The following is a 51,784-nucleotide window of genomic DNA, read 5'->3' as shown; positions in this document are numbered from 1 at the left end:
GTCTGCTTTCGCCAATAACTCAGACATTTCGGCTGACAGTCCTGATGTACGCGCCGGCCTATAAGCAGCCTTACCAGCGGGGCGACAGGTCACAATAATTTATTTGAATACGACTGAATCCGGGTCTCAGAAGCCTAACCGGCGCGGCAACAACCCTGCTCAAAGTTGCGGTCACTTATCCAGAAGCGCTGCGAGAAATCGGCACCCGATTGACTCGGCTCATGTTAAAGAAAACGCGTTTTTTTAACATGACAGGAATCTCATGTTAACAAACTTGATTAATTTCGATCTGAACTAAAGGTTTTCTGTCGGCTCGGCCAATCCAGCAACCCTTTCGGGTGACCCGAAACAGCGGTTTTTTGAAGCCATAAACTACCCTGCTACTGTATTGCCTTTCCCTTTGACGGCAAACAATTCATGCGCTTTCGTAACCTCGCGCTTCTAGCTCTTGCCTGTACCCCCTTCTTATTTTTGATTCCCCAAGGAGCCCACGCTGTGCGGCAAGATAACCTCATTCTGTCCTCTTCCGTTGAGGGGCAAATATTCGACCATGGCAAACCGGTTTCAGGGTTAAAAGTGCAGCGAATCATTAGCTGGAACATGGAGGCAGAGCCCCGCACCGAAATCACCTCAACCGATAGAGAGGGACGTTTTGATTTTCCGGAAATGCGTGGTTCAGCTGAGTTTGGCTTTTTGGCCAAGCTATTTCACGTACCTAATATTAGCCTTCGAATTTTCATTCCAATTGATGGAAAAGACTACATGGCCTATGCCACATCGAAAAACTCATATCAGGAAAACGTTGAGACGGGACTTCCCTACATACGTATGAAATGCGATCTGAAAGACAAGGAGTTATTTAACGGTAGGTTGCCAATTATCAATTGTGAAGTAGAAGAATCCGAAGAAAGGAAAAGCCTTAAATATGACTAATCTACTTTTACAACCAAACTACGTTCATGCACTTTCGGGTTTTGCATACGAAGCCGATTCCGTTTTTCGCAATCTAAAAGCGGCGAATCCCGGCAAGTCAGTAGCGCACATATCAACCTTGAGTTCAGACGAACTAATTCAAGTGGCTAGGTCCCGAAAACTGCCAATTCAATCGGATGGATTTGGTACACTCGCCGGCCGATCCGGCATCTTCAACATCGACCTCCTCAGCGGTTTCGGCTTCGTGGCACACGGCACCGGCAGCCGCGCCAACGAGCTCGTTCTTGTCACACGCGGCACCAACTTCCAGCACAACAAATTCGATTTGGCAACCAACGCAAACATCGGCTATGGCATTGGTCCACGCGGCAATGTGTTTCACCGTGGGTTCCTGAAAACCTTCAAAAGCTATCAAAGCCAGTTGGTGAATTTTGTATCGCAAAGTGGTGCAAAGCGGCCAAGTACCATTCACTGCATGGGCCACAGCCTGGGTGGTGCCTTGGCCAATTTGAATGCGTGTATGTTGCGCGACGCGGGTTTCAATGTGTGTCTTTACACCATTGGCGCACCGCGTGTGGGTATTGTTAGCTATGCGCAAGACATCACCAAGCAAATTGCACCGGGGCAAATTAGGCGTATTGCCAACCCCTGCGACCCAGTGCCCATGGTGCCCTTGTTTCCTTACATGCACGCCTCGCGCGGGTCTTCTGAATTATTGATACGGCATGGCGAAAAGGTGGGTATTGATGCGCACCTGTTGCACAGCGGTTATTCCAAAATGGCCTACAGCAGCAGTTGGAGCGATTTTTCTCCGATGCCGTATGGCTTGTCGCAATACACCGATTTGTCCCGAGAGTTTGCGAAACTGGGGGGCGGTGGCATGTTCAATGCCAAGCTGCTCGACCTGGTGGGCAAACTGACCGAGCAGGTGTTGCGCTCAATGGGATACGCCTACCTGGTCACCGTGCAGGGTGGATTAAGCCTTGCCGTTACAGCGGCAGATCTGCTTTCAGAAGTGCTGGTGAAAGCCGCAAACGCCAGCAAGCTACTGGCTGAGGATGTGTTCACCATTGTGAATTCCATGCTTGATTTTCTGGGGCGTGCACCGATCAGCGGCACAGCGCTCACCATTCAAACCCTGCACTGGATTCTTGGGCAATTCAGCACGGAAATGGCTGGGCGGGCGCAGCAGGCCATGTTGAAGGCGCAGCGGGGTTAGTTTTAAATCAAACAGGTTTAAATCCCGCCGTCTTAATGGCATGGGTGTCGAAGCTAACACAGTGCAGGCATCCGGCTTTGTTTGCGGTTCGCTCGATTAGGCAATCGGAAAAGTCTGCTTTTGATGTTTCGAAAATTTTCAGTGCTTTAATTGCTATTTCCGTATTTTCAACAAGCAGTTCACGTGTGCTCAACAATGTTTCAAGAATTGCTACTACTTCAGGTTTGCTTGCTTTGTAGCAGCTTTGCATAACCCACACCAGTTCAACCAGTGAAACTTGAGAAATAAATCCAGGGTTTTCCGTTGTAAGCGATGTAATCAGTTTGGTGGCGATGGGGGATTGTTTGGCATCATCTTGGGCGATATAGCGGACCAGTACGTTGGTATCAAGGCCGATCATCGGGCTTTGGCCCCTTGTTTGGCAATCGCCAAGTTCATATCTTCGATGCTTACAGGTGATAACGGTTTGCGCAACATGCCTTTAAGAGCGTGTACGGAATTTGTTGCTGCAACAATTGCAAACTTTCCCTTTTCTGTTTCAACAAATTCAACCCTGCTGCCGGTTTCCAGCCCAAGCGCAGCGCGCACCCCTGCGGGAATTGTAATTTGTCCTTTGGATGTTACTGAAGCTGTAGCCATGATTGATATATCCCTTGATATAATTTCCTTACTTTAGAGTAAGGAGTTTTGCCTGTCAAATGAATTTTATTGGAGAAGGGCGCACCCCAGGTGGGAGAACAACCTTACTTCTCAACCCCCCAATACAACACCCACCCCGCCGCAACACTAATCACCCAGGTCAGCAAAAACGCGGTCAACATTTCCGCAAAACTGCTCAAGCCCAAGGCAATCACCACTGAACTTGCAAACACAGCAATGCCGTAGTGAATCAGAAAAACCGAGTATGAAATATCGCCCAGCCAGCGCACTGGGCCTTGAACAATCACACTGACCAAGCTTTCAATACGATCACTGTTCATCAACAGCAAAGCTGTTACACCCGTCAACAACAAGCGCTCGCGCCATTCAATCCACAGTGCAATGCTCAGCAGGCCCGCAATCAGCAAGCTGACCCAAGCCACTTTGCCTTCACCTTGAGCCCAATGGGCGGCAACGCCCAAGCCGTAGGCACCGAAAAAATACCAAGCCCATTCGTCGTGTTCAGCATTTCTGTTCCACACCAACAAGGAGGCGAGGGTCATGGCAATTGCCAGCAGCAACAATCCTTGCTGGGGTTCAAGCAATTTCAGCCCGCCGGTTTTTTGGCTCACCCACGCCATCAACACTAACACTGCGTAAAGTTGCAGGTCGATTGCCACATACCAAACCCCGGCCGACAAAGCCTCCACTTCTACAATGTCGTGTAACAAGAATGCATGGGCTAGCAGTTGGGTAAAACTTGGCAAATCAGCCACTTCCTCATGCATCGCAATTTTGCCGCCCAGCCAGCCCAGCAACACGGCCACAGCAATGGCTATCCAGAAAGGTTTGGCCAGGCGCAGAAAGCGTTTTTTGAACAGGGGCCAAACCGCCACATCACGTGCCTTACCCAGCAAGCTGAACATGGACTGCGCCGCCAAAAAGCCGCCAATCACCAAAAAAATTTGCACCACATAGCGACCCTCATCGGCGATAAAACCCAGCAAACCGGGCCACTTGGCTTGCAGCACCGGCGACATGGGTGTGTACAGCAACAGGTGGTGAACCACAATAATTTGTGAGGCCAGGGCTTTCAGCAGGTCGACGGTGGAATTGCGCACAGGGCATGCAGAAGGAATGGGCAATTGCGAAGTATAAAGCGAGTTGCCACAACCGATGCGGGTAGAAATGGATTGACCTGAACTGCACCAACTTGGTGCTTCATCACAATTTACAGGAGTATCATCATGGGCTTGTTTCAAACAAACCTGTTGATTCCAAACATGAAACTCTCCATCCGGGCTTTGCGCGCCTTGTCCGTGACCAGGTCGATTCTTGGCTTCGAATCCAATTCCACCAGCCCCCGCGAGAAAGCCATTTCTGGCTTGGGTGCCTTTTTGGGAATCTTGATGGTGTGTTGGATGTCCAGTTTTGTGGTTCAGGGCACCGATGCAATTTTGGTGGTCGCATCCATGGGTGCAACAGCGGTTTTGTTGTTTGCTGTACCGCACGGCACCTTGTCGCAGCCTTGGGCGCTGATGGGTGGGCATTTTGTATCGGCACTCATTGGCGTTACTTGCGCGCGTTACATTCCGCACACTTATTTGGCTGCGGCTTTGGCGGTGGGTTTGGCGGTGGGCGTGATGTACTGGGCCAATTGCATTCATCCGCCGGGCGGGGCTACGGCGCTCACCGCCGTGTTGGGCGGTGAATCCATTTCAAACCTGGGTTATTGGTACATGATCAACCCGGTGCTGTTGAACACCTTGGCTATTTTGTTTGTGGCGGTCAGTTTCAATGCGCTGTTTGCCTGGCGGCGCTACCCCAACCATTTTGCACGCAAGCAGAAAAGGCCCGTGGAGGCCCTGTCGGAAACTGGAGCCAGCCTTACCCACGAAGATTTTGCAGCCGCGATTGCCCGCATGGATTCCTATGTGGACGTGAGTGCAGATGTGTTGGCCGAGCTGTTCGAATATGCCACCAAGCATGCCGATGAGCAAAGCACTCACCCCCAAACCCTGACCGTGGGCGCTTTCTACAGCAACGGCCAAGTGGGTTATCGCTGGTGCGTGCGCGAGTTGCTGGACATGTCATTAACCACGCCTTACAAGGGCGAGGCCGGGCAACAAGTGATTTACAAAAATGTGGCCGGTGCCGATTTGTATGAAACCGGTTTGAGCAATGTCGAGGCCTTCAAGCGCTGGGCGCGCTACGAGGTGGTGTTGCAGGACGGTCGCTGGCTGCCAGTGAAAGCAGCCACGCATTAACGTTGGCTTTCTTGTAGCCGGTTCAGGTGTTCGTGAAGAATTCGGCGCACTTCAACAATGGCCTCGGGCGTTTCCTGCACGCTGTGCCAGGAGTTCACCACCAGTTCTGAGGCTGCACCCTCCAGTTTTGCGCTGGCATAGGGCACCACACCATCGCTGCTGGCCTCAAGAATAACGCCGGGTGTATCGTTGCCCATGATGGAGTGGTAGGTCACCTTGCTCGAGATCGGCAATTTGGAGGACTCTCGCACGAACGGGTCTTGGTCACTAAGGTTCTTGATGCTGTTGATTGAGCCCACCAGCGGTTCATTCGAGGCTTCATCGGGATTCACCAACAGCTGGCCGATTTCAGTTACACGGCTTAGTACTGTTGCTGGCAAGCGAATAAGCCCCGACACAAAACGCGCAAAACGATTTTCTGCATAGGGGGTTCCGCGGTGTGGTGCTGCAATGAAAATGGCTCGCGTGGGTTGCGGCATGGCATCGAAAATTACATAGGGCTCAATTTTTTGGCGAAGCCTTGCCTCGCGCTGTTCTGAAATGTTGTAGCGGTCGAGCACCGATTCCCACAATTGGTCGCCCGAATTCGACACCATCAGCCGTGCCAACACGCCACCCATGCTGTGGCCAATCAACACCATTTCTGTGGAAGCCCTTCGCTTGCCTTGCGGATCAAAGTTTTTCAACGTGGCATTCACAGCTTCGCGAATCTCGCGGTTGTTGAATGGCAGTGGCAAATTGGTGGGGTAGTACACCTGCCAAATCTGAAAATTCTGGCGAAGTTCTTCGTCACCCAACACTTCATTGGCCACGTTCACCCAGGCCTCCGGGCTGCTGGCCAAACCATGCAGCATGAGAATAACCCGGCGGTTGGGGTCGAAGGGTTGCATCAAATAAATGCGGGGTTTGTCCAGCGTTTCACTGCGACCAATCAGCGACAACAAGCTTTCTTGCGCAAAACCTGAGCGGGCCAGCCACAAGCCATAACCCGATGTGAAGTTGGCGGCCAGTGGTACTCGAATACCGCGAACATCCACACTCGAATTTCGGTGAGGATCAAAACCTTGCAGTTCTACTTGCCTGCCGTCTAGAACAGACTCAATGCTGTTGCCGGGAAAGTGCAACATCACGGTGACAGAAGGAAAGGGTGTTTCGCTCCAGGGCTTGTTTTCGTCTTCCCGTTTCACCACGCTGTCTGCAAACACGGCCACCAATTCAGCACCGAGGCCGTCTCGCCGGTATTGGTTGCGCAGGCCTTTGAAAGTCAGTGAAGACGCCGCCACCAATTCATTGGGCAATTGGCCCTTGTGGCTTAAGCTGATGCCCGCAGTGCTGCCGCTGACTTTCCACGGGTCGAAGTGCAGCAGGTAGGTTTTTTCCTGAGAAACCGATTGCTCAAGTTGATCGCGGTAGCGGTTGAACAAACCCACCACAGCCTGCTGGGTTGAAAAATTGTAGTAGTCCCGCACTTGGGCTTGCCGGTCTTCCAAGGCGCGCAAGTCGGGTGTGCGGCTCGTGAAAAACAGGTAAGCGTAGGCGTGCTTTGCACTTTCAAGGTAGGCGGAAAGGGTGGCGGCTTTCAGCGCATCGTTGGCGGGTTCCAGTTTCTGCGCTTCTTCGTTTTGCAAGGCCTCTTGAAGCCAAAGTTCAGATATCGTCGACAAACGTTGCTCGTCGCTCAAGCCAATGGAAGCAATCAGCAATTTTCTGCATTCAGAAATATTGCTGTTACAACGTGCCTCGTTGGTGCCAACTACCTGAAGTGCTGTACGCGCGGATGCGCTGAGTTGGCCGGTGGTGAGCACATCGCCCCGGCGGGCCGACAGGTAATCTTCCGAACTGACCGAGCCCACGCTGACCATGGCGCAGCCCGATACGGTGAGGGCGAGCAGCGTGGTGGTGGCGAGGAGGGTGAGGTTGAACATGTGTGTGCTGCGGCTACCTTGAACGAAGATCCTGATTCTACGCGAGGTCCTCTGGTACATCCACGTCTTGCAACACATCAGCGCTTGGCCAGTTAATCGCAATCATGTCGGCGTTGCGCAGCAAATGTTTGGCACCCACATCACCTTGCAAGGCAATCAGGGAACCTGCCCATGCGCGTGTTAGCCCCACTGGGTGCCCACGCTTGCCTTCAAAGCAGGGGGCCACGGCATGTAATTCCTGTGCATTCACTTTCAAGAGTTCAGCGTGCACCAGAGCAATTGCTTCAACGGGCACCCACGGCATATCCCCCAGCGAAATGATGAACCCGGTGATGCCTGGTTTTTTCTCCACGCTATGCTTCACTGCCGCAGCCAGTGCGCTGCCCATGCCGTGCTGTGCTTCCGGGCTGATCAACACTTCGCAGCCTGCATCGAACAGGCAATGCACACGCTTGGGTTGGTGGCCTTGAATAACAGCCAGTGTGCCGGGCAGCATCTTGCTCATGGTGCTGCCACTGTGCCACAACACAGGCTTGCCAGAATCGGGGCGAAGTTGCAGCAGCTTGTCCTTCTCTCCGCTGGGGTCAAAGCGCTGGCCCCGGCCTGCGGCCAGCAAAATACCCTGAATCATGGCCTGGGCTTTTTCATTTTGCGCAGGCGCTCAAGGTGTCAGCAGCCACTTTAAGTGCGGCTTTGGCTTGCGCTACGTTCAACACCTTGTCGCCGGCAACGCCGTTTTTCATGGCCACCAGTTCGGCGGCAATTGAAACAGCGATTTCAGCCGGTGTGCGGCTGCCAATGTAAATACCCGCGGGGCCGCGCAAGGTTGCGGCCTGCTCTTCGCTCACGCCAAATTCCAGAAGGCGGGTTCGGCGGGTTTCGTTGTTGCGGCGCGAACCCAGCGCAGCCACATAAAATGCAGGGCCTTGCAGGGCTTCCATCAAGGCAAGGTCGTCCAGCTTGGGGTCGTGGGTCAATGCAATCACGGCCATGCGTGCGTCGGGTTTCATCGCAAGCACCACATCGTCGGGCATTTCTCGTGTCAACGTGGTGCCCGGCTCATTCCATTCATCGGCGTATTCTTCACGTGGGTCGCATACTGTGACAGCAAAGTCGAGTGCCACGGCCATGCGCGCCAGTTGCTGGCTTAACTGGCCTGCACCAATCAGCAACAGGCGGTAGCGTGGGCCGAATACACTGATCAGTGTGGTGCCATCGAACACCAAACCCTGCTCGGGGTGGGTGGGCTCCAGTTTGCGTTCGCCTGTTTTTATGTTCAGGCTGCGCTGCACCAGTTTTCCTGCTTTCAATGCGTTCAGCAAATCGGTCAATTCATTGGCTGCAGCCAGGGGCTCAAGCACCAGTTCCATGGTGCCACCGCAGGGCAAGCCGAAGCGCCGGGCCTGCTCTGCACCCACACCATAACTCACCAGTTGGGGTTGCACCGGGAAGCCGTCTTTGTTCAACAGGCGGTCAATTAAATCGTCTTCAATGCAACCACCCGATACACTGCCAACGGCATGGCCGTCGTCGCGCAAGGCTAGCAGCGAGCCGGGTGGTCTGGGGGAAGAGCCCCAAGTGCGCACCACCGTCGCCAGCACCACACCGTGGCCGTTTTCAAGCCACCGGTGTGCCCGCTGCAACACTTCAAGATCAAGACTTTCCATGTTGCTGCTCCTTTACGCTTTCAGTTGTTCACCAATCGGCAGTTTGCGAATGCGCTTGCCGGTTGCATTGAACAAGGCGTTGGCCAATGCCGGTGCCAATGGTGGAACCCCGGGTTCGCCCACACCGGTTGGCTTTTCGCCAGACTGAACCATGTGCACTTCGACCTTGGGCATTTCGTTGATGCGCAACACTGGGTAGTCGTGGTAGTTCGACTGCTGCACTTCACCGTTCTTCAGGGTGATTTCTCCCATTAGCGCGGCAGACAGCGCGAATCCAATGCTGCCCTCCATCTGCGCTTTCACCACATCTGGATTCACCACCACGCCGCAATCCACGGCGCACACCACGCGGTCTACCTTGAAGTTGCCATCCTTCTGAACAGTTACTTCAACAACCTGTGCTACAAAACTATTGAACGATTCATGCACCGCAATGCCACGGCCACGTTTGGCGCCATCGGCAGCAGGCGCGAGTGTGCTGCCCCAACCTGCTTTCTCGGCTGCCAGTTTCAACACCCCGGCATGGCGGGGGTGCTTGCTAAGCAGAGCTTGCCTGTATTTGACCGGGTCTTGTTTGGCTTGCTCCGCCAGTTCGTCGAGAAATACTTCGGTGGCATAAGCCGTGTGTGTAGAACCCACGGCTCTCCACCACAGAACGGGTACCTGAACCTGGTCGTTGGTGGTGTGCAAGTCCACCAGCATATTTGGAATTTGATAAGGCAGGTTTGCAGACCCCTCCACCGAAGTGGCATCCACGCCATCTTTGACCATGACGGCTTCGAAGGGTGAGCCTTTAATGATGGATTGGCCTACAATCCGGTTCTCCCAGGCAATTGGCTGGCCATTCGGGCCCAATGCGGCACGCACGCGGTGCACATACGCGGGCCGGTAGTAGCCGGCCTTCATATCATCTTCACGGCTCCACACCAGTTTCACTGGGGCTTTGCCTTTGATGGCTTTCACAATGTGGGCGGCTTCAACCAGGTAATCGGCTTGTGAGCTGGCGCGGCGGCCAAAACTGCCCCCAGCATACAACATGTTCAGCTTCACCTGCTCTGGCTTCAGCCCCAGTACATTGGCCAAAGCGGCTTGGTCGGGCGTTTGCATTTGTTCGCCGTTCCACACTTCTACACCATCTTTGTCCAGCTTGATCAGGCAGTTCAGGGGTTCCATGGCTGCATGGGCAAGAAACGGAAAATGGAATTCAGCTTGCAGGTTATTTTTTCCTTTGGCCAATTGACCTGCAGCATCGCCTTGCTTGCGGGCAACCGCGCCCGGCTTGTCCAGCAGCTTGGTGTAGTCCGTGTCAATCTGTTCAGTGGTGCCGTTGTAAGCTTTGGAGAAATCCCATTCAATGTTCAATGCATCCCGGCCTTTTTTTGCAGTCCAGTAGTTGTTGGCCAACACGGCCACGCCACTGGGAATGGTGACCACGTCGGACACGCCCTTGACTGCGCGTGCCGCCTTGTCATCCACTTTTTTCACTGTGCCACCGAACCTGGGGGGATGTGCCACAACAGCCACCAGCATGCCGGACAGCTTCATGTCTTGCGTAAATACAGCGGTGCCGTTGGTTTTGGCTACACTGTCTTTTCGGGGGGCGGTTTTACCGATCAGTTTGAAATCTTTCGCATCTTTCAACACCACTTTCTCGGGCACGGGCTGCTTGCTGGCTGCTTCGGCCAATTCACCAAAGGTGGCTTTCCGATTGCTTTTGGCGTGAGAAACCACGCTGTTGGCCACCGTGATTTCACTGGCAGCTACCTTCCATTGCGCGGCCGCGGCATTCACTAACATGGCACGTGCTGCGGCGCCTGCCGATCGCATTTGTTCAAATGAGTTGGCAATCGCAGTGCTTCCCCCGGTGGCTTGAACGCCGAAGAACAGGTTGCTGTAGCGCGTGGCGTCGGCGGCTGCGCCTTCCACTTTGACTGTCGACCAATCGGCATCCAGTTCCTCGGCCACCAGAGTGGCAAGGCCGGTGTATACGCCCTGACCCATCTCTAGGTGTTTGGAAAACACGGTGATGGTGTTGTCGCTGGCAATGGTTACAAACGCGTTGGGTGCGAAGGGGCCTGCCTGAACTGCGCTGCCTGCAAATCCGGGGCCGCCCGCTTTCAGCTTGTTGGATGCGAACGCGGTGGGGATGCTGACCGCAAGTGTTAAGCCAGCGCCTGCTTTCAGAAAGTCGCGGCGAGAAACGTTGGTGATGATGCGCATGAATGTTTCTCCTTAAGCCAATGTTTTGGCGGCTTCGTGAATGGCCGCGCGAATGCGAACATAGGTGGCGCAGCGGCACACATTGCCTGCCATGGCTGAGTCAATGTCCTCGTCGGTGGGCTTTGGGTTGCTGGCTAGCAACGCAGTGGCCGACATGATTTGCCCCGATTGGCAATAACCGCACTGCACCACGTCGAGCTTTTGCCAGGCCGCCTGCACGGCTGTGCCCACTTTGTCGTTTTGCATAGCTTCAATCGTGGTTACTTTTTTGCCCGCCACGGCGGACACGGGGGTTGAGCAGCTGCGCACCGGTTCACCGTCAACATGTGCGGTGCACGCGCCACAAAGGCCCATGCCGCAGCCAAATTTGGTGCCTGTCATGTCCAGGTCGTCGCGAAGTACCCACAGAAGGGGTGTATCGCCATCCACATCCACGCGGACGGCTTTGCCGTTCACCTCAAAGTCAACCATACAACCTCCGGATCTTGAAAATTCGAATTATTCGGGCGCAGCATGACAAATGCTGCGGTGCACCCATTGTCGAAGTCTAGCCCCCTTGATTATCAAGATAAAGACGGATATGGTGTATTGGTTATCAACGTAAGGTTCACAATAGGGAATTGTTCATGGTGCTCGACAAAGACCTGCTGGACGGCATTCCGGTGTTTTTAACTGTGGCTGAACACAGCAGTTTTACATTGGCGGCCGCGCAGTTGGGCATTACGCCCACAGCGGTGAGCAAGGCGATTCGGGTGCTGGAAGAACGCCATGGCGTGGTGTTGTTTCAGCGGACCACCCGCAAAGTTGCTTTGACCGAAGCAGGGCAGGCTTTGTTCTCGCGTTTGAACCCCGCTACGCAGGAAATTGATGAGGCAATTGCCGCTTTGGGACAATTTCGGGAAAAGCCGATCGGCACGCTTCGACTGAATATGAAACGATCGGCCTGCACCTATTTGGTCGAGCCTATTGTGGCCGAGTTCCGCCAGAAGTACCCGGATGTGAAACTGGATATCACGATTGATGAAGGCCTGACCGATTTGCTGGAAGGTCGCTACGATGCAGGTATTCGCTTGGGCGAATCGGTAGACAAGGACATGGTGGGCGTGCGCCTGACTCCCGATCTGGCTTTTCATGTGGTGGGCAGCCCGGAATATTTCAAGCGCCATGGCAAACCTGCAAAGCCTGAGGATTTGCAGCAACACGATGCAATCATGTACCGCTTCGTGACCAGCGGTACCTTTCACCGTTGGGAGTTTGTCCGTAGCAAGCGGCAGTTTTTTGTAGACTTGCCAAGCCCGGTGGTGGTGAACAACCGGGATATCCTGATCAACTTTGCACGCCAGGGTTTGGGTTTGGCCTACGTGGCGCAGTACGAGGTAGAGCGCGAGTTGGCAGAGGGCAGCCTGGTGCCTGTGCTGAGCGAGTTCATTCCGAAAACCTCAGGTTTGTATTTGTACTTTCCAGCACGCACGCAAGCGCAGTTGAAGTTGCGCGCTTTCATCGACATGGTGACCAAAGTGCGTGGCGCATAAGTTTCCCTGCGACGATATGTCGCAGCCTTGTCTGCAAACACTGCCGGATAATTCGTGCTTGTTTGGGCAAGCGTGAATTCCACCATGAAAATCAAGTTATTGAAACTGCACCGCGCATTGGCGTTGTTCGGCTTTGCCGCCATGTTGCTGTGGGGCGTGTCGGGTTTGTTGCACCCCTGGCTTACCACTTTTGGCGTGCAACAGAAGGTGTTCGCGCCACCCCAACGTGTATTGAATCTGCAAGACGCATTGCCTCTTGAACAAATCCTGAAAAAGGCTGGGGTTGAACAGGCACAGTCTGTTCGGTTGGTGGTGGCGGAATCGGCCAATTTGTTACAAATCACTGAATCGCAATTTGCACCCAGGCGCTATTTCGACTTGAACACCGGGCTGGAGTTGCCCAATCACGATCCGGTTTATGCAGCTTTTTTGGCCCGTCACTATTTGAATGCACCTTACGCAGAAATCGCCAAGGTGGAGCGCATTGAGAAATTTTCCAATGACTATCCAGCGGTAAACCGCTTGTTGCCGGTGTACCGGGTGCAATTTGATCAGGCCGATGGCCTGAACGCCTATGTGTACACAGAAGCTGCTTCTTTGGCGGCGGTTTCGGACAACACCAAGCACCGGGTTCAAACGGTGTTTCAGTGGCTTCACACCTGGAGCTGGATGCCCAGTGCGGCCGAGACACCCCGTGTGTGGTTGATCGCTGTGCTGGTAGGTGTGCTGTTCACGATGGCTTGTAGTGGTTTGGCCATGCTGGTGTTGATTCGACGAAAGGTACGTGCAGCGGGCGCCAAGGGTTGGCACCGAATAGCAGGCTATGTGCTGGTGGTGCCTGTGTTGATGTTTTCTTTCAGCGGTGTGTACCACGTGGTGCAGCATGGTTGGCCTGAGGAGCAATCGAAGCTGGCCATGCGCCCGGCAATTGACCTGCAAAAATTGCACTTCCCGCTTCATTCCAACTGGGCTGAAATGACTCGAGATTTACCAGTGACAGGTTTATCGCTGGTTGCAAACCAGAATGGCGAGCTGTTGTATCGCCTCGCTTTGCCTCTTCCAAAAAATGGTCTGCCTGATAATCCACAAGCCATACGCAATGCGCGCTTTGACGGTGTTCAGCCAACAGGCCCCGCCATTTATCTGAATGCGAACACTGGTTTGTTGTGGCAAGACGGCGATCGTGAAATGGCTCATCAACTTGCGCAGCTCCACACGGGCCTTCCGCGCGAGGCTGTTATAAAAGTGAGTTTAGTCACGCGCTTTGGCGGCGATTACGACTTTCGAAACAAGCGCTTGCCGGTGTGGAAGTTTGAGTACCGCGCACCCTTGAATGCCAGCGTTTTTGTGGACACAGCCACAGGCGTGCTGGCTGACATGACCCTGAATTCAGCGAAACCCGAGATCTGGAGTTTCAGCATGCTTCACAAATGGAGCTTTCTGGGTGGATTGGGGCGCGATGTGCAAAACATCGTGATGTGCGTGGTGGTTGTGCTGGCCATGGTGATGATGGCCGGGTTTGGACTGCGGAGTCGGCGTAAGTGATTTGTGCTTGAGATTGGAGTCACAGGTGAGGTAAAAGTAAATTCTTGTTGTGCCTAAGCAAGTCTTCTGGTTCCGGCTTGATGCTTCTGGCTTGGGGCATGCGCAACGCTTTGGCGTCTTCGCATCGACTCCTTACGGAGTCGCCCCGCGCTGCGAATCCGCCGGGAAGCCGTGCAAAGCCGGCACAACAAGAATGTACCTTCACCTCCCTTGTTCACTCACTTCACCTCACCACTTCACCTCAACGCCCGCGTAAATGCTCCTGCCTTCACCCGGCGCAAACTGTGCTGAATCTGCCCCATTGGCATTCACAATCACACCCGTGGTGGCGGCATACACTTTGTCTGTCAAATTGCGGGCATCCATAAACACGCGCAGTGTGTCGCTGAATTTGTACGATGCATTCAAGCCCACTAGCAGGTAGGGGTCTGAGGCCAGTGTGTTCGCCAAATCCACAAAGTAGCCTTGCGGCACGTATTCAATGTTGGGTGACAGGGACCAGCCCAAAGTATTGGAGTAGTCCAGTTTGGCCCGCACATAGTGTTCCGGAATTCCCGGTATGGCGGCGTTGCCGTACACGCGGTCATTGTCAAAACGGAATCGGCCAAAGGTGTAAGCCAGTTGCCAGTTCAAAGTATCGCCAGCCCTGAGCAAATCACGCGTGAAAGGCCCGGCAAGCCCAATCTCCATACCTTGATGCACCGTGTTGTCTGCATTCAGAATTGCGCTCAGGCCCGGCACCAGCGGGTTGAGTTGGTAACTCACAAACTCATTGTTCAACTGGCTGTAGTAGGCGCTGATGTCCCAGCGAATTTCTTGGGTCACTCCGCGGGTACCCAATTCAAACGTCGTCGATTCCTGTGCCTCCAGCGCACGCGTGGGGCTTGTTTCAGAGAATGTGGGTGGCTCGAACGCGCGGCTCAAATTGCCGTACACCTGCACAGTCTCGCTGGCCTGCCAAAGCAAGCCGGTTTTCGGGCTGAACTGCGCGTAGCGGCGTTGGTAGCTTCCATCGCCATCGCTTAAAAACTGATCGTCTGCCGTGCGTTTGGCGTGGGTCCATTGCAGGCCATTGATCCATTGCACGGAATCAGTCAGGTGCAGGCGGCTTTCTCCGTACAACTCCATGTTGTGGGCTTTCTGGTCTTCATGGCTTCGAAGGCTGATTCGATCGCCGCGAACATGGTTGAATATGCGCGCCTCGGTGATGCCGTGCACTAGGTTATAACCCAGGGTGGTGTCGTGCCGTAAACCCCACAATTCACCTTGTGCAATCCGGTTGCCAAAGGTACCCACATCGCGGGTTTGCTGGTCAATCAAACCGAAGCTCAAGGGGTGGTAAAGGTTTTTGTCCACTGCATACACACCCGCGTTGTACTCGACGCCTGTTGGCGAAATCCAGGTGGTTTTGTTGGCAAGGCGGGTAATCAGAAAGTCGCGCTGCGAATTGGCAGCGGCCGACGCGGCATTGGCCTGTGTGGGGTTGGTTTGCAACTGCACCTTGGTCAAGTTGCCGGGCAGTTCCTGGTTCAGGTCACCGTGAATCACATAAAAACGGGTTTCCAGTTGAGGTGAAATCTTCAAACTCGCATTGGCGTTCAAACGAGTATTTTTTTGCCCACTGAATTGCCGAAACCCGTCAGAACGCAATTGCGAGAGCGATGCAAAATAATCCCAATTGCCCAGCACATCGCCGGTTTTAAATTGCGCGCGCGCAAATTCATGGCTGCCAGCATCCAGGCGCAACAGGCTGTTGGGTGTGGTGTAGCCGGTGGGTGTCACAAAATTAATGGCCCCGCCCAGGTTTGCCGCACCGTACTGCAAGGCATTGGCTCCTTTGTACACTTCAACGTGTTGCAGGGCCAATGGGTCGATGTCCTGAAAATCCGAGCCACCGTCTGCCAGGTTAATTGGAATACCATCTTGCAAAAGACGTATGCCACGCATGTGAAAGGTGCGCGACAGGCCCGAGCCTCGAATGCTCAGCCGTGCTTCTTCATTCACCCGGCTTTGCGCAAATACGCCGGGCGTAAAGTCCAGCATGTCTTTGATGGTCACTGCTTTGCCTGCTTCAAAGCTTTCAGCATCAACCACTGCGGTGCCGCCTGCTGTCTGGTTCAGCTTTTGTTTGGCCACTTGCACACTGGCTGCGCTCAGTGCTTCGCGTTGGGCCTGAACTTCCACGCTGCCGAGTGCCGGGTTTGCAAACACCGGTTGAGCCAGTGGTGCAAAAGCCAACAGCAGGCCTGTAGACAAGGTAGGCATTTTGAAAGAAGCATGAACGCGCATCGCATAGTCCGGGCAAGATCAACCAGCACGCTTTATACGCCACGGCCCGCACTGCGAGAATGCGGCATATTGTCGCAGCCGGGCTGCACACCTCACAATTTCAAGGCAGCGAAGCAAGAAGCCACTTAGAATGTGAGCATGAAAACAAGCCTGTTTCCCGACCACCGTCCCTTCATGCACCTTTGGACTGAAGGCTTGATGGACCAAAGCGATTTGTCCGTTCGCCGCCAGCAAATGGTGACAGTGATGTGGATGCGTACGCTTGCGCTGGCCGCTCAGGTTTTGCTGTTGGCGGTGGTCGGCTTGCTGTTGCACGTCAGTCTTCCCTGGCCGGTATTGACAGTCATTTTGGGTGCGCTGGTTTTGCTCAATGCCATCACCTTTATCCGCCTGCGGCAGGGGCATTCGGTGGGCAGCTTTGAAGTGGCTGCCCAATTGTTTGCCGATCTGGCCGCCTTCACCTTTGTGCTTTATTTCACAGGTGGCGTGACCAATCCTTTCGTGTCACTTTATTTGCCGCTACTGGGCCTGGCTGCGGCACTGCTGCCTTGGGCGCAAGTTGCTGTGCTTGCCTTGTTCAGCGTGGTGGCTTACACAGTGCTGATGGGCAATTACATACCTTTGGTGCTGGCCAATCCCGACGATGGCGTGCACTTTCACCTGGTGGGTATGTGGTTGAATTTTTTGGTCAGCGTGTTGATTTTGGTGGGTTTTGTGGCGCGTTTGAGCTCGTCGATTCGCAACCGCGACCAAGCCTTGGGGCGCGCGCAGCAACGTTTGGCCAGCGAGTCGCGTTTGGCGGCACTGGGCAATCAGGCTGCTTCCATTGCCCACCAGTTGGGCACGCCAGTGTCGACCATTGCCACCATTGTTTCAGACTGGAAAAACGACCCCGCCATGCAGGCGCAGGTCCGGGAAATGAATGTTCTCAGTGCCCAGGTCCAATCCATCACCGATACGCTGGGTCAACTTCGCGCTCAAATCGAAGTCAACCCTCGCCACAATGCCGATGCGCAAATGATCAAACCCAGCGAATGGCTTCAGACCACATTGGGTATTTGGCGAACTCGCAACCCACAACATGAAGTGCGCTTGATGCCCAGCATTGCCTCTATTGCAGGCGAATTCAAAGTACGCAAAGAGTTGCTTGAATTGGGTTTGGTTACTCTTTTGGACAATGCCGCACAAAGCCAGCAGCGTGCCTGCGTTGGCGAACCACTTCAGGTCGGTATGCAATGCGACCATGAAAGCCTGACCCTCTTTGTGAATGACGCAGGCAGTGGTATTGATACTGAGTTGTTGCCGAAAATCGGGCAACAATTGTTTCAAGCCAATGGGCAAGGCATGGGCCTTTTTTTACTGGCCAACCTTTTGGAACGTGAAGGCGGAAAGTTGAGCCTTCGCAACTTGAACCCTGGTGTTTGCGCCAGTTTGAGCTTGCCGGTGCTCTCGCAATGACGCGCTCAATTTTGATTGTGGACGATGATGAGGTGTTTGCGAATACCCTTGCTTTGTCGCTTGAACGCAAGGGTTTCAAGACCGATGTGGCATTCAGCAAGGAGCGGGCCCTGCTTGCTGCCGGGCAACAGCAATTCACCGACATTACGCTTGATTTGAATTTGGGTGAGCAATCGGGTTTGCAGTTGATCACCCAGCTTCGTGGTTTGCAGCCCAGTGCCAATATTTTGATACTGACTGGCTACGCCAGCATTGCCACCACCGTACAGGCCATCAAGCTGGGTGCTGATAATTATTTGGCCAAGCCCGCTGACAGTTCGGCAGTGTTGCGGGCTTTGGACGATGATTCAGGCAGTGTTGCTTCAAATGACGACGAAGCTTCTGACTTTCAACCGATGTCGGTTTCCCGCTTGGAGTGGGAGCATATTCAGCGGGTGCTCAACGAACATGAAGGGAATGTATCGGCCACGGCGCGTGCGTTGAACATGCACAGGCGAACTTTGCAGCGCAAGCTGGCGAAGCGGCCTGTTGGGCGCTAGATGTCTTGTCGCAGTCTCAAAACTTCACATTAATCCCCGCCACTACCTGCCGTTGTCGACCCGGTTGAATACCATTGGTACGCGCAGCAATGTGCCGTTTGTCAGTCAGGTTTTCAGCATTCAGAAAATAGCTGATGTTGCTGCCAGCCGGTGCAAAGCTGATGGATGCATTCAGCAAGGTGACTGCTTCAATTTCTCCGAAAAGGCCGCAGAACAGGTTGTTTGCAGGGTCTTCACCATTGGGGCAAAAGCCCAGGGGCTCGGTGCCGCCAAAGTTCTCGGTGTTGGCAAATTGTTTACTCACATGCGTTGCGCCAACTCGGGCATTCCATTGTTCGGTTTCATACGACAAATTCAGGGCCAAGGTGTGCTTTGGGGCGTAGGGCAAACGGTTGCCAGCCTGGTAAGTACCGTATCCATCTTCGCCTTCACCGCCTACTACGCCGGAATTTTTGAATTCAGCGGTGAACAGGTTGGTGTAGGCCATGCTCACAAAGAATGGATTGGATTTTGCGCTGAATAGCTCGCCCAGATTGAACCGGCCTGCCAACTCAAAACCGGTGTGTTGTGCTTCGCCTTCATTTCGGAAAAAGCCGCCTGAATTCACCACAATGTCTTCAATGTCGAGGTTGAAGAATGTTGCTTCATAGGAGCCTGCACGTACATTGCCTCGAATACCCAATTCGGTCACGGTGGCCAATTCGGGGGTCACGCGCTGAAGCATGTCGTTTTCAATGTCGCGGTCTGGGCGGGGCGGGGCAAAGCCGCGGTGTACGCCGCCAAATACTGTCGCATTCTCCAGTCCGTTCCAGGTAAAACCAATGCCGGGCAGGGTCTCGGTTTCGCTGGTGTCCAACATGTCTTCCTGCTGAAAATTGGCTGTACCAGGCACACCGGAAAACAGCACCTTGGTCTGTTCAATTTGCTCCACGCGTACGCCTGGGGTCAAAGTCCAGTCGCCCATCAGGAATGTGTTCTGCGCAAAAAATGCAGTGGCTTCCACATCGGCCAGCAGGCGTTCATCTGCCTCGGGGGTGGTGTCGGCGAAGTTGTCGAATTCAAATTTCTTACGGTCAATGTCTTCAGTGTGGTAGCGCATGCCGATGATGGTTTCGCTGGGCACACCAAACGCTGAGTGGGTGAATTCAAGTTTGGGTTCAATCCCGAATACATCGTATTGACGGGGCCTTGTTGCAAATTCGGTTTCCAGCTCACCCAAGCCAATCGTGGTCGGCTCCATGGGGTCAAAGGCCGATTCAAATTCTCGCGAGCGCAAAGAAGTTCTGTCAGTTTTGGTGTGGTACACCTGCGTGGTCAGGCGGGCGCGCTCCCCGAGTTGCCAGCCATGAATCAACTGAACGGTGTCGCGATCCATCACATAGCGTTCACCCTCTGTACCTGGCACCGAGTAAGGGTCGCGCAAATACTCTTGGGCGGTAAGCCCGGTTTCGCTGAACAGTGAATCTTCTTCAAACCGGGTGTACTTCGCCGTCAGGGTGTGTGCGCTGTTGATATTCAACTGGCCTTTGATGGTCACATCCTGCACATCGAACTCATGCTGGGCACGAATGCCGTCGCCTTGGCGCTTGAGCAAATCAATCATGATGCCGCCTTGTTCTGAGCCGGTTCCCAGGTTCAAGTGTGCACCGCGGTAACCTTCATTGCCCACCGACAATTTTGCGGAACCTTCAAAGCCGTCTTGCGGCACGGGTTTCGTCACGAAATTGATCATGCCGCCCAGCGTTTGCGGGCCATACAAAATTTGACCCGATCCTTTCAGCACTTCAACGCGCTCTAGTCGCTCTAGCGGCGTAGAGTAGTGCGCCGAGGGGTCGCCATAGGGCGCAAAAAACACAGTGGGTGCACCGTCCTCAAGCAGCAATGTTCGTGAACTGCGTCTTGGGTTCAGTCCGCGCAATCCGATATTCAGGTGAGTGCCCGCAGCGTCCTCGGACACCACATGCAGACCGGGTACCTCTCGAACCAGTTCAAGAATGGAAAAAGGTTCACGCTTGTCGAGGTCTTCACGAGTCACGACATTCGACGAACCGGGCAGGTTTTCAATGTTGGAAGGCAAGATGCTGTTGCCTGACACTTCGACGCTGGGCAATGCATTGCCTTGTGCCATGGCCAACCCGCCATGCCCCAACATGATCAGCACTGCGCTGGTGATTGCTGTTTTTTTGAATGTACCCATGTCCCACCTCTCTGAGTTCTTTATGTTCTGAAGTAAGTGTAGGAACCGGACAGTGCAACTCCCAAGGGAACTTTTCCCGAAAATATTCGCAATACGGGGAACTTTAATAGTGCGATAGGCTCCCTCTATGGGATCGCTTAATTAACTTTCACAACAATAGACACCGACATGACAGCAACCACCATTCAATGGATTGCCGCCTTTCTTTTTGCCGGCGCGCTTATTCACACTTTTTCGGCCAGCTACTTTGAACGCTTGGCTCACCACAGCAAACACCACAGTGGCTTGTTTCACCTGCTTGGCGAAGTTGAAGCCGTATTTGGCATTTGGGCCCTGTTTTTGGTCATCGCCATGGCTTTTTCAGTCAACCTCGATTCAGCCGTGGAGTATGTGGATACCCGCCATTACACCGAACCCTTGTTCGTATTTGTGATCATGGTGGTGGCAGCAAGCCGCCCGGTGCTGGATGCCTCCCGTCTGCTGGTTGAGGGTTTGGCCCGTTTGATGCCGGTCAACAAAGGCGTGGCTTTCACTTGGCTCGGCTTGTTCATGGTGCCGCTTTTGGGCAGCTTTATCACCGAGCCTGCCGCCATGACCCTGGCTGCCTTGTTGCTGCGTGATGTCTTGTTTTCAAAATCTGTTCCAAACTTTATTCGTTATTGGGGCTTGGGCGTGTTGTTCGTGAATATCTCGATTGGTGGGGTGCTGACATCGTTTGCTGCGCCGCCCGTGTTGATGGTCGCAGGCACCTGGGGTTGGGATACACCGTTCATGATGGCCACCTTTGGCTGGAAGGCAGCCATTGGCGTGTTCATCAATGCCACCGTATTCATCTTTTTCGCAGCCAAGCATTTGGGCGCGGAAGTTAAAACCCCGGAGGCTTTGGGTGAAGATGGTCAGCCCTTGGCTCCGGTGCCCTGGTGGGCCATGGTCATTCACTTGGCCTTTTTGGGTGCGGTGGTTTTGTTTGCGCATCACCCAGCTGTATTTTTGGGCCTCTTCTTGTTTTTCCTCGGGTTCACCGCGGCGTACAACACTTTCCAGTCCCGCTTGTTGTTGAAGGAAGGTTTGCTGGTAGCTTTCTTCCTCGCCGGTTTGGTGGTGTTGGGCGGCATGCAGCAATGGTGGCTGCAGCCTGCGGTTAGCGACCTGGACGATGGGGTGTTGTTTATGGCTGCCATGGCTCTCACGGCAATTACCGACAATGCTGCACTCACTTATTTGGGGTCGCTGATTGAAGGCACGTCAGAAAGTTTTCGCTACGCCTTGGTCGCTGGCGCCGTGGCGGGCGGTGGCCTTACAGTGATTGCCAATGCGCCCAACCCGGCAGGTTTGTCGTTGCTCAAGCGCCAGTTTCCCGGCGAGGCTGTGTCTGCAGGTGGTCTGCTCGCGGGGGCCTTGGGACCCACTGCGGTGGCGGCAATTTGTTTTTGGTATTTGTAAGCACACAGTCAACATCAAACAAAAAAGCCCCTGTGCATTGCGCGCAGGGGCTTTTTTTTATTGCGCCAATGGTTTATCGGCTAAACGGGCTAATACCGATCAAGTGAACATGCAGCCAGGCCGCGAAAACCAGCCAAGCCAGTACACCCACCACCACGGTCATCAGCGTGCCCACTTTGGTAGGGCCGTCGCCCGCAAAACCCATGGGAATGGCGCGCCTGCGTGCGGTTTTAAACAGCAACACCGCCCACACCAAAAATGATCCAAACAAAATAATATCTGCCAGCGTGCCATTGGCGATCAAATGCGCCAGCGCCCATACTTTCACAGCCAAGGTCATGGGGTGCTGCAATTTGGCTTTGATGTGGTTGGTGGGCACATAACAAGCCGCCAACATGATGAAAGACACCAGCATGAGAAGTGCCGAAATGTGGCGCATTGCCGCGGGCGGGTTCCACACAAAAACAGGGTCAAGCCGGGCCTGGCCGTATCCGTAGACAATCAGCACCAAGCCCACGATAGAAACGGCCGTGTAAATGCCGCGGTACTTGCCTTTGCCAAGCCTTGCAATCATGCCCGACCGGCGTTGGTCGTCTGGAATTCGAGTCGCGTGCATGCCCAGAAAAAGCGCCAACCCGGCGACCAATATCAACAAGCCCATTCAGTTCTCCTTTTTGTAGTGAACCGATTATGTCACAGGCTTACGCTGCGCGCCGTACTGCCGGTTTTGGTGCGAAGGCGCCCAGCGATTCGGGCTTCGGTAACAAACGCTCAAGCCAGGTCGGAATTCGTTTTAACCCCAACACGTTGTTTTCGCGCACCCCTCCCTCCGTAAACACCCGGGTGCCCATGATGTAATCAAACCAAGGGCGGGTGACACACCAGTTGGCGCCTGGGTTGTTGCCCATGTGGTGGTCGAAGTGCCAGGGTATGCGTTGTTCCCCCCAGGCTGGGTTCATGTGGCTTTTCTTGTGAACCCGATAGTAATTCAGGCTGCTGTACCAAAGTGTGCCCACAAAAAAGGGTGCCACCGGAAACAGCGGTGCCACTGCCACGGCGCTGGCAATCAGTGCCCAGGCCTCTTTGCCCTGTGCATGCATCCCGAGCGGAAAGCGCTCATAGTTCGGGTCGTAATAGCCATGTTCACGCACTTCCCTGTGATGTTCATGAAAGTGAAAGGCCCAGAATGTACCCCGTTTTTTCCCCATGCCGTGCAGCACGTATTTGTGCATGCCCCATTCCACAGCATTGGCGGTCAACAGACCCAAAGGAATTCCCAACATGTGTGTCTCCGTATTTAACCAGGTGTTAAGCGGTACCCAGCGCAGCGTTCAATGCACGGCTGCCTAGCTCCACGTGTTGCCTGGCCAGCACCTCGCAACGCCGTTGTTCTCCGGCTTCAATGGCCTGCATAAGCTGGGTTAGCGTGTCTACATCGCGAAACTCGTCCTGCATCACCAGGGTCAGCGTATTCCAGGCCGCAACGTAGGTTTGATTCATGGAATTGAAAGCAAGCTTGAACACCACATTGCCGCTGCCTTGCACCACCAGGGCCCAAAAATCAAAGGCCAGTTGCTGAAGTTTTGGCAGTTCGCTGGTATTTTGCATGTTGGTAATCACCGGCTTCAGCGAATCGGCCAGTGCTTTGCCGCCGTGGACTGCCGCTTGCCCAGCCACCACCGGCGCCAGTGCTCTGCGCAAGGTTACGATTCCCCGGGCCACTTCGAGGTTGACTTGCCCCTGTGCATTGACCATCAGGCTTGGCAGCAGTTCAAGGCCTCCCTCGGCTTCAAAGTTCTCAACCTGTGTCGCACCACCATGACGTACCCGAACCAGTCGGGCCTGTTGCAAACGCTTGATTGCCTCGCGCACGGCACCTCTGTTCACCCCAAGGGTTTCAGATAGCTCACGCTCAGAGGGCAATTCAGCCCCAACTGGTAATACCTTTTTGAGGATTCGATCGCGAAGCTGAGCGTAAACCTGCTCAGAGATCGAAATTTTCTGAATATTTTCCATGGTTTATAGAACTAGGCGGCAATGAATTTTTAACTGGTCAGCTGATCATACCAGTTAAATTCCAAGTGGTGCAAGTGGAAGTGGATTGCCGTTTACCCCGGCTGACAAGCCTTTAACAACGGACACAGTGCTGTTTCTATAAAGCCAAGCTTGGGGTGACTGCTGCGGGTCACCAAGGCAATTTCCCGGCTGGGCAAAGGCGCAGCCAGTTCAATCTGTTTCACTTCGGTTTTGTGCAGCAAACCGGCCTGTATGGCCATATCAGGCAACAAGGCACAGCCCAGGCCGGAGTTGACCAACTGAACCATGGTGGCCAAGCTGCTGGCCTCAACCGGATTGCTGTCGTTGTTGTTCGCTTCCCGTTGTTTGGCACTGCAAGCCGATACGGTGTGGTCACGCAGGCAATGGCCTTTCTCAAGCAACAGCAGGCGGCGAGTGTCCACCTCTCGCAGGCGTACACCTGCGGTTTTACATAGGGCGTCGTTTCTATGGGCGACCAATCGCAAGGGTTCTTCAAACAGCGGAAAAGCCTTCAGTTTGCCCAAATCGATGGGCAGGGCAACCAGCGCGGCATCCAGCTCGCCGAGTTCCAGTTCCTGAAGCAAGGCTGCAGTTTGGTTTTCGCGCAGGCGAAGTACCAAATCTGGAAAGCCGGTTTTGGTTCTGCTTAAAATTGCTCCCAGCAAAAAGGGCGCAATGGTCGGTATGATGCCCAGCCTGAATTCTCCGCTGGCGGGGTCGGCTGCCATTTGCGCGCGCGCCACCAGGTCGCGGCTGGCCGCCAAAATACTTTGTCCACGCGCCACTACTTCTACACCCACGGGTGTTAGGGCCACCCGCTGGCGGTCTCGTTCTACCAGTTGCACGCCCAATGTGCGCTCAAGTTCTGCAATGCCGCCCGATAACGTCGATTGCGTGACAAAACACCGCTCGGCCGCCCGGGTAAAGTTGAGCGTTTCAGCAACGGCCAGCAAATAGCTCAGTTGCTTCAATGAAAGGGCGTTGGCTTGGGTGTTCAGTGTGTTCATTCCTTCTTGATCGACATTTCCGATTGCTTTCATTGTAGCCACTTGTCGTACACTTAGTGTATCCACACCACCGCAGTACCTTTGTGAACAGCCGCATCCATCCAGCCCAGTTGGCCCGAACTGCAAACGCCGCCTTTCTTCGCGACGCTTTGTTGCGCACGCGCGAGCGCACCTTGGGCTTGCTCGAGGACTACGTGAATGCTCTGGGACATGAGTGCACAGTGCCATGCCGCCCCGAGTTAAACCCGCCGCTCTGGGAATTGTGTCATGTGGCCTGGTTTCAAGACTGGTGGCTGGCCCGCAACCCTGACTGGGCCTTGGGTGTGCAGTGCAATCCCGATGCACCCAAACTGGAGTCTCGCCTGTTCAATGCCGATGCACGCCTGAATTCAAGCACCATCGCGCATGACACCCGCTGGGAAATCGGTTTGCCCGATTTGCGGGGCACCCGTGAGTATCTGGCCGCCTCGTTGCGCGACACATTGAAGTTGCTGGAGCAGGCTGATGCGCTGTGTGCCAGCGACCCCGGCAATGCCGACCAATACCTTTATTTTTTCCGTCTGTGTGTGTTGCATGAACAAATGCACAACGAAGCCGCGGTCTTCATGGCCAAGTTGCTGAATATCCAATTGCGCCCCCACAACGCGTGCAGGCCCGGCGTTCAGGAGTGCGGCGACTTGGTTCAACTCGAGCTGCCGGCCAGCCGGTGGACTCTGGGCTGGCAAGGCGAGGGTTTCGCATTCGACAACGAAGTACCCGCCTGTGGGGTTCAGATACAGGCATTCACCATCGATTCACGTCCGGTCAGCTGGGCGCAGTATCTTGAATTTGTTCAGGCCACCCAACACCCCATGCCTGCCTTTGTTGCATTTGAAAACGATGGCTGGATTAACCTGGGTTATGGTCAGAAAACACCGCTCAAGCTGAGTGCACCGGCCGAGAACATCAGTTGGCTGGATGCCCAAGCGTATTGCCAGTGGGCGGGCCGCAGGCTGCCCACTGAGGCTGAATGGGAATACGCCGCACACACACAAGCCAATATGCAGTGGGGGCAGGTGTGGGAATGGACTGCCAGTACCTTCCTTCCCTTCGACGGGTTCAAGATGCACCCTTACGTCGATTACTCCAAACCTTGGTTTCATGACCGAAAGGTATTAAAGGGTGCAAGTTGGGCCACTTCTGCCGAAATGGTCCACCCCAAATACCGCAATTATTTTCAACCGGACCGGCAAGACGTGTTGTCCGGCTTCAGAACCTGCGCCATTGATCGGTAAAAACGATTAACTTCAAAGAAATTATCCGTTAGACGAATAATATTCTCTCGGGCAATCTAACTGTGTAATCAAGTCTTTGAAGCACAGGAGCCCGCCATGAGTTTTCATCAAATGACCAAAATTGTGGGTCTGAATATTGCCGGCCAAGCTGGGCTGGACGCCGTTCGTGCGTTTCGCGCTGTGCGTGGCGTGGTCGGCATTCTGATTGTTGCGCTGGGTTTGTACCTCATGGTCACGCAAGGCGCACCTGCGGTTTGGGCTGCGGTTCAGTACATTGCGGCGAGCCCCTCCAAGCTTCAGGCAGTCGAGTTCTCGGCCATTGCCGGTGCAGCCACCGGCCTTGGCGGCATGGCGTTGCTGGTCATGAAAAAAATTGATGACAAAGGCTTGGGTTTGTTCATCGCGATCGCAGGCGGCATGATGGCCGCCGCCGCAGTCATGTCCCTGTTTATCCCTGCCATTCAAACGGAAGGCGCTTTGATGGTGGTGCTGGCGGCCACAGCAGCAGGCTACGGTGTGATGACAGTGCTTGACCAAACCCTGCCGCATGAACACCCCGTGGCAGGCCCGGAAATGGCGGGCAATCAACGCCTGCGCATGGCCTTGCTGATGACCATTGCCATTGCTTTGCACAATGTGCCAGAAGGTTTTGCGGTGGGTGCCAGTGCAGGCAACCTGAACGGTGCATCCGGCACGGCATTCTCGATCGGTTTGCAAAACATTCCGGAAGGCTTGATCGTGGCCACAGCCTTGTGGAGCATTGGCGTGCACAAAGCGCTTGCTGCGCTGGCCGCATTGGCCACAGGGTTGGTTGAACCACTGGGCGCTGGTTTGGGCGTAATTACTGCCGATTCATGGGCCATGGGTACGCCGGCTTCAATGGCTTTCGCCGCGGGTGCCATGGCATTTGTGGTTTGCAATGAAATGATTCCGGAGAGCATCAAAATGACTGGAAAACTGAAAACAATTTACACGGTCGGTGTGTCTACCGTGCTCACAGCCATTGCCTTGGGCTGGATGGGTGCCTGATCTCGCAAGGTGTCATGTAAGCAGGTAATAATGAGCACTCCACATTCAGGATTGCTTTCACCATGCGTTTGTTGTTTGTAGTGCCGCTGTTGTTCACGCTTGTTGCCTGCTCATCGAGCAACGCGCCGCCTGCCGGGCTGATCGCCTACAGTTGTGTGGCCGGCGAGGCCGTGCATTTAATGGCATTTGACCCGCACCCCACGCGCCGCGCTTGGGCCACGCTGGGCGGCAGCGCCCAAAAGGGCGAGTCGCCCGCACAAACTGCTGTTCGAGAGTTCACCGAAGAATCCAATTGCGTATACAGCAGTGCTGACATTGACATCAGTCAGCTCAAAGGCCCTTCCATCTCGCCCGGTGTGCCGTTTCACCTGTACACCGCGCAGGTGCCTTTCAAATCAGTCGATGAAATCGCTCAAACCCGCCAGTGTGTGGACATAGAACGCAGTCAGTGGGTGTGGGTGCGTCACCTTGATCTGGTACGCGCCATTAATCAATACAGCGAAGCCGGGCAAGATCCACCCACTGTGCCCACCGTGCAGGGCCAGCCCACGCAGGTACCTTTGTGGGGTCGGGGTGTTGAGTCGCTGAAAAAAGCCTTGCAAGACGGTGTGCTGCCCGAAACCATCAACTGCAGTGCCACTCAGCTGTCTTGATATTAGCCGACCAGGTTAAGCGGTGAATGCAAAGCTTTGCATCGACAGGGCTTTGTAACGCACATCCTCGGGCAGCACATTGACCTTGAAGTTGTTCGTCGCTGCGCCCATGGCAAAAGGCAGGGGCAGGTAGTGATCATCATCTGGGTGGGCTCGTGCAAAGTGCGGTGCGTCAAACTCTGCGCGCGCAATCGCCTTGCTGTCACCTGCCTGCAGGCGTTCCTGAACCCATGTATTGAACTCGTGTACATAAGGCAGGTTTTGCGCCTGCCCACCATCTCCTGCCTTGGCGGCGCCTATGTCCATGTCAGAAAAATTGTGCGTCAAGCTGCCACTTCCAATCACCACTGCTTTCTCATTGCGGGCAAATTCACCCACCAAGGCACCCATATTCAATGCAGTTTCGCCATTCCAGTCCACAGGCATGCTGAGTTGCAACATGGGCGGGCCACCATTTGGGAACAGGTGAATGTAGGGCACCCAGGCCCCATGATCAAAACCTTGTTGTGGGCGCAATTCGGCGCTTAAACCGTGTTCGGCCAAATGTGTTGCAAGTTGCGATGCCAGTTCAGGCGCACCGCAAATTTCCGGTTTCAGTTCGTACAGCGGTTTTGGAAAACCATAAAAGTCATGAACAATTACGGGCGCTTCGTGGCTGGTCACTGCCAGCTTGGCGCTACGCCAATGGGGGCTTAGTACAATCAGTGCGCGCGTGCCCTGGGCAAGCAGTTGTTGTCCCAAGGTTTCCAAGGCTTGGCCGGGCAGGCCGGGTTCCAGTGCGTAAGTGGGTGCGCCGTGGCTAATAAAAATTGAATGAATGGTTGTGCTCATGGTCGAAGTACATCTGTCATCGTGTTGACCTAGATTAACGCGACTATCTTTCCAGATCGAGGTAACTTTTTTGTACGACTCGCCGAAACTATCTGTACAAGTTGCCCAGACCATGCATGATTGGCAACACACTGCGTAGAAAAACCAAGGAATTGACATGAAAAAAATTGTTCTGCTGCTTATTGTTGCAGCTGTTGTGGCGGTGTTTGCCTTCGATCTTCACAGTTTGTTGACACTCGACAGCCTGAAAAGTCGTCTTGAGCAGTTCCGTGAATTTCAGGCAGAGTCTCCCTGGCTGGTTGCCGGTGTGTTCTTTGCAGCCTATGTACTGGTTACTGCCTTTTCAATTCCGGGTGCCGCAGTCATGACTCTGGCTGCGGGCGCCCTGTTCGGTTTGCTGCAAGGTTTGATTTTGGTGTCGTTTGCATCCACCATGGGTGCCACGCTCGCCTTTATTGGTGCGCGTTACCTGCTGCGCGATTCTGTGCAAGCCAAGTTTGGTAACCGCCTGAAAGCGATCAATGAAGGGGTTGAAAAAGAGGGCGCTTTTTACCTGTTCACGCTGCGCTTGGTGCCCGTGTTCCCGTTCTTTCTGATCAACCTGCTGATGGGTTTGACCAGCATGAAGGCTTTCACCTTTTTCTGGGTCAGCCAGCTTGGCATGTTTGCAGGCACCGTGGTGTACGTAAATGCCGGTACCGAACTGGCAAAAATTGACAGCCTTGCTGGCATTCTTTCACCGGGCCTTATTCTTTCATTCGTGTTGCTGGGCATATTCCCGTTGATCGCAAAAAAAGTGACCGACAAAATCAAGGCCCGCAAGGTGTACGCCCAATGGACCAAGCCGGTTAAGTTTGATCGCAACATGGTGGTGATTGGTGCGGGTGCAGCGGGTTTGGTGAGCTCTTACATTGCTGCCGCAGTGAAGGCCAAAGTGACCCTGGTTGAAGCCCACAAAATGGGCGGCGATTGCCTGAACTTTGGTTGTGTGCCTTCCAAGGCGATCATTAAAAGTGCAAAGCTGGCTCACCAAATGCGCCATGCCGACAAATATGGTTTGCATGCAGCCACGCCCAGCTTCAGCTTCAAGGCGGTCATGGCCCGTGTGCACGAAATCATCAAAGCCATTGAGCCGCACGACAGCGTAGAACGCTACACCGGCCTGGGCGTGGATGTGATTCAGGGCTATGCAACTATTGTCGATCCCTGGACTGTTGAAATCAAACACAACAGCGGTGAAACCAGCCGCTTGACCACCCGCAGCATTGTGATTGCTGCTGGAGCACAGCCCGTGGTGCCGCCGCTGCCGGGCATTGAAACCAGTGGTTACCTGACCAGCGACACCTTGTGGGACGAATTCGCAAAACGCGACGACCTGCCCAAACGTTTGGTCGTACTAGGCGGTGGCCCCATTGGCAGCGAATTGGCCCAGGCCTTTGCACGTTTGGGCTCACAAGTAACCCAGGTCGAACTGGGCGATCGAATCATGGTGCGCGAGGATCCGGAAATTTCCGCCATGGCCATGGACAGCATGCGCGCCGATGGCGTGAATATTCTGACCCAACACAAAGCCGTTCGGTTTGAGCGCAGAGGCGATCAAAAAGTATTGGTCACCGAACACCAAGGCAACATCGTTGAAATTGAATTTGATGATGTGATTTGCGCGGTGGGTCGTAAAGCACGCCTGACCGGCTATGGCCTTGAGAAACTGGGTATCGAGACCAACCGCACCGTGGTCACCAACGAATACCTCGAAACCCTGTACCCCAATATTTTTGCAGCAGGTGATGTGGCAGGTCCCTATCAATTCACCCACGTGGCTGCGCACCAAGCGTGGTATGCCTCAGTGAATGCATTGTTCGGCCATCTTAAAAAATTCAAGGCCGATTATTCAGTTATTCCCTGGACCACTTTTACTGATCCTGAAGTGGCACGCGTGGGTTTGAATGAACAGGATGCCAAAGAGCAGGGCGTTGCTTACGAGGTAACACGCTATGGCATTGACGATCTGGACCGCGCGATTGCCGACAGCGATGCACACGGTGTCGTGAAGGTCTTGACCGTGCCGGGCAAGGACAAAATTCTGGGTGTGACCATTGCCGGAGTGCATGCAGGCGATTTGTTGGCTGAATTCGTTTTGGCCATGAAACATGGTTTGGGTTTGAACAAAATTCTGGGCACCATCCACACCTACCCCACATTGGCTGAGGCCAACAAATACGCTGCGGGTGAGTGGAAGCGGGCGCATGCGCCGGAGAAAGTGCTGCTGTGGTTGGGCAAGTACCATGCGTGGCGGTTGGGATAACCTAAGCTTCCTCAGTCGCTGGTTTGTTTAGTCCGATCTGCTGGGGTTTCAATCTCTTGGAGCTTTTTAATCGCCCAATTGGCTTGGGTTCCGCTCTCTCGCCAGAAAACCTGTTGATCCCATGCTGAGCCTTGCGATGCCTGAGAACGACCCTCCGAAACTGCGGGTCGGGTCCGGTCTCTGTCGCCCATGCTGGGCAACACCGGCCCTGCTCGCCACGCAAGGGCAGGTTTTCTTGAAGGCGAGGCCATCGAAACACCGCCGCCGATTGGGCCAGAAACTGCAGCGGTGACCCTTCAAGTTTAGCTCCCAAGTCACCGACCCAGAGCGACACAAGTTCCTCGCGGTACAATAAACCTTCAATGCAGCACCCAAGGAGAATTCAATGAGCACACCCAACGCACCTTACGATCTCGTCGTCATCGGCGGTGGTTCAGGCGGAGTGGCCAGCGCCCGCCGCGCGGCCAGCTATGGCGCCAAAGTCGCACTCATCGAATCCAGCCGGCTGGGTGGCACCTGTGTTATTCGCGGTTGTGTGCCCAAAAAACTCATGATGTATGCCGCACAGTTTGGTCAAACCCTGCGAGAAGGTCTGCAGCCCGGCTGGCAAGTGACACAAGCAGAATTCTCAATGGCCCAATGGCAAGAGGCCAAAGGCAAGGAAATTGACCGGCTCGAAGGCATCTACGCCCGCATGCTCGAAAACAGTGGGGTTGAAACTATACGCGGTCATGGCGTGATCAAGTCCACCACAGAAGTCCAAGTGGGCGATCGGGTATTGAACACCCAGCGAATTTTGATCGCCAGTGGCGCAGCGCCCAATCGCAGTGCATTTCCGGGGCTTGAGCTTGCCGCAACCTCCAATGAACTGCTCGATCTTTCTACGTTGCCCAAACGTGTGGGTGTGATTGGTGCGGGTTATATCGCACTTGAATTTGCATGCATATTGCGCGGCCTCGGTTCTGAAGTCTCGGTGTTCTATCGTGGTGACTTGCCCTTGCGCGGCTTCGATGAAGGCATTCGAAATCGCTTGGTCACCGCCATGAAACTGCAAGGTATTCAACTTTTTGCCGACACCGATTTCAAATCGCTTGGCCAACAAGGAGCCTCGTTTGAATTGCAAACCGCAGCAGGAGTTCACACGTTTGATTTTGTATTGAATGCCACAGGTCGCAGCCCCAACACGCAAGGCTTGGGACTTGAAAACATTGGCCTGCGCACGGGGCCTGCCGGTGAAATTGAAGTGAACAAATACAGCCACACTGGCATTAAAGGTGTGTATGCCGTGGGCGATGTCACCAATCGCGTGAACCTGACCCCAGTAGCGATCGCAGAAGGGCGCGCACTGGCTGAAAATGAGTTCAACGGGAAGAATCTCTCGGTGGATCACAGCAGCGTGCCCACAGCCACTTTCACCTCACCGCCCATTGGCAGTGTCGGCTTGACTGAAGAACAGGCGGCCAAGCGCGCACCCACCCGTGTGTATGAAACAGAGTTCACGCCCATGAAAACCAAGTTCTCGGGCGGTGAACAGAAAACCTACATGAAGTTGCTGATCGATGATGCAACTGACCGAGTAGTGGGTATTCACATGCTTGGAGACGATGCTCCCGAGATGATCCAACTGCTGGGTGTGTTGTACACCATGGGTGCAACCAAAGCCGATTTTGATCGTACCATTGCCGTTCATCCAAGCTCTGCGGAGGAGTGGGTGTTGTTGCGTGAACTGACGCGCAAAGTCGGATAGACATCACTCGATCACTACATGTGGTGATGGTGCTCAGGTTAGACCCATCGCCAACTTCAAATTCCGTTGCTAGAGTCCCGCATGGTTTTACCATTAGGGCCTCTGCGCAACGTGTCAGCTTCTCAATTTTCATCAGCCCCGGCAACATCAGTTGAGCCCGAGGCATTGCTTGCACCTTCCTGGGCGGCACCCTTTGTGCAGGGTGACTGTGGCCCCAATCTTGAATACGACAACGCATTTCTTGAACTGCAACAAGCAGCCCGAGGCAAGCCAGAAACCCAGTTTGAAGCCGCCACACCGCCCGACTGGAGTGCTGTAGAAACAGGTGCCTTGCAATTGCTGGAGCGCAGTCGAGATTTGCGTTTGGTGGTGCTGTGGGCTGAGTCGCGCTTGAATTTGGGTGGTTTGCAAACCCTGCCAGAAAGTTTAGGTGCGCTGGTTAGTCTGCTTGAAACGGCGTGGTCTGTCGTCAATCCGCCTCTCGATGATGGCGATCCCTATGCCCGCATCAACGTCATTGAAGGGCTTGGATTCGGCGGCTCATTTTTTCAATCCCTGCGCAATTGTGTCGTGGTTGGAAATCCGCGAATTGGCGACATTCGCCTAAAAGATTTCGAAGCGCTCACTGGCAATGCTCCTGGCACTGAGGCGCCTGTGTCTCGCGAGCAAATTGAGATGTTCTTTCGTTCTCCTGAAAGCAAGACTGAGGCCTTGCATGCCGTGTTGTTGAGCAGCAAAGTCAACTTGAACAGAATTCTCACCGCGCTGGCCCAATATGTTGAAGCGGATCGGCTGCCGCAACTTTCCGAATTCGGTGTGTTGCTGAACCATGTGCTGTCCTGCCTGCCCGAACCCCAAATGGAACAAAACCCGGCCGCTGTGCCACACAGTGCTTTGTTCGATTCAAGCTGTAATTCGAGCAAGCCCGCACCCTCAATGGTTTCGGCAGGAATTCATTCCCGTGCTCAGGCTTTGGCAGCGATTGATCAAGTGTGTACTTACCTTGAGCATGCCGAGCCGACCAACCCGGCGCAGCTTCTCTTGAAACGGGCACGTCGCCTGATCGACAAAAACTTCATGCAGTTGATGAAAGACCTTGCACCAGAGGCCTTGGCCGAGGTGGCAAAAATCATGGGAGTCAATCCCGATTCTCTCGAGCAGGAAGATGCTTAAAGTCGCCCTGCGTTTACCCATTCTTCTTACTTGCGAGATTGATCAATGAGCGGACAAAAATTTGTGGGGCGCAATCGTGCACCCCGCGTACAAATTGAGTATGACGTTGAAGTTTACGGTTCACAGAAAAAGGTTCAGCTGCCTTTTGTCATGGGGGTCATGTCCGACTTGTCCGGAAAATCCGAGGTGCCATTGGCACCGGTGGCCGAGCGTGATTTCCTGGAAGTGGATGTCGACAACTTTGATGCACGCATGAAAAGCATCAAGCCGCGCGTTGCCTTCCATGCGCCCAACCACCTCACCGGCGAAGGCAATGTGGCGGTCGATATCACTTTTGAATCCATGGACGATTTCAGCCCTGCGGCGATAGCGCGAAAAGTAGAGCCTTTGCGCAAGTTGCTGGAGGCACGCCAGCAACTGTCCAACCTGCTCACGTACATGGATGGCAAAAACGGTGCTGAAGAGCTGTTGGCAAAACTGCTGGCTGATCCTGCTTTGTTGAAAAGCCTGTCAACCAGCGTCAAGCCTGTTGAATCAACCTCCCCTGAAGGTGAGTAATCATGTCTGAACAACTTCAAAATCGTGCGCTCGACGTCATCGAACTTGAGGGCAGTGAACTGTCTTCCCTGTTGCAAAAAGAATTCAAGCCTAAAACCGATGAGGCCAGGTCTGAAGTGGAGTCCGCAGTGCTTACCCTGGCGCAGCAGGCGCTTGAGGGGGTGGACTTGGTGGGCGACGATGTGGTTGATTCCATCGAGCGAATGATCGCCGCAATCGACCAAAAGCTTTCCGTACAAATCAATGAAATTATTCATCACGCCGATTTCCAGCAAATGGAAAGTGCCTGGCGCGGCCTGAATTACCTGGTCAACAACACTGAAACCGATGAATTCTTGAAAATTCGTTTCATGAATGTGTCCAAAACCGAACTGGCCAAAACCTTGAAACGGTACAAGGGTGTGGCTTGGGATCAAAGCCCGGTGTTCAAGAAAATTTACGAGCATGAATATGGTCAGTTCGGTGGTGAGCCCTATGGCTGCTTGATCGGCGATTACTACTTTGACCACTCTCCGCCCGATGTGGAAATGCTGGGTGAGTTGTCAAAAATCAGCGCCTCTGCACATGCCCCGTTTTTGTCAGCAGTGTCTCCGGCCACCTTGCAAATGGACTCCTGGCAAGAACTTGCCAACCCGCGCGACCTGACCAAAATTTTCTCCACACCCGACTATGCCGCGTGGCGCAGCCTGCGCGACGCAGACGACTCCAAATACCTCGGCCTGACCATGCCACGGTTTCTGGCACGTCAGCCCTACGGTGCGAAAACCAATCCAGTGGAAGAATTTGCTTTTGAAGAAGACACCGGTCTGGCCGATCACAGCCGCTACACCTGGGCCAACTCGGCTTATGCCATGGCGGTGAACATCAACCGATCATTCAAGGAGTACGGCTGGTGCTCACGCATTCGCGGTATTGAATCTGGCGGCGCAGTACCCAACCTGCCCACGCACACCTTCCCCACTGACGATGGTGGGGTGGATATGAAGTGCCCCACTGAAATCGCCATTTCCGATCGTCGTGAGGCTGAGCTTAGCAAAAGCGGTTTCTTGCCGCTGATTCACAAAAAGAACAGTGATCTGGCAGCCTTCATTGGTGCGCAGTCTTTGCACAAACCTGCCGAGTACGAAGACCCGGACGCAACAGCCAATGCGAAATTGGCTGCCCGTCTTCCTTACCTGTTTGCCACCTGTCGCTTTGCGCATTACCTGAAGTGCATCGTGCGCGACAAAGTGGGTTCATTCAAGGAACGCGCCGACATGCAGCGCTGGTTGCAAGACTGGATCATGCAATACGTGGACGGCGATCCTGCAAATTCCTCCGAGGCGGTTAAAGCCTCTCGTCCGCTTGCTGCAGCCGAAGTAGTTGTTGAGGAAATAGAGGGCAACCCCGGCATGTACGCCTCACGATTCTATTTGCGCCCGCACTACCAGCTAGAGGGCCTCACCGTGTCTTTGCGTTTGGTCAGCAAGTTGCCATCCGCCAAAGCGTCTTAAAACTTGAACTATTAATCAACCAATTACAGAGGGAATCAAATGTCCGTAGACATGTTTTTGAAAATCAAGGGTGTAGATGGCGAATCCGTAGACAGCGTACATGCCAAAGAGATCGATATTGCCGCCTGGAGCTGGGGCATGTCCCAGTCGGGCACAACCCATGTGGGCCGTGGTGGAGGTGCAGGCAAAGTCAGCGTGCAGGACATCAGCTTCACCAAGTACATTGACAAGGCAACGCCAAACCTGATCAAGGCATGTTGCAACGGCAAGCATTTTGACGAAGCCATTCTGACCGTGCGCAAGGCAGGTGAAAAGCCACTGGAATATGTTGTGCTGACTATGAAAGACGTCATCATCTCCAACGTAAGTCAGGGTGGTTCTGGTGGTGAAGACCGCCTGACAGAAACCGTGACCTTGAACTTTGCCGAGTTCAGCTATGTTTATGTACCCCAGAAGAAAGACGGTGGTCCAGATGGCAAGGTTGAGGCCACATTCAACATTGCAACCAACTCCGAGAAATAATCGGACAGCCAGGAAACACAATGTCGAAAGTCGATATGTTCCTGGCCCTGGATGGTTCCCGCCAAGGGGCCATCCAAGGGGAAAGCCAGGTTAGTGGTCATGTGGGTGAAATAGAAATCGCCGGTTGGTCTTGGGGCATGTCCCAGCAAGTCCATTCATCATCGCAACTTGCATCCAAAGCCTCGGTGCGTACATTGAGCGTGCAAAAGGCGATCGACAGTTCGACCACCGCAATCATGAGTGCCTTGAAATCTGCGGAACTGCTGAGCAAAGTGGTACTCACTTGTCGCGACCCTGGTGGCCTTGCAACCATTGATTACCTGCGTATTACTTTGCGCAAGGCGCGTATTTGCGATTATGAAATCACAGGCAGTGCAAGCGATGGTCGGCAGGTTGGGGAGTCATTTTCGATTGCATTCAAGGAAATCGAAGTGGTGTATACCCCCAAGTCGGCAGCCAATTTAAAGGCAGGTGCCTGCACTTACATTGACGTGTATGAGTAAGTCTCGGGACGCGCTGCAACCAGCCTTGCTGGATCGTCTTCAGGATGACGAGCCCGCCATTCAAACTGAATCTGCCAATAGTCGCTTCATTACCAAAGAAGCGCTGCGTCAGCTGGTGCTGCGCGATCTCGAACAGTTGCTGAACGCAACCCGTGTGCTTGACAGCAAGTGTCTTGAGGGTCAGCCGCAATTGAATGAGTCTGTGCTGGCTTATGGCATGCCCCCGGTGGCTGGAAAAATTGCGTCCATGATCGATGTCAAAGATTTTGAACGAACCGTGGCCAACCTGATTCGGCGATTCGAACCGCGAATCGATGGAAATTCATTGAAAGTAACGGCGGAAACCCAACAAGGTCTGATGCATTTGCACAATGTAATTGGCCTGCGTATTTCCGGTTTGTTGTGGGCTCAACCCTACCCAATCGAATTGATGTTGCGCACTGAAGTGGATCTTGAAACCGGCAAGGTGCTGTTGTTGCCGCTCTCAGGTTTCTGAGCCGCGGGCATCGAAGCAGTATGGACCCACGTTTACTTCAGTTTTATATCCAGGAACTTGCTCACGTGCGCGACACGGGTGCCGAGTTCGCTTCGCGTTTTCCTAAAGTTGCGTCGCGCCTTGCGATGGATGCAACCGAGGTACAAGACCCCTATGTAGAAAGATTGCTTGAGGGGTTTGCTTTCTTGACTGCCCGGGTTCAGCTTCGCTTGAACGAGGAGTTTCCGCGGTTTACCGAGCAATTGCTCAACTGCATCAGCCCGAATTTTTTAGCCCCTGTGCCTGCCATGGGGGTGGTGCAACTCAATCCCAATCACAGCGATGTTGCCCTGAAAAAAGGCATTTCGCTTTCAGCCGGCACCGTGCTGCAAAGCCAGGTGGCCAAGGGCATCAACACGCCCTGCAAGTTCAGGGTTGGGCACAGTTTAACCTTGTGGCCTTTGGTCATTCAGGCCATTGAACACGGTCCCTTCAAGGCCCATGTGCCAACCATGCGGGGTGGCAAGCAGCCAAGGTCAGCTTTGCTGGTCACCATCGAGAATTCAACGCACTCTGCATTGTCCCAACTGCCACTGGATGAACTCGATTTTCATGTCAGTTGTGGTGATGAATACGCCTACGCACTCTTGGAAAGGTTGTGTCATCAAACTGTCTCGGTTGGCATACGTGTACCTGAACAAGTCGATTGGCAATGGCTACCTTTTCCGTGTGTTGCTGCTTTGGGGCTTGATGATTCTCAGGCGCTGCTGCCGGTCCATTCAAACCAGTTCAGTGGCATGCGTTTGTTGCAGGAGTTTTTTGCATTTCCCGCCCGATTTCTGTTTTTCCGTGTTCAAGGTTTAAGGCGTTTTCTGGCCAGTTGCCAGCATTCCACATTTCAGCTGGCCTTCTGTTTTGCCGAGCCTAACACCGAGCTTGACCGTGTCGTGGGCGTAGACTCATTGGCCTTGAATTGCACGCCCGTGGTCAATTTGTTTGAACAGAATTGCGACCGCGTGTTGCTGGATGAACGTTTGCATGAAGTGCAAGTGCAGCCCAATCGCAGCAAGCCACACGATTTCGAAGTGCACTCGGTGCTGGGCGTGCAGGGGTACGGACAAAACAAGGTGCAGGAATTACCGCCTTTGTATGCAGTGTCGACCCAAGCCAACATCCAGGCCGATTGTGAGACCCCCAGATTCGTACACCGGCGTGTGCCCACTTTGCTGTCAGAAAAACAAGTGCGTGAGGGCGGTCGTTCTTCATACTCAGGCAGTGATGTTTACCTTGGCCTTACCTTGCCCACCGGTGAACTCATTCAAACACACGGGCTTGAACAGCTCGCAGTGCGGGCCTTGTGTACCAATCGGGATTTGCCCCTGCTGATGCCTGTGGGGCAAGGGCCCACCGACCTGGCCTGGCCCGGCAACTTGCCCCTTCACTCCATTCGCTTTTTGCGCGGCCCCAGTCGTCCAAAGGCGGCCATGTATGGCGGGCAAAGTTGCTGGCAGTTGATCGAGCACTTGTCACTGAACTACCTCGGCTTGATCGATCAGGACGCCCTGGCTTTGGGGCAGCTTTTGGCCTTGCATGCCGATCCTGCGCAGCAGGCTCATCAACACATGGCCAGGGCGATTTTGGCAGTTGAATCGCAGCCACTGGTGTCGCGTGTTGTGCGTCAAGGCAGGCCTGCTGTGGTGCGTGGTTTGCTGGTTACGCTCACACTAGATGAACTGGCCTTGCAGGGCACTGGTGCCCTGGTGCTGGGCAGTGTGCTGGCCTTCTACCTTGCAAGCCATGTGTCGGTGAATTCATTTGTGCAAACCCGGGTATGCCTGCACAGCACCGGTGCTGTGTTTGATTTTCCTGCAAGGTCGGGTAACCGGCCTTTGTTGTAGCAGGACTTGTGCAAATGAGCGCACTCAAACCACCTGCCCTGAATTTTTTTGCCTTGTTGCGGCAAATTGAACATGCCCATTCAGGCAAGCCTTTGCTTGGAAAATCATTGCGCCTGCGTGATGACCCAGTGCGTTTGGGACAGCGCCCCTACCTTGATTTCGCCACGCAAGATTTCAAACGCGAAGACACCATTGCGGCGGGGCGTTTGGGTGCGGTTCCAAAGTTGTACATCCAGAATTTCGGTTTGTTGGGCCCCAATGGCGCCTTACCACTGCATTACACAGAACATGCCTACACGCGGATTCATCAGTGGAATGACCCCACATTCGCCGAGTTTCTGGATATCTTTCACCATAGGGCTTATTTGTTGTTTTACCGGGCATGGGCCGAGTCACAGCCGCATATTGCGTACCACCGCAAAACGTTCAATCCGTTTGCGCAGCATTTGAATAGTTTGGTGGGCCATGGTGCATCATCTGGCTGGGGGCGCGAGGCCTTGCCCACTCATTTTCGCGCCAGTCTGGCGGCGCACTTCACCCGGCGAAGCAAAACACAGGAAGGCCTGGCCAATAGCCTGTCTGCCCTGACTGGTTTGCCGGTGCAAATTTTTCCCTTTCAGGCGCAATGGTTGCAATTGCCTGTGCAGGCTGGCTCACAAGTGCTTGGGCATGGGGCCATGCTTGGCAGCAGGGTGTGGTGCGCGCAAAGCAAACTAAAAATTGATATTGGTCCCATGGCCTACAGCGCTTACCAACAACTGTTGCCCGCCACCGAAGGCCGCAAGCGCCTTGTGCAGGCAGCCCATGCCTACCTGGGGCTTGAATTTGATTGTGAATTTGCACTTCAAATCAGCCCTGACAAAATTCCGCAAGCTTGCCTTGACGGCACAGCCCAGTTGGGGCGCACGGCATGGCTGGGTGAACTACAGCTGCACAAACGCGAGCAACAGCCGGCATCCGTTCGCATGAAATGTCCTGCGGTTCCCACCTATTCTTCATTGTCCCGGAGTTCAGCATGAGCAATATCAGCCGTGTTTCGCTGTTTGCCAAATTAAATCCCATTGCATTCAAATCGGTTGAAGGCGCCACTGTGCTTTGCAAACTGCGAGGCAATCCCTATGTGCAATTGGTGCACTGGGTTGCGCAAATTCTTCAACAAGATGACAGCGACTGGCATCACATTCTTCGGCATTTTGAGCTGGATGCAAGCGCCGTACTTGCCGACGTGCAGCGCGCACTTGAGCGTCAGCCCGGCGGTGCGCAAGGTATTTCCGATTTGTCCGAGTCGATTACCAATGCCGTAGAAAGGGCGTGGGTTTATGGCTCACTCATGTTTGGCGCACAGAAAGTACGCACAGGCCATGTGTTGGTGGCTTTGCTGAAAACCGATTTTCTGTTGCATGAACTGCTGAAAATTTCACCCCGCTTCAAACAAATTCCGGAGGCCGCGCTCAGTGAAAACTTTGTACAACTGGTGGCAAACTCCGCCGAGCAGTCTTTGTTGACTGCCGACGTGCCGCCGGGTGCACTGCCCGGGCAGGCCAGCGGAGCCATGCCTGCTGCCCAGCTGGGCGGTGAAGAGGCTTTGACGCGCTACACCGTGGACCTGACCGACAAAGCGCGCAAGGGTGAAATAGACCCGGTGTGCGGGCGCGAGCTGGAGGTGCGCCAGATTGTCGACATTTTGCTTCGCCGACGGCAAAACAACCCGTTAATTACGGGTGAAGCGGGTGTGGGCAAAACTGCGGTGGTTGAAGGGTTTGCCTTGCAGGTGGTGGCTGGTGATGTACCACCCGCTTTGCAAGGGGTGCGAATTTTAACGCTCGACTTGGGTTTGTTGCAGGCTGGTGCTTCCATGAAAGGCGAGTTCGAGCAGCGGCTGCGCCAGGTGATTGATGAAATTCAGGCCAGCGAGCAAAGCACCATTTTGTTTATTGATGAGGTGCACACCCTGGTGGGGGCAGGTGGAAACCAAGGCACTGGTGATGCAGCCAATTTGCTCAAGCCCGCCTTGGCGCGTGGCACACTTCGAACCATAGGGGCGACGACCTGGGCAGAGTACAAAAAATACATCGAAAAAGACCCGGCACTGACACGCCGTTTTCAGGTGGTACAGGTGGATGAGCCTTGCGAGGACAAGGCCATCGACATGTTGCGTGGTTTGGCCGCTGCCATGCAGGCCCATCACCGGGTCTGGCTACTCGATGAGGCGGTGCAAGCGGCGGTGCGTTTGTCACACCGTTATATTCCCGCGCGGCAGTTGCCCGACAAGGCGATCAGTCTGCTCGACACCGCATGCGCGCGCGTGGCTGTTTCCCAGCACGCCACACCTGCACCAATCGAGTTGATTCAAAAGCAGTTAAATGCTTTGAGTGTTGAGCGACATGCAATTGAAAAGGAAGCAGCATTTGGGCGTGAGCATGCAGTGCGAATTGCTGAAATTGAAGAAGCATCGATCAGGCTGACTGAGGAATTTGAGAAGTTGCAATCGCAATGGCAAGAGGAAAAGCGGATTCTGGATTCCCTGCTGACTTTGCGCCGTGACGTTGATCAAACTGATGCCTCTGATACGGCTCGCGGGCAGACCCCCGACAATCTTGAATCATTGAAGGCGCTGGAATGCGAGATCAAGGCGCTGCAAGGCGAAGCGCCCATGATTCACCCACAGGTGGATGCGCAGTGCGTGGCGGCCGTGGTGGCCGACTGGACGGGTATTCCCGTTGGGCGCATGGTGCGCAATGAAATTGAAAACGTGCTGAACCTGAGTAGCGCGCTGGGTGCACGCATTGTGGGCCAGCCGCATGCGCTGGAAACTATTGCGCGTCGAATTCAAACCAGTCGCGCCGGGCTGGACGACCCGAACAAACCGGTGGGTGTGTTCATGCTGGCGGGTACTTCGGGCGTGGGCAAAACTGAAACTGCTTTGGCCCTGGCCGAGAACCTGTACGGCGGCGAGCACAATGTGGTCACCATCAACATGAGTGAATACCAAGAGGCGCACACCGTTTCTTCACTGAAAGGCGCGCCACCCGGTTATGTGGGGTATGGCGAAGGCGGTGTGTTGACTGAGGCAGTGCGCCGCAAGCCCTACAGTGTGGTGTTGCTGGACGAAGTCGAGAAAGCTCACCCTGATGTCCACGAGCTGTTTTTTCAGGTGTTTGACAAAGGCTGGATGGAGGATGGCGAAGGGCGCCGAATTGATTTCCGCAACACCCTGATTTTGTTGACCACGAATGTGGGCACTCCCGAACTGATGAGGCTGTGCAAACCGGGTTTACACACCGGGGAAATGCCCAAGCCCGAGGAACTTGTACAGGCCCTGCGTGCACCCATGCTGCAAGTGTTTCCACCTGCCTTGTTGGGGCGGCTGGAAGTGGTGCCGTATTACCCGCTTTCCAGTGACATGCTGGCCAACATCGTTCGCTTGCAGTTAAGCCGAATTCAGCAACGCATTGCTTCTACACACCGAATGGAGGTTCAAATTGACCCTTCGGTGATTGAACGCATTGTGGCCCGTTGCAACGAGGCTGACTCGGGCGGGCGCATGGTGGGCACCATTTTGAGCAACACTTTGTTGCCCACAGTGAGTCGTCAATTGTTGCAGGCCACGTTGCAGGGCAAATCAGTCAGCACATTGAGTATCAGCACAGATGGCCACGAGTTCACGTATCAGTACGACTAAAACGACCACAATAAAACTGCCGTGCTCAACGTTGCCGCAGTTGCCTGGCCGGCGAAGTGCACTGCAAACCTTGTTGGGTTTGGCAGGCGTGTTGTCGGTTGCGCCACTTGTTTTTCGACTGCAACCTGCCCGGGCGGGTAATGTGGCAAGCGATTCGGCTGCGCCCTACACGCACAGGCTGGCTTTGTTGATCGGCAATGGTGATTACCCGGTTCCGCACGATTTGCCACCCATTCACAAAAATGTGATGGACCTTGGCGAGGCCTTGGCCTTTCGAGGTTTTGATGTAACCCAGGCCATGAACCTGGATGAAAGCAGCCTGCAAACCACGGTGAACCAATTTGTAAAACGGGTTGAGCAAGCGCCCCCGAATGCGGTCACTCTGTTTTATTACGCAGGCCACGGTTTGCAGGTGGACTCCAACAATTTGCTGTTGGGCTCGGGGGCGAACCCCACGGCACCTCGCCGTGATTTACTGGCGCGCTCCCTGGTGCTTCAGCAAAAGTTGCTGGCTGCACTGCCACCCAGGCCGCAGGCCTTGAACATCACGGTGATTGACGCATGCAGAACCGATTTGCGCAATGCGTTAGGCGATGGTGAAGGTTTGAATCAGGTTGAAGCACCCGTGGGCAGCCTGGTGTGTTTTTCAACAGGGGCTGGCAAACCCGCCGTGTCCCCGGCCAGTGCGGATCAAAACACTTTTTACACGGGTGCTTTGGTAAAACTGCTTCGGGAGTCGGAAGGTCACATCACTTTCAACGATTTGTTTCGGATGGTGAAGGAAGATGTAGAGAACACCATGCTGAAGCACCCGCTTGCTGCAATTCGACGTTTGGCCCAAAACCCTTTCATTGCAGACAATGCCCGTGTGCAGGTTCCGCTGACGGTGTCTGCGCCTGCACTGGTGGGCCTGCCGGCGCTGCAGCCCATGTCACCTCAGGAGGAGGCCGACTGGGTGGCCATTCAGTCCACTCAGTGGCCTGTTGATCTGCTTCGCTTGTGCCAGTCTTTTCTGACGTCTTATCCAAACAGTATTCAAACAAAATCAGTGATGGTTTATCAGGCCGGTGCTCAGCATGCCTTGAGTGTGTTGCGCAACAAAGAGGTCAAGCTGTTTAAAACCAGTTTTGTGTTGCCCCAGCCGCTGCCGTCCCAATTGCAGGTGGATGCTGGTGCTGACCTGGTTCGGGCAGCACGCGGTGACAAAGATGCAGCCGCCCGGATTGCACGTTTGCACCGGCAAGCCGACACCGAACAAGGCCAATTGCGATATGTGGGTTGGTTGCAGTATGCCGGTGGTTTGGGCAATGGCATTGCAAGCTACGAACTGGCGCTGTACTACCGTGAGGCTGCACAGCCCCTGTTGGCTGCGCAGGCCGAGGCGCAGGCCCGGCAACTGGGCTATTCACCGCCCCGTGCCTTGGGGCATGCGCGCAAATAGGCAGGCCTTTCCAGTTGTTTTTGAGGTTTCAATGGTCTTACAAAGATTCACAATGTTTGTAAGTGAAAAAGGAACTTGAAAATGACCCGCCCTGTTTTTAACTGGATCGCCCTGACCGTGTTTGCAGGTTTGCTCATGGCTTGCAACCCCCGCACCAATTTGAATGAAGACAACTTGCTCAAAGGCGCAAGGGCTGAAACTTTCATTTTGAGCCATGGTGCCCTGTGCGCACGTTTGCCCAGCCCGGAAGCGATTGAGCAGTACGCCCGCGACCAGGTGCCAGCCAACAGTGCTGTAGCCCGCGAGGTTAAGGCTTGGGATTTGTCGGGTTTGCTGGACATTTTTCAAACCCGCGACGGTCGCTGGGTGATCATGCCTTCCAGCGGTTTGAAAAAACTGGAGGGTGTTCACTTCAGGCAAGGCCCTCAGGGTGACAACGAAGCCTTGTGCTTTGGTCGCTTGTGGGTTGAAAAAACAGTTGATTACATTCGGAACAAGCCATTTGGCCTTGACGATGCTGTATCGGCGCGTTTTGAGGCTAGCTTGAAAGACGCCCACATGTTAAACCACTTCAAGAACTTGAAGGTGGAGTCGTTCGACCCTTCGGTGTTTACCTTGAGCACGGGCACGGCAGTGGCGGGTACCTTGCAGCCCAGCTTCGTGATTGAAATGGCACTTCGCCCCACTCACACAGGTTGGTACCTGGCCAAGAACGGGGCGAACTAGTTACTCAAAACCGGGTGTCAGCCCAACGCTTTGACAATGGCATCGCCCAGGGTTTTGGTAGTTCCCTTTCCTTTCAGGTCACCTGTCAGTACGCCAGGGTCTCCGCTTTCCAGCACCGCTTCAATGGCAGCCAGAATTTGGTCGTGGGCCAACTGGTAGCTTGCTTGGCGACCTGCTGCGATCACGGCTGGGCTGTTCCCCAAAAACTGGATCATCAGGGCGGCTGACCAAATCATGGCGATCGGGTTGGCAATGCCTTTGCCTGCAATATCGGGTGCCGAGCCGTGTACGGGTTCAAACAGCGAGGGAAAGGTGCGGTCCGGGTTCAGGTTGGCCGAGGGAGCCAGGCCAATGGTGCCGGTGCAAGCTGGCCCCAGGTCGCTGAGAATGTCGCCGAACAGGTTGCTGGCCACGACCACATCAAAACGCTCAGGTTGCATCACGAACCGGGCGGCCAGAATGTCCACGTGTTGTTTGTCGTAGGCCACCTCAGGGTAGCCTTTGGCCATGTTGTCTACGCGCTCATCCCAGTAGGGCATGCTGATTGCAATGCCGTTGCTTTTGGTGGCGGCAGTCAGTTTTTTGCGAGGCCGGTTTTGCGCCATTTCAAACGCAAACTTCAGCACACGGTCGACGCCGTGGCGGGTGAACACGCTTTCTTGAAGCACAATTTCACGGTCAGTGCCTTCAAACATACGGCCACCCACGGCCGAGTATTCGCCTTCGGTGTTTTCCCGAACCACCACGAAGTCGATGTCGCCCGGCTTTTTGTTGGCCAAGGGGCAGGGTGCGCCAGGCAGTAATTTCACGGGGCGCAGGTTCACGTACTGATCAAATTCGCGGCGGTAACGCAGCAGTGAGCCCCACAGGGAAATATGATCGGGCACCAGGTGGGGCATGCCCACTGCGCCGAACAGAATGGCTTCGCAGGCCTCGAGTTGGGGCTTCCAGTCTTCGGGCATCATGCTGCCGTGTTCCAAGTAGTAATTGCAGTGTGCCCAGTCTTTGTGATGCAACTCGAGCGCAATACCATGGGTTTTTTCCGCCCAAGCCAGCACCTTCAACGCTTCTGGCATAATTTCCTGACCGATGCCGTCGCCGGGAATAATTGCGATGGAGTGTTTCACAGCCTGTCCTTGTTTGAATTCATGGAAGCCACAAAGGCTACCTGAAGCAAGGTAGGTCAACCAGTGTGGTAATCCACGATGGAGTCAGTTTGAGCCGCAGTAAAAACAGAAACCCCGAACCCGCAAAAACACCGAATGGCAAAACCGATTTTTCAGCGCCGGGTGCCAAAGTGCGCATTGACAAATGGTTGTGGGCCGCCCGTTTTTTCAAAACCCGTTCGCTGGCCACCGAGGTGGTGGAAGGTGGCAAGGTGAAGTGCAACGATGAGCGTGTGAAACCCGCTTATGGTGTGCAGGTGGGTGATGTGCTCACCGTGCCGGTGGGTTGGGACGACATGGTGCTGGTGGTGAAAGGCCTGGGCGACAAGCGGGGTAGCGCCACCATTGCTCAAGGCCTGTACGAAGAAACCATGGAAAGTGCGAAAAAGCGTGCCGAGCGCGCGGCCAACCGCAAGTTGATGAAAGACCCCGCCTTGGAGATTAAGGCAAGGCCCACCAAGCGGGACCGCCGTGTGATGGATGACTTCAAGTGGGGCGATGAATAAGCCTGGCGAATGTTGCCGGCCTTAAACCTTTTCAGCCAGCGATTTCTCGATCAACTGGTGCAAAGCCGCAAAATCGGGCTCACCCACATAGGTTTTGATGATCTCGCCTTTGCGATTGATTACATAGGTAGTTGGCGTAATTTTTACATCTTTGAAGGCTTTCGCAATATTGCCTTTTACATCCAGCGCCACATCAAATGGCAGCTTGCGGGTTTCCGCAAAATTCACCACGTAATCGGGACGGTCGTAGCTCATCGCTACGGCGATGGTTCTGAAGCCTTGGTCTTTGAACTTGTTGTGAGTGTCGACAATGTCAGGCATTTCTTTCACGCAAGTGGTACAACTGGTTGCCCAAAAGTTCACCAGCATCACCTGGCCCTGGTAATCGGCCGGAGTAATGGTTTGGCCTTGAATGGTGACGTAATCCACTTGCGGTGCTTTGTCGCCCCCGCAGGCGGCCAGCAAGCTGACCACTGCAAGGGTTGAAAACAGGGTAAGAAATTTTTTGATCATTGCCGGTTTTGTTGGTTGAACTGATTAACGCGGGCCGTTTTCCACGGGCGCACTTCCATTGTTTGGAGTTGCCGACAGGCGTGAAAGTTCAGCTTCAGAAATCAATTCAAGCACCTTGACCACCTTCACCACGCCAGGTACACCTGCTGCAATGGAAGCTGCACGGTTGGCTTCACGTTCAGTGACCAGGCCCATCAGGTACACAACACCTGCCTCTGTGGTGACTTTGAATGAGTTGGCAAAAATGTCTTGTGCATCCAGCAGGGAGGCTTTGACCTTGCCGGTGATGAATGCGTCGTTGGAGCGCGCTGACAAGGAACTTTTGAAGCCCACTTGAATGTCGTTCACGATCAGGCGAATGTTGGGCAGCGTGGAAACACGAGCCTCGACCTGTGCGCGGGTGGTGTCGTCGGGTGCTTCACCGGTCAGTAGAATTTGGCGGTTGTACACAGTGGCGTTGACGTGCACGTTTTCGCCAAAACTTTCGCGAATGGCGCTTTCAGCTTTGACCTGCAAAGTGCGGTCTTCAACTTGAGTGCCCACGGTGCGGCGGTCTGCAGCAGCCAGAGAACCCGCTGTGATGCCCGCCATGGCGCCCACAAAGCAGCCGCCAAGCAAGGGTGCTGCAAGTGAGGCTACCAGTACGGCGCTGATGGCGGAAGAACGTGTGCGGGTAAAAAACCGGGGGTTACGACTCATTTTCTTCTTCTCCAAGTAAACTCAGGTCGATGCCATCGCAAATGCAATGGATCGCCAACAAATGTATTTCCTGAATGCGGGCAGTGCGGTTGTGCGGTACGCACACATGCACATCGCCTTCTTTCAGCTGGTGCACCATTTGGCCGCCGCCCTTGCCAGTGAGCGCAACAATGGTCATGTCGCGAGCGTGTGCGGCCTCAATGGCCAGTTGTACGTTCTTCGAGTTGCCGCTGGTTGAAATGGCCAGCAACACATCACCAGGCTGGCCAATGGCCGCCACCTGCTTTGAAAAAATTTCATTGAAACTGTAATCGTTGCCAATCGCGGTGATCGCCGATGAATCGGTGGTGAGTGCAATGGCCGCCAGGCCGGGGCGCTCGCGCTCGAACCTGCCCACCAGTTCAGCCGCAAAGTGTTGGCAATCGCCTGCCGAGCCACCGTTGCCACAGGCCAGTACCTTGCCACCATTGGTGAGTGCATTCACCATGAGTTCGATTGCCTCGGAAATTGGCCCGGCCAACTCTTCGGTGGCGGCCTGTTTGGCGGCAATGCTTTCGTCAAATTGTTGGGTAATGCGTGTGATCAAGTCCATGGCGACAGGCCTTCTGGCAGTTATCTCGAGCCTTCTATTATAGGTGACCCCGTTGCAGGCGATTTGCATGGCGCAGCGGTTTGATTCCGCTTTAGTTGCTGATTTGCCACGCATTTTGCACCCACTGTGGTTCAGTGCCGTTTTCCAGTGCGACCACATCAAAACGCAGGTGCGTGAACTTGCGTTGACCCTGCTGCACCCACCACAGCCTTGCGCAACGCGACACGCGGGATTGTTTGTGGGCGGAAATACTCTCCAGCGCACTGCCATGGCGGCTGTTGTTGCGAAGCCGAACCTCCACAACGACTGCGGTGTTGCCATGCGCCATGATTAAATCAATTTCACCGCAGCGGCACCGGTGGTTTCGGGCCACCAGGATTAATCCGTATTGTTCCAGCAAGCGCAAGGCTTGGGTTTCAGCCAGTTGCCCTTCCACCAGCAAGGCAAGTTTGTGTGTGGGCGCTACTTTGTGGGGAATCTCAGGTTTTTCTTTGGGTGCAAGCCATGGAATTTTGGTTTTTGGTGATCGCGATTTGCGCGTGGTCCACGGAATGCCGGACAATTCAGGAACTTTGGATTTGGATTTGAGCGCCATGCAGAACGCCGGTGAAGGAAATGGAATGAACAATGCTGTGAATTCTGATGCGAGGAGTGAAACAAGGCGAGAACCTTCCCTCTATGTGGTGGCAACCCCCATCGGCAATATGGGTGACCTTAGTCTTCGAGCTCGCGCAGTGTTGGAACAAGTGGACCGAATTGCGGCCGAGGACACCCGCAACACCGCCCGAATGCTGGATGCACTGGGTATCAAAAAGCCGCTGATGGCGCACCATGCCCACAATGAACGCGAAAGCGCACAGGGGGTGCTGGCTTGTTTGCAGCGTGGCGAATCGGTGGCGTTGGTGAGCGATGCGGGCACGCCGGCTGTGTCAGATCCTGGCGCTGTGGTAGTTCGTTGTGTGGCCGAGGCCGGTTTTACTGTGGTGCCGGTGCCCGGTGCCAGCAGTGTGTTGGCTGTGGTGGCCGCGAGCGGGTTGGTGGATGGTGCTTTCACTTTCCGTGGTTTTTTGCCAGCCAAAGGAAAAAACCGCTTGGATGATTTGAAAACCTGGCTGGCTTGCCCTGAGCCCCAAGTGGTGTTTGAGGCCCCCCACCGCGTGATGCAACTGGTGGATGATCTTGAAAGCCTTGGCATGGGTGGGCGTGACATGTGTGCTGGGCGCGAGCTGACCAAGCAGTTTGAAACTTTTTATCGGGGCAGTGGCGAGCAGGTGTTTGAGCAGGTGCGGTTGGATGCCAATGCCGAGCGAGGCGAATGGGCATGGGTGATTGGCGGTAACCAGATTTCTGACCATGATTCACAAGCCGCGCAGGCCAGTGCAGATTTGGACACCTGGCTTGCCCTGTTATTGGCCGAGTTGCCGCTTAAGACGGCAGTGGCGCTGGTGGTGAAAGCCACTGGCATGGCAAAAAACTCGGTTTATGACCGGGCTCTTGCGATTAAAAGCGGGCAGTCATAAAAAAGCCAGCCCGAAGGCTGGCTAAACCACTGTGTGGTGTCAAGAACTGCTGTTGCCTAAAGCTTAGGCGGGCAGGGGCAAGCCTGCTTCTGGCACTTCCAGGCCACTGATGCTCACAGACGCGGAAATTGGCAGGCCTTCTGGCAAGGCCAGGGTCAGTGTGCCGTCTTCAAAGCTGATGGGGCTGGCAGGCAGGCCACCACCTGTGTCACCACCACCGGGCAGGCTGGGCAAACCACCGCCGAGCAGACCGGTTAACGAGTCCAGGCCTGGCAGGCCGTCTGTTGGAATTGGTAGTGCATCGAGGCCAGGAATCGCGTCCAGACCAGGGATTGCGTCCAAACCGGGCAGTGTTGGCGCATCGGGCAAACCACCGCTGAGCAGGTCAGTGAGTGTGTCCAGGCTTGGGGCGCCGTCGGTTGGCAGTGGCAGTGCGTCCAGACCAGGAATGGCGTCCAGGCCGGGTAGTGCGGGGGCTTCTGGCAAACCACCACCGAGCAGGTCAGTCAGCGTGTCCAGGCTTGGGGCGCCGTCGGTTGGCAGTGGCAGTGCGTCCAGACCAGGAATGGCGTCCAGGCCGGGTAGTGCGGGGGCTTCTGGCAAACCACCACCGAGCAGGTCAGTCAGCGTGTCCAGGCTTGGGGCGCCGTCGGTTGGCAGTGGCAGTGCGTCCAGACCAGGAATGGCGTCCAGGCCGGGTAGTGCGGGGGCTTCTGGCAAACCACCACCGAGCAGGTCAGTCAGCGTGTCCAGGCTTGGGGCGCCGTCGGTTGGCAATGGCAGTGCGTCCAGGCCAGGAATGGAATCCAATCCGGGAATACCGGCTGGCGGTGTTGGCAAGCCACCGTCCAGCAGACCAGTCAGGGAGTCTAGTCCTGGCAGGCTGTCTGTAGGAATGGGCAATGCGTCCAAACCGGGAATGGCGTCCAAGCCAGGCAGTTCGGGGGCGGCTGGCAGCGAGCCAGCAAAGGTGTCCAATACGCCAGCCAGAATTTCGCCAGCTACTGGTACGGCACTAATGCCGTTCTTCAATTCGTCTAGGGCCATGCTTTCTCCGTCATTTCAAATGATTAAAAATAGTTATTAGTTTTCTGTAGGCAATCTGCGCTGCCTGCGTAATAACAACAGAGATTGATTAATCATCGCAATTCGCACATTACTTACAAAAGATGCGTAAAAAACTCACTTTGCTGCGATATTTTTGGGTTAAGTTGATGATTTTCAAAAGAAATTGGCTTTGGTGAAATATTTGTGGCAGAAAATTGATGACAAAACTGTGATGGCGGGGGGTTTACGTCACCCGAAGGTGACTTTTGATCTGAACTTGAAGGTTCGCGGCTGCTGTTGTGCTTGTCTCGCACGGGGCCGGTGACTAGGGAGCCAAACTTGAACTGTCACCGCTGCTATTGGTAGCCCACTCGGCATGGGTTACTTGTTCCGCACAGACAACCGCTTGATCCCTTTTTGAATGCATTCTTGCTCACGTCGCCCGGCAAAAGGGCGGGCCGAGTCTCGGTGTCGGCATGAAGCCGAGCGCTGCGAATCTACTCAAACGGGGCGG

General features: G+C 54.5%; 47 protein-coding genes. 26 read left to right on the top strand and 21 right to left on the bottom strand.

Annotated elements, in window-relative coordinates:
- Positions 1–417: 417 nt before the first annotated feature.
- The gene (locus PY990_RS14615) at positions 418–933 is read left to right on the top strand and encodes a DUF6795 domain-containing protein (protein WP_275272229.1); all 516 of its coding nucleotides are present in this window, start codon (positions 418–420) and stop codon (positions 931–933) included.
- Positions 926–2,152: a lipase family protein gene (locus PY990_RS14610; protein ID WP_275272228.1), complete on the top strand. Its 1,227-nt coding sequence runs from the start codon at positions 926–928 to the stop codon at positions 2,150–2,152. The genes PY990_RS14615 and PY990_RS14610 overlap by 8 nt, the downstream gene beginning before the upstream one ends.
- Before the next feature lie 7 nt (positions 2,153–2,159).
- Here PY990_RS14610 and PY990_RS14605 read toward each other — a convergent pair whose 3' ends face one another.
- From PY990_RS14605 to PY990_RS14595, 3 genes are all read right to left on the bottom strand, one after another.
- Positions 2,160–2,552: a PIN domain-containing protein gene (locus tag PY990_RS14605; RefSeq protein ID WP_171101137.1), complete on the bottom strand. Its 393-nt coding sequence runs from the start codon at positions 2,550–2,552 to the stop codon at positions 2,160–2,162.
- Positions 2,549–2,791, bottom strand: a complete 243-nt coding sequence (locus PY990_RS14600) for an AbrB/MazE/SpoVT family DNA-binding domain-containing protein (protein WP_275272227.1) — start codon at positions 2,789–2,791, stop codon at positions 2,549–2,551. The genes PY990_RS14605 and PY990_RS14600 overlap by 4 nt, the downstream gene beginning before the upstream one ends.
- 104 nt (positions 2,792–2,895) lie before the next feature.
- The gene (locus PY990_RS14595) at positions 2,896–3,912 is read right to left on the bottom strand and encodes an acyltransferase family protein (RefSeq protein ID WP_275272226.1); all 1,017 of its coding nucleotides are present in this window, start codon (positions 3,910–3,912) and stop codon (positions 2,896–2,898) included.
- A gap of 126 nt (positions 3,913–4,038) precedes the next feature.
- On the opposite strand from PY990_RS14595, the gene PY990_RS14590 reads away from it, so the two are divergent.
- Positions 4,039–5,058 carry an HPP family protein gene (locus PY990_RS14590; protein WP_275272225.1) on the top strand — a complete coding sequence of 340 codons (1,020 nt, stop codon included), beginning with the start codon at positions 4,039–4,041 and terminating at the stop codon, positions 5,056–5,058.
- Here the strand turns inward: PY990_RS14590 and PY990_RS14585 are convergent.
- The 5 genes from PY990_RS14585 to PY990_RS14565 are packed head-to-tail and all read right to left on the bottom strand — an operon-like array spanning position 5,055 to position 11,341.
- Positions 5,055–6,983 carry an esterase/lipase family protein gene (locus PY990_RS14585; protein WP_275272224.1) on the bottom strand — a complete coding sequence of 643 codons (1,929 nt, stop codon included), beginning with the start codon at positions 6,981–6,983 and terminating at the stop codon, positions 5,055–5,057. The two genes, PY990_RS14590 and PY990_RS14585, sit on opposite strands and share 4 nt — an antisense overlap.
- 37 nt (positions 6,984–7,020) lie before the next feature.
- Complete coding sequence (locus PY990_RS14580; protein ID WP_275272223.1) at positions 7,021–7,614, bottom strand: nucleotidyltransferase family protein; 594 nt, start codon at positions 7,612–7,614, stop codon at positions 7,021–7,023.
- 13 nt (positions 7,615–7,627) lie between these two features.
- Positions 7,628–8,650, bottom strand: coding sequence for an XdhC family protein (locus PY990_RS14575; protein ID WP_275272222.1), 1,023 nt, complete (start codon positions 8,648–8,650; stop codon positions 7,628–7,630).
- Positions 8,651–8,662: 12 nt separating this feature from the next.
- Positions 8,663–10,870 carry a xanthine dehydrogenase family protein molybdopterin-binding subunit gene (locus PY990_RS14570; RefSeq protein WP_275272221.1) on the bottom strand — a complete coding sequence of 736 codons (2,208 nt, stop codon included), beginning with the start codon at positions 10,868–10,870 and terminating at the stop codon, positions 8,663–8,665.
- A 12-nt stretch (positions 10,871–10,882) separates the two neighbouring features.
- Positions 10,883–11,341, bottom strand: a complete 459-nt coding sequence (locus PY990_RS14565; RefSeq protein ID WP_275272220.1) for a (2Fe-2S)-binding protein — start codon at positions 11,339–11,341, stop codon at positions 10,883–10,885.
- A 155-nt stretch (positions 11,342–11,496) separates the two neighbouring features.
- On the opposite strand from PY990_RS14565, the gene PY990_RS14560 reads away from it, so the two are divergent.
- Together PY990_RS14560 and PY990_RS14555 are read left to right on the top strand one after the other, a co-directional pair.
- A complete protein-coding gene (locus PY990_RS14560; RefSeq protein ID WP_105029726.1) occupies positions 11,497–12,402 on the top strand; it encodes a LysR family transcriptional regulator in 906 nt (301 codons plus the stop codon).
- 84 nt (positions 12,403–12,486) lie between these two features.
- The gene (locus PY990_RS14555) at positions 12,487–13,947 is read left to right on the top strand and encodes a PepSY domain-containing protein (protein WP_275272219.1); all 1,461 of its coding nucleotides are present in this window, start codon (positions 12,487–12,489) and stop codon (positions 13,945–13,947) included.
- Positions 13,948–14,175: 228 nt separating this feature from the next.
- Here the strand turns inward: PY990_RS14555 and PY990_RS14550 are convergent, their stop codons facing one another.
- Positions 14,176–16,236, bottom strand: a complete 2,061-nt coding sequence (locus tag PY990_RS14550; protein ID WP_275272218.1) for a TonB-dependent receptor family protein — start codon at positions 16,234–16,236, stop codon at positions 14,176–14,178.
- Between the two features lie 138 nt (positions 16,237–16,374).
- Between PY990_RS14550 and PY990_RS14545 the strand changes: the two genes are divergently transcribed.
- Together PY990_RS14545 and PY990_RS14540 are read left to right on the top strand one after the other, a co-directional pair.
- Positions 16,375–17,694, top strand: coding sequence for an ATP-binding protein (locus PY990_RS14545; RefSeq protein ID WP_275272217.1), 1,320 nt, complete (start codon positions 16,375–16,377; stop codon positions 17,692–17,694).
- Positions 17,691–18,233 carry a response regulator transcription factor gene (locus PY990_RS14540; protein WP_275272216.1) on the top strand — a complete coding sequence of 181 codons (543 nt, stop codon included), beginning with the start codon at positions 17,691–17,693 and terminating at the stop codon, positions 18,231–18,233. The genes PY990_RS14545 and PY990_RS14540 overlap by 4 nt, the downstream gene beginning before the upstream one ends.
- 16 nt (positions 18,234–18,249) lie before the next feature.
- Here PY990_RS14540 and PY990_RS14535 read toward each other — a convergent pair whose 3' ends face one another.
- Positions 18,250–20,430, bottom strand: coding sequence for a TonB-dependent receptor family protein (locus PY990_RS14535; protein ID WP_275272215.1), 2,181 nt, complete (start codon positions 20,428–20,430; stop codon positions 18,250–18,252).
- Positions 20,431–20,598: 168 nt separating this feature from the next.
- Here PY990_RS14535 and PY990_RS14530 point away from each other — a divergent pair, with 168 nt between their 5' ends.
- Complete coding sequence (locus PY990_RS14530) at positions 20,599–21,873, top strand: putative Na+/H+ antiporter (protein ID WP_275272214.1); 1,275 nt, start codon at positions 20,599–20,601, stop codon at positions 21,871–21,873.
- A gap of 73 nt (positions 21,874–21,946) precedes the next feature.
- On the opposite strand, the gene PY990_RS14525 is transcribed toward PY990_RS14530, so the two are convergent.
- The 4 genes from PY990_RS14525 to PY990_RS14510 form a co-directional block, all read right to left on the bottom strand.
- On the bottom strand, positions 21,947–22,534 hold the full coding sequence (locus PY990_RS14525; protein ID WP_275272213.1) for an NnrU family protein: 588 nt from the start codon (positions 22,532–22,534) through the stop codon (positions 21,947–21,949).
- A 40-nt stretch (positions 22,535–22,574) separates the two neighbouring features.
- Positions 22,575–23,156 (bottom strand): hypothetical protein, encoded by a 582-nt coding sequence (locus PY990_RS14520; protein ID WP_275272212.1) that lies wholly within the window; start codon positions 23,154–23,156, stop codon positions 22,575–22,577.
- Positions 23,157–23,181: 25 nt separating this feature from the next.
- Complete coding sequence (locus tag PY990_RS14515; protein ID WP_275272211.1) at positions 23,182–23,889, bottom strand: FadR/GntR family transcriptional regulator; 708 nt, start codon at positions 23,887–23,889, stop codon at positions 23,182–23,184.
- A gap of 92 nt (positions 23,890–23,981) precedes the next feature.
- Positions 23,982–24,950 (bottom strand): hydrogen peroxide-inducible genes activator, encoded by a 969-nt coding sequence (locus PY990_RS14510; RefSeq protein ID WP_275272210.1) that lies wholly within the window; start codon positions 24,948–24,950, stop codon positions 23,982–23,984.
- A gap of 50 nt (positions 24,951–25,000) precedes the next feature.
- On the opposite strand from PY990_RS14510, the gene senA reads away from it, so the two are divergent.
- From senA to PY990_RS14495, 3 genes are all read left to right on the top strand, one after another.
- The gene (gene senA / locus PY990_RS14505; RefSeq protein WP_275272209.1) at positions 25,001–26,191 is read left to right on the top strand and encodes a selenoneine synthase SenA; all 1,191 of its coding nucleotides are present in this window, start codon (positions 25,001–25,003) and stop codon (positions 26,189–26,191) included.
- A 96-nt stretch (positions 26,192–26,287) separates the two neighbouring features.
- Positions 26,288–27,220, top strand: a complete 933-nt coding sequence (locus PY990_RS14500) for a ZIP family metal transporter (protein ID WP_275272208.1) — start codon at positions 26,288–26,290, stop codon at positions 27,218–27,220.
- 62 nt (positions 27,221–27,282) lie between these two features.
- Positions 27,283–27,873 carry an NUDIX hydrolase gene (locus PY990_RS14495; RefSeq protein WP_275272207.1) on the top strand — a complete coding sequence of 197 codons (591 nt, stop codon included), beginning with the start codon at positions 27,283–27,285 and terminating at the stop codon, positions 27,871–27,873.
- A gap of 15 nt (positions 27,874–27,888) precedes the next feature.
- On the opposite strand, the gene PY990_RS14490 is transcribed toward PY990_RS14495, so the two are convergent.
- Entirely contained in the window at positions 27,889–28,704 is an 816-nt protein-coding gene (locus PY990_RS14490; protein ID WP_275272206.1) for a DODA-type extradiol aromatic ring-opening family dioxygenase, read from the bottom strand.
- A gap of 157 nt (positions 28,705–28,861) precedes the next feature.
- On the opposite strand from PY990_RS14490, the gene PY990_RS14485 reads away from it, so the two are divergent.
- From PY990_RS14485 to PY990_RS14425, 13 genes are all read left to right on the top strand, one after another.
- A complete protein-coding gene (locus PY990_RS14485) occupies positions 28,862–31,009 on the top strand; it encodes an FAD-dependent oxidoreductase (protein WP_275272205.1) in 2,148 nt (715 codons plus the stop codon).
- A gap of 385 nt (positions 31,010–31,394) precedes the next feature.
- Entirely contained in the window at positions 31,395–32,756 is a 1,362-nt protein-coding gene (gene gorA / locus PY990_RS14480) for a glutathione-disulfide reductase (RefSeq protein ID WP_275272204.1), read from the top strand.
- 81 nt (positions 32,757–32,837) lie between these two features.
- Positions 32,838–33,929, top strand: coding sequence for a type VI secretion system protein TssA (locus tag PY990_RS14475; RefSeq protein ID WP_275272203.1), 1,092 nt, complete (start codon positions 32,838–32,840; stop codon positions 33,927–33,929).
- A 45-nt stretch (positions 33,930–33,974) separates the two neighbouring features.
- Complete coding sequence (gene tssB, locus PY990_RS14470) at positions 33,975–34,487, top strand: type VI secretion system contractile sheath small subunit (protein WP_105027591.1); 513 nt, start codon at positions 33,975–33,977, stop codon at positions 34,485–34,487.
- Between the two features lie 2 nt (positions 34,488–34,489).
- Positions 34,490–35,980, top strand: a complete 1,491-nt coding sequence (gene tssC / locus PY990_RS14465) for a type VI secretion system contractile sheath large subunit (RefSeq protein ID WP_171101093.1) — start codon at positions 34,490–34,492, stop codon at positions 35,978–35,980.
- A gap of 39 nt (positions 35,981–36,019) precedes the next feature.
- A complete protein-coding gene (locus PY990_RS14460; protein WP_275272202.1) occupies positions 36,020–36,502 on the top strand; it encodes an Hcp family type VI secretion system effector in 483 nt (160 codons plus the stop codon).
- A 20-nt stretch (positions 36,503–36,522) separates the two neighbouring features.
- Entirely contained in the window at positions 36,523–37,005 is a 483-nt protein-coding gene (locus tag PY990_RS14455; protein WP_105027588.1) for an Hcp family type VI secretion system effector, read from the top strand.
- Positions 36,998–37,501 carry a type VI secretion system baseplate subunit TssE gene (gene tssE / locus PY990_RS14450; RefSeq protein ID WP_275272201.1) on the top strand — a complete coding sequence of 168 codons (504 nt, stop codon included), beginning with the start codon at positions 36,998–37,000 and terminating at the stop codon, positions 37,499–37,501. Before PY990_RS14455 ends, tssE begins: the two co-directional genes overlap by 8 nt.
- Positions 37,502–37,521: 20 nt before the next feature.
- Positions 37,522–39,378 carry a type VI secretion system baseplate subunit TssF gene (tssF, locus tag PY990_RS14445; protein ID WP_275272200.1) on the top strand — a complete coding sequence of 619 codons (1,857 nt, stop codon included), beginning with the start codon at positions 37,522–37,524 and terminating at the stop codon, positions 39,376–39,378.
- A gap of 14 nt (positions 39,379–39,392) precedes the next feature.
- Positions 39,393–40,397: a type VI secretion system baseplate subunit TssG gene (tssG, locus tag PY990_RS14440; RefSeq protein WP_275272199.1), complete on the top strand. Its 1,005-nt coding sequence runs from the start codon at positions 39,393–39,395 to the stop codon at positions 40,395–40,397.
- Positions 40,394–43,060: a type VI secretion system ATPase TssH gene (tssH, locus tag PY990_RS14435; RefSeq protein WP_275272198.1), complete on the top strand. Its 2,667-nt coding sequence runs from the start codon at positions 40,394–40,396 to the stop codon at positions 43,058–43,060. Before tssG ends, tssH begins: the two co-directional genes overlap by 4 nt.
- A 31-nt stretch (positions 43,061–43,091) precedes the next feature.
- Positions 43,092–44,501, top strand: a complete 1,410-nt coding sequence (locus tag PY990_RS14430; RefSeq protein WP_275272197.1) for a caspase family protein — start codon at positions 43,092–43,094, stop codon at positions 44,499–44,501.
- An 81-nt stretch (positions 44,502–44,582) separates the two neighbouring features.
- A complete protein-coding gene (locus tag PY990_RS14425) occupies positions 44,583–45,227 on the top strand; it encodes a hypothetical protein (protein WP_275272196.1) in 645 nt (214 codons plus the stop codon).
- Between the two features lie 17 nt (positions 45,228–45,244).
- Here the strand turns inward: PY990_RS14425 and PY990_RS14420 are convergent, their stop codons facing one another.
- Positions 45,245–46,303, bottom strand: a complete 1,059-nt coding sequence (locus PY990_RS14420) for a tartrate dehydrogenase (RefSeq protein ID WP_275272230.1) — start codon at positions 46,301–46,303, stop codon at positions 45,245–45,247.
- Positions 46,304–46,443: 140 nt separating this feature from the next.
- Here PY990_RS14420 and PY990_RS14415 point away from each other — a divergent pair, with 140 nt between their 5' ends.
- Positions 46,444–46,899, top strand: a complete 456-nt coding sequence (locus tag PY990_RS14415; RefSeq protein WP_275272195.1) for an RNA-binding S4 domain-containing protein — start codon at positions 46,444–46,446, stop codon at positions 46,897–46,899.
- A gap of 21 nt (positions 46,900–46,920) precedes the next feature.
- Here the strand turns inward: PY990_RS14415 and PY990_RS14410 are convergent, their stop codons facing one another.
- From PY990_RS14410 to PY990_RS14395, 4 genes are all read right to left on the bottom strand, one after another.
- The gene (locus PY990_RS14410; protein WP_275272194.1) at positions 46,921–47,412 is read right to left on the bottom strand and encodes a peroxiredoxin family protein; all 492 of its coding nucleotides are present in this window, start codon (positions 47,410–47,412) and stop codon (positions 46,921–46,923) included.
- 24 nt (positions 47,413–47,436) lie between these two features.
- Entirely contained in the window at positions 47,437–48,111 is a 675-nt protein-coding gene (locus PY990_RS14405; RefSeq protein WP_275272193.1) for a BON domain-containing protein, read from the bottom strand.
- On the bottom strand, positions 48,101–48,703 hold the full coding sequence (locus PY990_RS14400; RefSeq protein ID WP_008247441.1) for a phosphoheptose isomerase: 603 nt from the start codon (positions 48,701–48,703) through the stop codon (positions 48,101–48,103). Before PY990_RS14400 ends, PY990_RS14405 begins: the two co-directional genes overlap by 11 nt.
- A gap of 91 nt (positions 48,704–48,794) precedes the next feature.
- Positions 48,795–49,298, bottom strand: a complete 504-nt coding sequence (locus tag PY990_RS14395) for a YraN family protein (RefSeq protein ID WP_275272192.1) — start codon at positions 49,296–49,298, stop codon at positions 48,795–48,797.
- 25 nt (positions 49,299–49,323) lie between these two features.
- Here PY990_RS14395 and rsmI point away from each other — a divergent pair, with 25 nt between their 5' ends.
- Positions 49,324–50,223 (top strand): 16S rRNA (cytidine(1402)-2'-O)-methyltransferase, encoded by a 900-nt coding sequence (gene rsmI / locus PY990_RS14390; RefSeq protein ID WP_275272191.1) that lies wholly within the window; start codon positions 49,324–49,326, stop codon positions 50,221–50,223.
- A 63-nt stretch (positions 50,224–50,286) separates the two neighbouring features.
- On the opposite strand, the gene PY990_RS14385 is transcribed toward rsmI, so the two are convergent.
- Positions 50,287–51,270, bottom strand: a complete 984-nt coding sequence (locus PY990_RS14385; protein ID WP_275272190.1) for a hypothetical protein — start codon at positions 51,268–51,270, stop codon at positions 50,287–50,289.
- Positions 51,271–51,784: the final 514 nt, after the last annotated feature.

It is taken from the genome of Limnobacter olei, from assembly GCF_029087225.1.
Lineage (GTDB): Bacteria > Pseudomonadota > Gammaproteobacteria > Burkholderiales > Burkholderiaceae_B > Limnobacter > Limnobacter olei.
The sequence above is the reverse complement of the archived record's forward strand: the minus strand, read 5'-3'. Positions and strand labels throughout refer to the sequence as shown.

What these genes read in the sequence shown, in the direction of transcription:
- PY990_RS14615 (WP_275272229.1), top strand. Translation starts at nt 418, where the DNA reads ATGCGCTTTCGTAACCTCGCGCTTCTAGCTCTTGCCTGTACCCCCTTC.
- PY990_RS14545 (WP_275272217.1), top strand. Translation starts at nt 16,375, where the DNA reads ATGAAAACAAGCCTGTTTCCCGACCACCGTCCCTTCATGCACCTTTGG.
- PY990_RS14575 (WP_275272222.1), bottom strand. Translation starts at nt 8,650, where the DNA reads ATGGAAAGTCTTGATCTTGAAGTGTTGCAGCGGGCACACCGGTGGCTT.
- tssC (WP_171101093.1), top strand. Translation starts at nt 34,490, where the DNA reads ATGTCTGAACAACTTCAAAATCGTGCGCTCGACGTCATCGAACTTGAG.
- PY990_RS14540 (WP_275272216.1), top strand. Translation starts at nt 17,691, where the DNA reads ATGACGCGCTCAATTTTGATTGTGGACGATGATGAGGTGTTTGCGAAT.
- PY990_RS14455 (WP_105027588.1), top strand. Translation starts at nt 36,523, where the DNA reads ATGTCGAAAGTCGATATGTTCCTGGCCCTGGATGGTTCCCGCCAAGGG.
- PY990_RS14500 (WP_275272208.1), top strand. Translation starts at nt 26,288, where the DNA reads ATGAGTTTTCATCAAATGACCAAAATTGTGGGTCTGAATATTGCCGGC.
- PY990_RS14605 (WP_171101137.1), bottom strand. Translation starts at nt 2,552, where the DNA reads ATGATCGGCCTTGATACCAACGTACTGGTCCGCTATATCGCCCAAGAT.
- tssE (WP_275272201.1), top strand. Translation starts at nt 36,998, where the DNA reads ATGAGTAAGTCTCGGGACGCGCTGCAACCAGCCTTGCTGGATCGTCTT.
- PY990_RS14555 (WP_275272219.1), top strand. Translation starts at nt 12,487, where the DNA reads ATGAAAATCAAGTTATTGAAACTGCACCGCGCATTGGCGTTGTTCGGC.
- PY990_RS14460 (WP_275272202.1), top strand. Translation starts at nt 36,020, where the DNA reads ATGTCCGTAGACATGTTTTTGAAAATCAAGGGTGTAGATGGCGAATCC.
- PY990_RS14520 (WP_275272212.1), bottom strand. Translation starts at nt 23,156, where the DNA reads ATGTTGGGAATTCCTTTGGGTCTGTTGACCGCCAATGCTGTGGAATGG.
- PY990_RS14490 (WP_275272206.1), bottom strand. Translation starts at nt 28,704, where the DNA reads ATGAGCACAACCATTCATTCAATTTTTATTAGCCACGGCGCACCCACT.
- PY990_RS14510 (WP_275272210.1), bottom strand. Translation starts at nt 24,950, where the DNA reads ATGAAAGCAATCGGAAATGTCGATCAAGAAGGAATGAACACACTGAAC.
- gorA (WP_275272204.1), top strand. Translation starts at nt 31,395, where the DNA reads ATGAGCACACCCAACGCACCTTACGATCTCGTCGTCATCGGCGGTGGT.
- PY990_RS14485 (WP_275272205.1), top strand. Translation starts at nt 28,862, where the DNA reads ATGAAAAAAATTGTTCTGCTGCTTATTGTTGCAGCTGTTGTGGCGGTG.
- PY990_RS14420 (WP_275272230.1), bottom strand. Translation starts at nt 46,303, where the DNA reads ATGCCAGAAGCGTTGAAGGTGCTGGCTTGGGCGGAAAAAACCCATGGT.
- PY990_RS14410 (WP_275272194.1), bottom strand. Translation starts at nt 47,412, where the DNA reads ATGATCAAAAAATTTCTTACCCTGTTTTCAACCCTTGCAGTGGTCAGC.
- PY990_RS14395 (WP_275272192.1), bottom strand. Translation starts at nt 49,298, where the DNA reads ATGGCGCTCAAATCCAAATCCAAAGTTCCTGAATTGTCCGGCATTCCG.
- PY990_RS14610 (WP_275272228.1), top strand. Translation starts at nt 926, where the DNA reads ATGACTAATCTACTTTTACAACCAAACTACGTTCATGCACTTTCGGGT.
- PY990_RS14570 (WP_275272221.1), bottom strand. Translation starts at nt 10,870, where the DNA reads ATGCGCATCATCACCAACGTTTCTCGCCGCGACTTTCTGAAAGCAGGC.
- PY990_RS14515 (WP_275272211.1), bottom strand. Translation starts at nt 23,889, where the DNA reads ATGGAAAATATTCAGAAAATTTCGATCTCTGAGCAGGTTTACGCTCAG.
- PY990_RS14385 (WP_275272190.1), bottom strand. Translation starts at nt 51,270, where the DNA reads ATGGCCCTAGACGAATTGAAGAACGGCATTAGTGCCGTACCAGTAGCT.
- PY990_RS14400 (WP_008247441.1), bottom strand. Translation starts at nt 48,703, where the DNA reads ATGGACTTGATCACACGCATTACCCAACAATTTGACGAAAGCATTGCC.
- PY990_RS14405 (WP_275272193.1), bottom strand. Translation starts at nt 48,111, where the DNA reads ATGAGTCGTAACCCCCGGTTTTTTACCCGCACACGTTCTTCCGCCATC.
- PY990_RS14475 (WP_275272203.1), top strand. Translation starts at nt 32,838, where the DNA reads ATGGTTTTACCATTAGGGCCTCTGCGCAACGTGTCAGCTTCTCAATTT.
- PY990_RS14560 (WP_105029726.1), top strand. Translation starts at nt 11,497, where the DNA reads ATGGTGCTCGACAAAGACCTGCTGGACGGCATTCCGGTGTTTTTAACT.
- PY990_RS14580 (WP_275272223.1), bottom strand. Translation starts at nt 7,614, where the DNA reads ATGATTCAGGGTATTTTGCTGGCCGCAGGCCGGGGCCAGCGCTTTGAC.
- PY990_RS14565 (WP_275272220.1), bottom strand. Translation starts at nt 11,341, where the DNA reads ATGGTTGACTTTGAGGTGAACGGCAAAGCCGTCCGCGTGGATGTGGAT.
- PY990_RS14600 (WP_275272227.1), bottom strand. Translation starts at nt 2,791, where the DNA reads ATGGCTACAGCTTCAGTAACATCCAAAGGACAAATTACAATTCCCGCA.
- tssG (WP_275272199.1), top strand. Translation starts at nt 39,393, where the DNA reads ATGAGCGCACTCAAACCACCTGCCCTGAATTTTTTTGCCTTGTTGCGG.
- PY990_RS14550 (WP_275272218.1), bottom strand. Translation starts at nt 16,236, where the DNA reads ATGCGCGTTCATGCTTCTTTCAAAATGCCTACCTTGTCTACAGGCCTG.
- tssB (WP_105027591.1), top strand. Translation starts at nt 33,975, where the DNA reads ATGAGCGGACAAAAATTTGTGGGGCGCAATCGTGCACCCCGCGTACAA.
- PY990_RS14495 (WP_275272207.1), top strand. Translation starts at nt 27,283, where the DNA reads ATGCGTTTGTTGTTTGTAGTGCCGCTGTTGTTCACGCTTGTTGCCTGC.
- PY990_RS14425 (WP_275272196.1), top strand. Translation starts at nt 44,583, where the DNA reads ATGACCCGCCCTGTTTTTAACTGGATCGCCCTGACCGTGTTTGCAGGT.
- tssH (WP_275272198.1), top strand. Translation starts at nt 40,394, where the DNA reads ATGAGCAATATCAGCCGTGTTTCGCTGTTTGCCAAATTAAATCCCATT.
- tssF (WP_275272200.1), top strand. Translation starts at nt 37,522, where the DNA reads ATGGACCCACGTTTACTTCAGTTTTATATCCAGGAACTTGCTCACGTG.
- rsmI (WP_275272191.1), top strand. Translation starts at nt 49,324, where the DNA reads ATGAACAATGCTGTGAATTCTGATGCGAGGAGTGAAACAAGGCGAGAA.
- PY990_RS14585 (WP_275272224.1), bottom strand. Translation starts at nt 6,983, where the DNA reads ATGTTCAACCTCACCCTCCTCGCCACCACCACGCTGCTCGCCCTCACC.
- PY990_RS14530 (WP_275272214.1), top strand. Translation starts at nt 20,599, where the DNA reads ATGACAGCAACCACCATTCAATGGATTGCCGCCTTTCTTTTTGCCGGC.
- PY990_RS14525 (WP_275272213.1), bottom strand. Translation starts at nt 22,534, where the DNA reads ATGGGCTTGTTGATATTGGTCGCCGGGTTGGCGCTTTTTCTGGGCATG.
- PY990_RS14590 (WP_275272225.1), top strand. Translation starts at nt 4,039, where the DNA reads ATGGGCTTGTTTCAAACAAACCTGTTGATTCCAAACATGAAACTCTCC.
- PY990_RS14535 (WP_275272215.1), bottom strand. Translation starts at nt 20,430, where the DNA reads ATGGGTACATTCAAAAAAACAGCAATCACCAGCGCAGTGCTGATCATG.